The sequence below is a fragment of the Paenibacillus sp. SEL1 genome, assembly GCF_054602535.1.
This window is the reverse complement of sequence record NZ_CM137723.1, coordinates 288,358-346,028: the sequence shown is the minus strand read 5'-3', so window position 1 is coordinate 346,028 and position 57,671 is coordinate 288,358. Positions and strand designations below refer to the sequence as shown.

Annotated in this window: 59 protein-coding genes and 1 pseudogene (2 of these 60 only partly in view); 51 read left to right on the top strand and 9 right to left on the bottom strand. The window is 44.9% G+C overall.

Annotation, left to right across the window (positions count from 1 at the left end; all coding sequences use genetic code 11):
• From ACYCSE_RS01625 to ACYCSE_RS01615, 3 genes are all read left to right on the top strand, one after another.
• Positions 1–81, top strand: the 3' portion of a protein-coding gene (locus tag ACYCSE_RS01625) for a MetQ/NlpA family ABC transporter substrate-binding protein (protein WP_235309047.1). Its footprint begins 759 nt before the window's first position; 81 of the gene's 840 nt are visible here — the last part of the coding sequence; the start codon falls outside the window, past its left edge; its stop codon occupies positions 79–81.
• 69 nt (positions 82–150) lie between these two features.
• Positions 151–1,326, top strand: coding sequence for an aminotransferase class I/II-fold pyridoxal phosphate-dependent enzyme (locus ACYCSE_RS01620; RefSeq protein WP_459701027.1), 1,176 nt, complete (start codon positions 151–153; stop codon positions 1,324–1,326).
• Between the two features lie 42 nt (positions 1,327–1,368).
• Positions 1,369–2,079: a 5'-methylthioadenosine/adenosylhomocysteine nucleosidase gene (locus ACYCSE_RS01615; RefSeq protein ID WP_459701025.1), complete on the top strand. Its 711-nt coding sequence runs from the start codon at positions 1,369–1,371 to the stop codon at positions 2,077–2,079.
• Between the two features lie 18 nt (positions 2,080–2,097).
• Here ACYCSE_RS01615 and ACYCSE_RS01610 read toward each other — a convergent pair whose 3' ends face one another.
• From ACYCSE_RS01610 to ACYCSE_RS01595, 4 genes are all read right to left on the bottom strand, one after another.
• Positions 2,098–2,583, bottom strand: coding sequence for a DUF5381 family protein (locus tag ACYCSE_RS01610; RefSeq protein ID WP_459701023.1), 486 nt, complete (start codon positions 2,581–2,583; stop codon positions 2,098–2,100).
• The gene (locus ACYCSE_RS01605) at positions 2,576–3,412 is read right to left on the bottom strand and encodes a hypothetical protein (RefSeq protein ID WP_250260773.1); all 837 of its coding nucleotides are present in this window, start codon (positions 3,410–3,412) and stop codon (positions 2,576–2,578) included. The genes ACYCSE_RS01610 and ACYCSE_RS01605 overlap by 8 nt, the downstream gene beginning before the upstream one ends.
• Before the next feature lie 33 nt (positions 3,413–3,445).
• Complete coding sequence (locus ACYCSE_RS01600) at positions 3,446–4,531, bottom strand: WXG100 family type VII secretion target (protein WP_069290106.1); 1,086 nt, start codon at positions 4,529–4,531, stop codon at positions 3,446–3,448.
• 271 nt (positions 4,532–4,802) lie between these two features.
• Positions 4,803–5,549 carry an MORN repeat-containing protein gene (locus tag ACYCSE_RS01595; protein WP_459702460.1) on the bottom strand — a complete coding sequence of 249 codons (747 nt, stop codon included), beginning with the start codon at positions 5,547–5,549 and terminating at the stop codon, positions 4,803–4,805.
• A gap of 311 nt (positions 5,550–5,860) precedes the next feature.
• On the opposite strand from ACYCSE_RS01595, the gene ACYCSE_RS01590 reads away from it, so the two are divergent.
• The 6 genes from ACYCSE_RS01590 to ACYCSE_RS01565 all read left to right on the top strand — a co-directional run bounded on the left by ACYCSE_RS01590 (position 5,861) and on the right by ACYCSE_RS01565 (position 8,886).
• The gene (locus ACYCSE_RS01590) at positions 5,861–6,220 is read left to right on the top strand and encodes a hypothetical protein (RefSeq protein ID WP_459701020.1); all 360 of its coding nucleotides are present in this window, start codon (positions 5,861–5,863) and stop codon (positions 6,218–6,220) included.
• On the top strand, positions 6,213–6,335 hold the full coding sequence (locus tag ACYCSE_RS01585) for a hypothetical protein (RefSeq protein ID WP_459701018.1): 123 nt from the start codon (positions 6,213–6,215) through the stop codon (positions 6,333–6,335). The genes ACYCSE_RS01590 and ACYCSE_RS01585 overlap by 8 nt, the downstream gene beginning before the upstream one ends.
• A 20-nt stretch (positions 6,336–6,355) precedes the next feature.
• Positions 6,356–7,057: a DUF1963 domain-containing protein gene (locus tag ACYCSE_RS01580; RefSeq protein WP_250266407.1), complete on the top strand. Its 702-nt coding sequence runs from the start codon at positions 6,356–6,358 to the stop codon at positions 7,055–7,057.
• 173 nt (positions 7,058–7,230) lie between these two features.
• Complete coding sequence (locus ACYCSE_RS01575; RefSeq protein WP_459701015.1) at positions 7,231–7,509, top strand: DUF6097 family protein; 279 nt, start codon at positions 7,231–7,233, stop codon at positions 7,507–7,509.
• Between the two features lie 33 nt (positions 7,510–7,542).
• A complete protein-coding gene (locus tag ACYCSE_RS01570; protein WP_039274394.1) occupies positions 7,543–8,010 on the top strand; it encodes a hypothetical protein in 468 nt (155 codons plus the stop codon).
• A gap of 78 nt (positions 8,011–8,088) precedes the next feature.
• The gene (locus ACYCSE_RS01565; RefSeq protein ID WP_459701013.1) at positions 8,089–8,886 is read left to right on the top strand and encodes a hypothetical protein; all 798 of its coding nucleotides are present in this window, start codon (positions 8,089–8,091) and stop codon (positions 8,884–8,886) included.
• 29 nt (positions 8,887–8,915) lie between these two features.
• On the opposite strand, the gene ACYCSE_RS01560 is transcribed toward ACYCSE_RS01565, so the two are convergent.
• Positions 8,916–9,338 (bottom strand): hemerythrin domain-containing protein, encoded by a 423-nt coding sequence (locus ACYCSE_RS01560; protein ID WP_025718091.1) that lies wholly within the window; start codon positions 9,336–9,338, stop codon positions 8,916–8,918.
• Between the two features lie 170 nt (positions 9,339–9,508).
• On the opposite strand from ACYCSE_RS01560, the gene ACYCSE_RS01555 reads away from it, so the two are divergent.
• From ACYCSE_RS01555 to ACYCSE_RS01425, 27 genes and pseudogenes are all read left to right on the top strand, one after another.
• A complete protein-coding gene (locus ACYCSE_RS01555) occupies positions 9,509–10,297 on the top strand; it encodes a YwiC-like family protein (RefSeq protein ID WP_459701011.1) in 789 nt (262 codons plus the stop codon).
• 14 nt (positions 10,298–10,311) lie between these two features.
• On the top strand, positions 10,312–11,421 hold the full coding sequence (locus tag ACYCSE_RS01550; protein ID WP_459701009.1) for a TIGR04053 family radical SAM/SPASM domain-containing protein: 1,110 nt from the start codon (positions 10,312–10,314) through the stop codon (positions 11,419–11,421).
• Entirely contained in the window at positions 11,411–12,832 is a 1,422-nt protein-coding gene (gene hemG / locus ACYCSE_RS01545; RefSeq protein WP_459701007.1) for a protoporphyrinogen oxidase, read from the top strand. The genes ACYCSE_RS01550 and hemG overlap by 11 nt, the downstream gene beginning before the upstream one ends.
• A 109-nt stretch (positions 12,833–12,941) precedes the next feature.
• On the top strand, positions 12,942–13,661 hold the full coding sequence (ric, locus tag ACYCSE_RS01540) for an iron-sulfur cluster repair di-iron protein (RefSeq protein WP_341163502.1): 720 nt from the start codon (positions 12,942–12,944) through the stop codon (positions 13,659–13,661).
• A 29-nt stretch (positions 13,662–13,690) separates the two neighbouring features.
• Positions 13,691–14,542, top strand: coding sequence for a molybdate ABC transporter substrate-binding protein (gene modA / locus ACYCSE_RS01535; protein ID WP_459701005.1), 852 nt, complete (start codon positions 13,691–13,693; stop codon positions 14,540–14,542).
• Positions 14,539–15,216 (top strand): molybdate ABC transporter permease subunit, encoded by a 678-nt coding sequence (gene modB, locus ACYCSE_RS01530; RefSeq protein ID WP_028542273.1) that lies wholly within the window; start codon positions 14,539–14,541, stop codon positions 15,214–15,216. Before modA ends, modB begins: the two co-directional genes overlap by 4 nt.
• 198 nt (positions 15,217–15,414) lie before the next feature.
• On the top strand, positions 15,415–19,089 hold the full coding sequence (locus ACYCSE_RS01525; protein WP_459701002.1) for a nitrate reductase subunit alpha: 3,675 nt from the start codon (positions 15,415–15,417) through the stop codon (positions 19,087–19,089).
• Entirely contained in the window at positions 19,079–20,656 is a 1,578-nt protein-coding gene (gene narH / locus ACYCSE_RS01520) for a nitrate reductase subunit beta (RefSeq protein WP_028542275.1), read from the top strand. Before ACYCSE_RS01525 ends, narH begins: the two co-directional genes overlap by 11 nt.
• Positions 20,649–21,215, top strand: coding sequence for a nitrate reductase molybdenum cofactor assembly chaperone (gene narJ, locus ACYCSE_RS01515; protein ID WP_039274409.1), 567 nt, complete (start codon positions 20,649–20,651; stop codon positions 21,213–21,215). The genes narH and narJ overlap by 8 nt, the downstream gene beginning before the upstream one ends.
• The gene (narI, locus tag ACYCSE_RS01510) at positions 21,215–21,898 is read left to right on the top strand and encodes a respiratory nitrate reductase subunit gamma (protein WP_081330765.1); all 684 of its coding nucleotides are present in this window, start codon (positions 21,215–21,217) and stop codon (positions 21,896–21,898) included. Before narJ ends, narI begins: the two co-directional genes overlap by 1 nt.
• 45 nt (positions 21,899–21,943) lie before the next feature.
• Positions 21,944–22,396: a GAF domain-containing protein gene (locus tag ACYCSE_RS01505; RefSeq protein ID WP_029515512.1), complete on the top strand. Its 453-nt coding sequence runs from the start codon at positions 21,944–21,946 to the stop codon at positions 22,394–22,396.
• A complete protein-coding gene (locus ACYCSE_RS01500) occupies positions 22,397–23,461 on the top strand; it encodes a PAS domain-containing sensor histidine kinase (RefSeq protein ID WP_039274412.1) in 1,065 nt (354 codons plus the stop codon).
• Between the two features lie 7 nt (positions 23,462–23,468).
• Entirely contained in the window at positions 23,469–24,116 is a 648-nt protein-coding gene (locus ACYCSE_RS01495; RefSeq protein WP_023989699.1) for a response regulator transcription factor, read from the top strand.
• A gap of 22 nt (positions 24,117–24,138) precedes the next feature.
• The gene (locus ACYCSE_RS01490) at positions 24,139–24,669 is read left to right on the top strand and encodes a hemerythrin domain-containing protein (RefSeq protein WP_172828330.1); all 531 of its coding nucleotides are present in this window, start codon (positions 24,139–24,141) and stop codon (positions 24,667–24,669) included.
• A gap of 165 nt (positions 24,670–24,834) precedes the next feature.
• On the top strand, positions 24,835–25,989 hold the full coding sequence (locus tag ACYCSE_RS01485) for a nitrate/nitrite transporter (protein WP_013311332.1): 1,155 nt from the start codon (positions 24,835–24,837) through the stop codon (positions 25,987–25,989).
• Positions 25,982–27,001: a ThiF family adenylyltransferase gene (locus tag ACYCSE_RS01480; RefSeq protein WP_459700998.1), complete on the top strand. Its 1,020-nt coding sequence runs from the start codon at positions 25,982–25,984 to the stop codon at positions 26,999–27,001. The genes ACYCSE_RS01485 and ACYCSE_RS01480 overlap by 8 nt, the downstream gene beginning before the upstream one ends.
• An 85-nt stretch (positions 27,002–27,086) precedes the next feature.
• A complete protein-coding gene (locus ACYCSE_RS01475; protein ID WP_039274531.1) occupies positions 27,087–27,530 on the top strand; it encodes a molybdenum cofactor biosynthesis protein MoaE in 444 nt (147 codons plus the stop codon).
• Positions 27,523–27,756: a MoaD/ThiS family protein gene (locus tag ACYCSE_RS01470; protein WP_430176822.1), complete on the top strand. Its 234-nt coding sequence runs from the start codon at positions 27,523–27,525 to the stop codon at positions 27,754–27,756. The genes ACYCSE_RS01475 and ACYCSE_RS01470 overlap by 8 nt, the downstream gene beginning before the upstream one ends.
• 37 nt (positions 27,757–27,793) lie before the next feature.
• Complete coding sequence (moaA, locus tag ACYCSE_RS01465) at positions 27,794–28,810, top strand: GTP 3',8-cyclase MoaA (protein ID WP_459700995.1); 1,017 nt, start codon at positions 27,794–27,796, stop codon at positions 28,808–28,810.
• 586 nt (positions 28,811–29,396) lie between these two features.
• Entirely contained in the window at positions 29,397–30,230 is an 834-nt protein-coding gene (gene licT, locus ACYCSE_RS01460; protein ID WP_069290091.1) for a BglG family transcription antiterminator LicT, read from the top strand.
• 106 nt (positions 30,231–30,336) lie between these two features.
• Positions 30,337–32,250, top strand: coding sequence for a beta-glucoside-specific PTS transporter subunit IIABC (locus tag ACYCSE_RS01455; RefSeq protein ID WP_459700994.1), 1,914 nt, complete (start codon positions 30,337–30,339; stop codon positions 32,248–32,250).
• A gap of 31 nt (positions 32,251–32,281) precedes the next feature.
• Positions 32,282–33,739, top strand: coding sequence for a glycoside hydrolase family 1 protein (locus ACYCSE_RS01450; RefSeq protein ID WP_459700993.1), 1,458 nt, complete (start codon positions 32,282–32,284; stop codon positions 33,737–33,739).
• Positions 33,740–33,845: 106 nt separating this feature from the next.
• Positions 33,846–34,202: pseudogene (locus tag ACYCSE_RS01445) on the top strand (methyl-accepting chemotaxis protein); the annotation flags it as partial.
• 113 nt (positions 34,203–34,315) lie between these two features.
• Positions 34,316–34,666 carry a hypothetical protein gene (locus ACYCSE_RS01440; protein ID WP_459700992.1) on the top strand — a complete coding sequence of 117 codons (351 nt, stop codon included), beginning with the start codon at positions 34,316–34,318 and terminating at the stop codon, positions 34,664–34,666.
• A gap of 86 nt (positions 34,667–34,752) precedes the next feature.
• Positions 34,753–35,559, top strand: coding sequence for an alpha/beta fold hydrolase (locus tag ACYCSE_RS01435; protein WP_452567271.1), 807 nt, complete (start codon positions 34,753–34,755; stop codon positions 35,557–35,559).
• 24 nt (positions 35,560–35,583) lie between these two features.
• Positions 35,584–36,567, top strand: coding sequence for a sensor domain-containing diguanylate cyclase (locus ACYCSE_RS01430; RefSeq protein WP_459700989.1), 984 nt, complete (start codon positions 35,584–35,586; stop codon positions 36,565–36,567).
• A 140-nt stretch (positions 36,568–36,707) separates the two neighbouring features.
• Positions 36,708–37,670: a helix-turn-helix domain-containing protein gene (locus ACYCSE_RS01425; protein ID WP_459700987.1), complete on the top strand. Its 963-nt coding sequence runs from the start codon at positions 36,708–36,710 to the stop codon at positions 37,668–37,670.
• Between the two features lie 88 nt (positions 37,671–37,758).
• On the opposite strand, the gene ACYCSE_RS01420 is transcribed toward ACYCSE_RS01425, so the two are convergent.
• Complete coding sequence (locus tag ACYCSE_RS01420; protein ID WP_322174534.1) at positions 37,759–39,336, bottom strand: S-layer homology domain-containing protein; 1,578 nt, start codon at positions 39,334–39,336, stop codon at positions 37,759–37,761.
• 306 nt (positions 39,337–39,642) lie between these two features.
• Entirely contained in the window at positions 39,643–41,379 is a 1,737-nt protein-coding gene (locus ACYCSE_RS01415; protein WP_459702457.1) for a methyl-accepting chemotaxis protein, read from the bottom strand.
• A 398-nt stretch (positions 41,380–41,777) separates the two neighbouring features.
• Here ACYCSE_RS01415 and ACYCSE_RS01410 point away from each other — a divergent pair, with 398 nt between their 5' ends.
• Complete coding sequence (locus ACYCSE_RS01410) at positions 41,778–42,980, top strand: MFS transporter (protein WP_250266394.1); 1,203 nt, start codon at positions 41,778–41,780, stop codon at positions 42,978–42,980.
• Positions 42,981–43,085: 105 nt separating this feature from the next.
• On the opposite strand, the gene ACYCSE_RS01405 is transcribed toward ACYCSE_RS01410, so the two are convergent.
• On the bottom strand, positions 43,086–43,520 hold the full coding sequence (locus ACYCSE_RS01405; RefSeq protein ID WP_459700984.1) for a hypothetical protein: 435 nt from the start codon (positions 43,518–43,520) through the stop codon (positions 43,086–43,088).
• Between the two features lie 309 nt (positions 43,521–43,829).
• On the opposite strand from ACYCSE_RS01405, the gene ACYCSE_RS01400 reads away from it, so the two are divergent.
• From ACYCSE_RS01400 to ACYCSE_RS01340, 13 genes are all read left to right on the top strand, one after another.
• Positions 43,830–44,840: an ABC transporter permease gene (locus tag ACYCSE_RS01400; RefSeq protein ID WP_250266391.1), complete on the top strand. Its 1,011-nt coding sequence runs from the start codon at positions 43,830–43,832 to the stop codon at positions 44,838–44,840.
• Between the two features lie 36 nt (positions 44,841–44,876).
• A complete protein-coding gene (locus ACYCSE_RS01395) occupies positions 44,877–45,785 on the top strand; it encodes an ABC transporter permease (RefSeq protein WP_061829644.1) in 909 nt (302 codons plus the stop codon).
• Between the two features lie 35 nt (positions 45,786–45,820).
• Entirely contained in the window at positions 45,821–47,413 is a 1,593-nt protein-coding gene (locus ACYCSE_RS01390; protein WP_459700981.1) for an ABC transporter substrate-binding protein, read from the top strand.
• A gap of 134 nt (positions 47,414–47,547) precedes the next feature.
• A complete protein-coding gene (locus ACYCSE_RS01385; protein ID WP_459702455.1) occupies positions 47,548–48,819 on the top strand; it encodes a M20 family metallopeptidase in 1,272 nt (423 codons plus the stop codon).
• A 13-nt stretch (positions 48,820–48,832) separates the two neighbouring features.
• Positions 48,833–49,768, top strand: a complete 936-nt coding sequence (locus tag ACYCSE_RS01380; RefSeq protein ID WP_459700979.1) for a DUF1177 domain-containing protein — start codon at positions 48,833–48,835, stop codon at positions 49,766–49,768.
• 63 nt (positions 49,769–49,831) lie between these two features.
• Complete coding sequence (locus tag ACYCSE_RS01375) at positions 49,832–50,821, top strand: ABC transporter ATP-binding protein (RefSeq protein WP_459700977.1); 990 nt, start codon at positions 49,832–49,834, stop codon at positions 50,819–50,821.
• Positions 50,805–51,806: an ABC transporter ATP-binding protein gene (locus tag ACYCSE_RS01370; protein WP_250260797.1), complete on the top strand. Its 1,002-nt coding sequence runs from the start codon at positions 50,805–50,807 to the stop codon at positions 51,804–51,806. The genes ACYCSE_RS01375 and ACYCSE_RS01370 overlap by 17 nt, the downstream gene beginning before the upstream one ends.
• 135 nt (positions 51,807–51,941) lie before the next feature.
• On the top strand, positions 51,942–52,301 hold the full coding sequence (locus tag ACYCSE_RS01365; protein ID WP_459700975.1) for an Hsp20/alpha crystallin family protein: 360 nt from the start codon (positions 51,942–51,944) through the stop codon (positions 52,299–52,301).
• Between the two features lie 259 nt (positions 52,302–52,560).
• On the top strand, positions 52,561–53,571 hold the full coding sequence (locus tag ACYCSE_RS01360; protein ID WP_250266385.1) for a phosphotransferase enzyme family protein: 1,011 nt from the start codon (positions 52,561–52,563) through the stop codon (positions 53,569–53,571).
• An 80-nt stretch (positions 53,572–53,651) separates the two neighbouring features.
• Positions 53,652–54,806 carry an immunity 26/phosphotriesterase HocA family protein gene (locus ACYCSE_RS01355; RefSeq protein ID WP_322160624.1) on the top strand — a complete coding sequence of 385 codons (1,155 nt, stop codon included), beginning with the start codon at positions 53,652–53,654 and terminating at the stop codon, positions 54,804–54,806.
• A gap of 32 nt (positions 54,807–54,838) precedes the next feature.
• Positions 54,839–55,357: a hypothetical protein gene (locus ACYCSE_RS01350; protein WP_250266383.1), complete on the top strand. Its 519-nt coding sequence runs from the start codon at positions 54,839–54,841 to the stop codon at positions 55,355–55,357.
• A gap of 36 nt (positions 55,358–55,393) precedes the next feature.
• Complete coding sequence (locus tag ACYCSE_RS01345) at positions 55,394–56,053, top strand: DUF2625 domain-containing protein (RefSeq protein ID WP_459700972.1); 660 nt, start codon at positions 55,394–55,396, stop codon at positions 56,051–56,053.
• A gap of 56 nt (positions 56,054–56,109) precedes the next feature.
• The gene (locus tag ACYCSE_RS01340) at positions 56,110–56,646 is read left to right on the top strand and encodes an SMI1/KNR4 family protein (RefSeq protein ID WP_459700970.1); all 537 of its coding nucleotides are present in this window, start codon (positions 56,110–56,112) and stop codon (positions 56,644–56,646) included.
• A 79-nt stretch (positions 56,647–56,725) separates the two neighbouring features.
• On the opposite strand, the gene ACYCSE_RS01335 is transcribed toward ACYCSE_RS01340, so the two are convergent.
• Positions 56,726–57,310 (bottom strand): RBBP9/YdeN family alpha/beta hydrolase, encoded by a 585-nt coding sequence (locus ACYCSE_RS01335; protein WP_459700968.1) that lies wholly within the window; start codon positions 57,308–57,310, stop codon positions 56,726–56,728.
• A 287-nt stretch (positions 57,311–57,597) separates the two neighbouring features.
• On the opposite strand from ACYCSE_RS01335, the gene ACYCSE_RS01330 reads away from it, so the two are divergent.
• Positions 57,598–57,671, top strand: the beginning of a protein-coding gene (locus ACYCSE_RS01330) for a methyl-accepting chemotaxis protein (RefSeq protein ID WP_459700966.1). The gene runs 1,672 nt beyond the window's last position; only the first 74 of its 1,746 coding nucleotides appear in the window; its start codon is at positions 57,598–57,600; its stop codon lies beyond the right edge, outside the window.

Below are 57,671 nucleotides of genomic sequence, written 5' to 3'. Positions count from 1 at the left end.
TATCATTCAGATGAATTCCAAAAGTACATCCAATCGAATCCTGATTATGAAGGCTACAAACTGCCAAGCTATTTCAAATAATATGGGGTATTATCTTCTGCGGGCTGACGTTGTCAGCCTGTATCTTATGGATAGAAGGTGGAGATGAACGTGATTTTTTCATCCTCTGATCTCGTCAAGGCTCTGCCTGACAACTATTTTAGCGCAATGGATGACAAGGTGAATCTGTATAAAAGTAAGGGAATAGATGTAATCAATTTGGCAGCCGGCAATCCGGATCAGCCGACACCGGCGCATATCATCAGCGCTTTGAAGGAAGCGGTCGATCAACCGATCAATCAGGGTTATCCGCCTTTTCATGGAAAAAAAAGCACGCTGGAGGCTGTCGCCGCGTTCTATAAACGGGAGTATCACGTGGAACTGGATCCTGACCGAGAGATTGCCATATTCAACGGCTCAGCCATAGGCGTAATGGGGATTCCACAGGCGCTATTGAATCCAGGTGATTGGTTATTGACCACCGATCCGGCATATCCCCAATATTATTCCGCTGCTACGCTGGCAAGAGCCCATATTCATACGATTCCGCTTGATGAGAAGCATGGTTTCTTGCCTGATTATACAACCGTGCCGGAAGAAATTGCAGAGCAGGTCAAATTACTCATGATTAATTATCCGAACAATCCGACTGGAGCAGTAGCTACTGCAGATTTCCTGACAAAGACGCTGAATTATGCCGCTCGGTACCAGTTTCCGGTTATGAATGATTTTGCTTACGGTGCTCTTGGATTTGACGGATATAAGCCGATTAGTTTATTGCAAATCCCCGGCGGCAAGGAGTATGGCGTCGAGACGTATACGGCTTCCAAAACGTATAACATGGCTGGATGGCGCTTCGGATTTGCAGTGGGAAATTCGTCCATCATCGGTGCGATCAAGCATTATCATACGCATGCCTACAGCACTGTTTTTGGAGCGGTACAGGATGCGGGAGCTGTGGCATTGCTGGGCACGCAGGAACCGGTACGGGAGCTCGCGGGGTTATATGAGCGGCGCCGTGATGTTCTCATTGCAGCGTTACGAGGTATTGGCTGGGATGTAGCTACTCCTCAAGGGTCTTTTTTTGCCTGGTTCAAGGTGCCAGAAGGGTATACATCGGCTTCCTTTGCAGACTTTTTATTGGACGAGGCGCATGTTGCGGTCGCTCCTGGAGAAGGCTTTGGTCGTGCAGGAGCTTCTCATGTGCGGGTCAGTCTGGTAAACAGTGAGGAAAGGCTGCTGGAGGCGGTGCAGCGCATCGCAGCAACGGGTGTTTTTCAAGGTTAAGCTGGAATACAAGGAATTCATGGAGGGAGCGGGAAAAGAACTTTGAGTATAGCGATTATCGGAGCTATGGAGGAAGAAATAGCAGATTTGAAAGCGCAGATCGAAGGGATAAAGATGACCCAGATTGCGAACGGGATTTTTTATACGGGGCAGCTTGAGGGCAAGGAAGTTATTCTGCTGCAATCAGGAATTGGCAAAGCGAACGCAGCCTCGACTACGGCGCTGTTGATTGAGCGATTTAGCCCGGAGCTTGTCATTAATACCGGATCTGCGGGTGGGCTCGATCCAGCGCTGCATGTTGGCGATGTCGTAGTGGCGACCGAGCTGACTTACAGCGATGTGGACGGAACGGCGTTCGGCTATACCTACGGACAGGTGCCACAGATGCCGGCAAGTTATCCTGTCGATCCAGCGCTGCTTGCTTTTGCGACAGAAGCGCTGGCGGAGACCAGGATTGAGGGGCAGATCGTCAACGGTTTGATTACGACGGCAGACTCTTTTATCTCCCAGGCTGAGCGCGCCCATTTTATCCGTAGCCAGTTTCCAGAAGCGAAAGTGACGGATATGGAAGGGGCCGCGGTCGTTCAGACTGCGTACCAGTTTGGTGTTCCATTTTTGGCTGTCCGTTCTTTGTCTGATCTTGCCGGTGTAGAAGCGGCGGATTCTTTTGACTCCAATCTTGATTTGGCTGCGGCCAACTCGGCAGCAGTGGTTGTGGCTCTTGTAGTTGCATATGATAGAGACAAGCTTTGATATATTCAATGGCACTATTCAGGAACGTTTTTTCTTTGGCTTGCCATGCTGGTTAATGAGAGTTCGAAGTTGTTTCCCGGCTTGGTTCAGCTCCATATCGTTCAACACATAATCGGTGCTGACTTCCCAGGTGCTGCGGTCATTCAGATGAAAAATAAAGACGGGAAAGCGAGGGCGCAGCCATTTGCGGATGGAGGCCCCTTCGAATTCGACTTTAGTGATTGCAGCCCACGGGACAGTTCGAATACCATCGGAAATGCTGTGTTCGTCAAAGATGAACAGGTAGGTATCCTTACGAAGCGTTCTGCTCAAACAAACCATAAGATAGCTACCGAAAAAAGGAAGTCCGACAATGGCGGACGTAATAAAGAAGAAGATTTGTAGAGCCGAGATATCTTCGTCGATAAAAATGAGCAGCAGCAAAAACAGACAAATCAGCACAAACATCAAGCTACCCATGGCCTTCCAAAATGCCAAAGATCTGCGATATACAATTTTATCCACGGAATACCGCCTCGTCGGGAACAAACGCCTGAATGAAATAAGTTATTCGTTCTCTCCAGTCAGCTTCGGTCACACTTTCAATTCGCAGACATGGGGTGGCCTGCATGTTCAGTTCTGTATTTCTTACAATCCACACATCATTCATTCCTTTAAGAACAAATAGCAGATTCGTAACAGAAGGACCATCTTCATCCGTATTCGTGTATATCATCTGGCTCAAATTATCAAGGCTACACTGATTACGATCAAAATCCTCTCGCCAGTCTTGTATTATTTGTTGAGCCGACTCATGAAGCTTCCACGTTGTCATTTGCTGCATGCTGAAGTTGGATGAGGTTAACTCATTCCACTGTTCTTCGGTCAGATCGACGTATCGGCTGTGCGCATTGAAGTTCGAAGCAAGCAGGCCGAACAATTGATCAATGTCATGATGCCAGTCTTCTGGAGAAGACCAGCGAAAGAAATGGAGTTCATTGTGACTGGAGAAATGATAGAGAAAACGTTCATTTCCATGGTGTATCGTTAATGTATTTTGCTTATCCTGTTGCTCCTTGTAGCCACGTAGCATCTGACGACTTTGTACCAGATGAGCTAGCATTTCAACAATGAACTCATCAAATTCGAGCTGTTGTTGCTCGTCATCCCGTTGTTCCATCAGACCCTTGGATATCAGGCTATGCGTTGCAGCATGAAAAAGCAGTTCCCAGCGATCTTCGGTTAGTTCCCCGTAATAAGATTGGAGCAGACCAGAAGCCATATCTTCTGCGCCCAGTGCGGTCAAGGCAAAGCCTAGTTCCTCAAGCGTTAAAATTACCGTTTGTTTATCCATAGTCAGGCTCCTTCTCCATCTGTTAGGTGTATGTCATTTAAATAGTTTGCTGGCCCAACGTATCCCCTTTTCGGCGAATTTGGCGACTTTTCCACCTGCCCAGCTTCCCACCGTACCGCCGACATAAGCACCGACGGCTGCACCGACCGGACCACCGATAGCGCCGCCTACGGCTCCCAAAGCGACAGCACCGCCATAAGTTGCGGCGGTTTTAATCGCTACGTTAGAAGCAGATACAGCCACATCCGTTCCGGTAAGCTTCCCGCTTTTCCATTTTCCAGCCAGACTGATACCCTCGCCCACAATATTCATGGTGGCATTAATAGGGTACAGCTTTTTGGCAATCATGCCGGGAATTTGGCGGGTGGCTATGCCATATCGGCCTTTTTCCACCCCGGCGATGACGTTCCGCGTCCACTGAGGAAAGCTGTTGGCTTTATTGAATCCGAGGCCGAGCTTACCCATTTGAAGCTTTCCAGCTAATCGATCAAAGCCCTTTAACCCCTTCATCACAATACCGGGTTTGGCGAATTGGCGGTTTAGGCTTTTGCCTAAATTACGCATAAAAGCATTGTTACCCTTGCCTTTCACCCATGCCGCATTATGTATAACTGCTCGAGTGGGATTCTTCAGACTTTTCTTGAATTCTACTGTTTTGGTGAGCACAAGTGTGGAAGCCAGACCGCTATATATAGCTGTTCCGGCAAATCCCAGTTGCCCGCGCCATTTATTGGCTTCTGAAATGCTGTTAATGGCTATATCTGCTGGATCGGGTCCTTTTTTCCCGGAAGTTGTCCCTTCACTGCTGCCGATCTGTCCGCTGTGATCTCCTTTATTAATACCCGTGTCTGCTTGGGTATCTGTTTCCTTGAATTTTACTGCAATGGAACGCAGCTCTGTGCTGACAGAACCGACAGTTTGAGTGAAAGCATCCATTTGTCCACGAGCTTTATGAAAATCCTGATAAAAGCGCTGTTGTGTTGTTCCTGCCCAGCTATTTTCCAACATCTGAATATGCTGTGACAGTTGTCCGCAAATTTGTGCCCCCAGCTCACGTGCCTGTGCGAACTGCCTGGAAACCGCCTCTAGTTTCTCAGGAGGAACCATAATTTTAGCCATGATGTCCACCTCGGATGATTAAAATAATTACTTATATTTTAGTGAATCTAGTGGGGGTTAGCAAAAAAAGGAGGGGATTTAAGTGAAAAATAAGTCATTTGTATGAGTTCCTGAGGATTCATAAGGGAGAAAAGTAGGAGTGTTATGATCCGAAGTTCTTATAAGTTATTCATAACGAAAACGAAAAAAGCCCCTCTTTTCAAATGGAGCTTTCCATTAGAAAGAGAGGTCTTCTTGCGTAGAGGCTAATACATGTTTCGCGTCGTATTAATTATTTTAGCGGAATCTGCTTGGACAGCTTTTCAAACTGCTGCAAGTGAGGAGTGACCTTGGCGGTAATTCCTTTAAAATACTTGATGGACGCTTGTCTTTGACGTTCTTTGGTAGCAGTCTCTTCAGGGAACATGGAGTATTCCTTTTGGACAGAGCCATTTTTATAATTTACGGAGAAGAGCTCTCCTTTTTGCCACCTTTGGACCAGATCTTGATTACTGTGCAAGATATTTAACACTTCTTTTCCATTTTTATAAGTGAAGCTGTAGTCTGGATCGGCCACAGCGTGGATTACTTGGTAGCCGTTCTGTAATCCATTGTTCTGAAAAGTACCTACTTGAATCTCGTTCGAACGTACGGTTCCGTCCATTTGCGTCACTTTTTCAGTCTGCGTACCCTTGCCGCTCATCGTGTCATTGTTCCATGTGCCGTTGTATACGATTTTATGATTTTGTCCATCTGCATCCGTGTATTGATTTATATATTTTCCAGTACCTGAACGCTTGCCATTCACAAAATCACCCGAATACTGCTTATATTGGCTCCATTTGATCGTACCACGTCCGTTGGGCTGCCCATTCTCAACCTCTCCATAGTAAGTCGTCTGACCAGATAGCTGAAGCAATTCCCTGGTTGCAGCCGCATTCGCCACAGGTGTACTTACAGACAGCGCTCCAGATATCAGCGATACGGACACCATAATAGGCAGAGACAGATCTTTCCCTTTTTGCCAAAGTTTTTGCATCATGATTTCTCCCCTTTCGAAGCTTTGAAATTCTAAAAAGTTATGTTCAACAACCCAGCACCGTTTTTATACTATTTTGTGCTTGGTGATTTATAGTTTAATATATATTGAGAATTATAGGAAACTGTAAAGTGAAAACAGCTAGTTAGGAGAGAGATTCATGAATTTACCTGAACATGGGAGTGAGGATGTATCTAGCATCCTTGCCGTGGAGTTGGAATATGAACCTGTGAAGACCATAAAAGGAATCCATCAAGTGGAGCCTGATGCTAATATTTATTGGCTGATTGATGTGGAATTCAGCAGACTTTATGAACACACTGCCAGCGCGTTTCCAGGAGAAGGGCACCGTTCATGTGCTTCCTCGGGAGGATGCTGCCCATGCACGTGCAAAAGCGGAAAAACTTAAAGCATTTACAGATCAGGAAGATGAAAGGGAACACGCTGTCATGCTTAGGCTAGTAGCGGATCAAGGCCAATCTTACCGTGGAGCGGATATCTGGGATGTCATGCTGAGCCTCGGAATGGAGTACACTTGCGGAGGATCGCTTTGCAGATTTGATTTTCAGTATGGATGGGGTACGGACCGTGCAGCCGCAAACTGTGTTCGAGACAATGTGGAAAAGTGCCGAATATGCGCGCGCCAGACTTGGCGGGACATTAGTGAATGAACAGGGTCTGCCAGCTATGCCGGAAGATTATCTACATCAGATTCAAGAGATGGAAGATCAATTAAGTGAGTTTGGATTTAAAACAGGCGAGGATGTTGTTGCGTTTCTATTCTAGTTTAGAAAGGAGTGATTTCGTTGTCCAGCAACTCTATTGAGAAGCTAAGAACGATTCTAAAACGTAAAGCTACTATTTTTCATACAGGGGGTCGCAGACCGTCGGGTTCCCTTGAACAGAGCTGGATTGGTAGAGTTACAGTGGCTTTGCCAACGGAGGAACAACCCATTGATGTACAGGGGAATGTTATGGCTCCGATCATGCAATTGTATTTGCCTGCCTTGCCCTTTGTCCCTGAAGCTATGCACAGTGTCAAGCTGTTGACCGTCTTCCTGTCTCCCGATGTACTGGATCATGAGGACATGGAAGGATATATGTGTATTCGTGAGTATACGTCGGTAGAGGATTTGGTTGAAAAAGATTTTGGTCCGGCATTTATGCAAATCAAAGCATTTCCGCTGTTCCCCGAACTTAAAGAGAATGATTATCCGGTCTGGGACGGTGAAGATATCCCTGAGGAATACGGCGATGTTCTCAACCAGATGGACGAGGAGGAACCCGACTATTTTGAGGACATCGTAGAGGAAATATATGCGGTTCACAAAATCGGTGGCTATCCCAGCTTTATTCAACCAGGCATCGACTTTGGCGAGGGCTATGAATTTGTGTTTCAGATTGCCTCAGATGCCAAAGCCCAATTGAATATTGTGGATGGAGGCAGCTTTTATTTTGCCAAGCATCAGAATGAAGGAGTCTGGCGGGGGTACTTTGATTTTTACTAATAGGCTCATTTAGAGAGCAGTCTGGAACCGATCGTTTTGTAGAGCATGGCAACCCAATATACTCGTAGTTTAGAAGCTATCGAAAATGGAGTGAAAAGATATGAATGTTTTAGCAATATGCGGGAACTCGCGTTTTTCAGCGAGGGCTTGCTAAATACAAAGTAATCAATGTAATGCTTATGATCATATCTGTGATCATATTGCTGGCAGCAGGCATCGTTGCGGCGGTGGAATATTTACAACCAGAACGACATTTGCTGCAAGTGCTGGCGAATGCCATGTTTGACCATTGGGTTCCCTCTATCACTTTGCTCAGTGTTGTATTCGTGGGTGTGATCGTTTTTGCCATCATTAGAAATGTTTATGTCAAGCAATTACATACACGCGTGCTAGATCGGGCCTGCAGGCCATTTTCAATCATGTGGACAAATGAGGACAGAGAGCAACTGTAGGAGATTGGCATAATAGCTGAAGGAGTGACAGCAATGAATGACTGGGAATCGGGAATCATTCAGGTCGATGGTGAGCGTGCTATCTACTCATCTTTAACGGAAGATCAGTTGTTAGAGACCACTTGGTATTCGAAATATTTTCATTCTGTAAGAAAGCTAGGGAATGACTACATCTGGTATCATTTCGATCAGGTTTCTTTGCTGTGTCGGCATTTTTTTGTGTCTGTATGCTTTAAGGATACAAACCTAATTGTCGTGGAGATTTCGCTCCAGGGAGATGAATTTCCAACTTCGTGGGATAATTGGTCTGAGGAAGGAGAGAGAAAGCGACAAAGGGAGCATGATCGTTTGTTACAGCAACATTTGTCCGTAAAGCCAAGCTATCGTCAAACAAAGCCTTACCCCTATATGGAATATGAACTGAACTGGGGGAAAATCTCTTCTTATTTTGACCCCCGGTCGGGAAATACGGCCATTGCTTTTAAGTATAAAGATGAATAGTGATCTTACATAAAATACACGACAACCCTGCGCTTTGTGCTGGAGGTGAGGGTGTTGGATGAGTAAGGGAGATGTGTTGTGGATAAAAAGGCGAAAAAAATACTGATGAACACATTCTGGTCCTCTAGCGGCTGGAAGCAGGAGCGGGGATCTTTTTCGGGTGAGGATTTTGAATATGCCAAAAGTAAGGGCTTGATGTTCGATCCGATCACCATTACACATAACGAGATTATAAACAGGCTGCATGAGCTGCACCAGCAAAAGGCTACAAAAGAGCGAGTGGCAGCAGCGTTTTTGCACAGTCTTTCCACGAAAAAGGTTCATTTACGAAGCGCCTTATCGAGCTGGGCATTAACCGCAGGGCTTCCTTTGCACACCTATGGGGAGCGGCCTGTCGTCTTGCCCAATTACAGTAGCTGTGGGGATTGTAATTTTAATAAAATGATGTCCGATAAGGAATACGTCAATAAAGATTTGAATGTACTGAATTTTGAACGAATCAAATGGGGCGGTATTCGTCTGAACCACCTTCTGTATTGCTGGATGGACCTTGAATTGTTCAGTCAAGAAGAGGCTGTTCAGATTTCCGATGAGGATCTGACTATACTTCATAACATGCTCGAAGCTGTTCAGAACTGTGATGCTCAAAGCAGTGCACGTCAATTGGAAAAGCGCTGGAAGGATGTGTTTCCATCCAGTAAAAACGAGCGTGATGTAGTCATGGAGGTGTGGGGATATGCCGGACTGCTGGTTCCACAGGACACGCCTCGTAAACGACAGCACGGCAATCATGATTTTTATTCCGTAGCAGCTTGGCAAGGAGATGACGGATACTCGCAGGAGGCGTTGGACTATTTCTTCGGTACGTTTTTATAGAGAAAGTGAATCGTTATTCCACATCTCGATCATGACGGTTCCTCAAACAACAAACGTTCTTCTTCCCGACTATGGATGGCATTGACAACCAGAAGCGCGTGGAACTGCTGAAGAACTTCAGGCGTAAGCCCTTCTTCACGGATCATGGCTTTGAGCTCTTTTACAATGATTCGGAGCAGATCATGATCCCGTGTAAGTTTGACGACAGCCTCCTGCAGTTCCGGTTTTTTCTCGACCATTTCCTGATAGAATCCTTCCTCTTCTGCATCAGCATGGCTAAGAATGCGGGTTTCCCAATATTCGATCAAGTGGTCGGCAGCCTGGCGCGCCACCTTGAATTCTTTTGCTTCGAGTAATTCCTCTACTTCTCTCGTCTTATCTAGAGCGCCAGATAGCCCGCCTTGATGAATGGCATGATGAGCATGCAGTTGACGTAAAGAAGGTCCTCCCATAACAGTTCATCCTTTCTTTGTACCCTTTTTTTAGTACAGTATAGCATAAGAAAATAGCGTTATTTTTCCGGTTAGGATTTTCCCCCCTAAGGAAAAGGGAACTCCCTAATTGGTTCAATTTCATATAATACTTAGAATGAAGTTAGAAGATAAAACTCAATCTTGGGGGAATGGATGATGAATCGATTAACCGAAATAACAGACATAAAAAAGATTGTGAAAAAAGGATCAAGAGTTTGAAGGGGATGAGCAGATACATACCCAATCAACATGGAGCTTGGGCCATGCTCATTCTTCCATTTTTATTCGGTTTAGCTGCTTCTCGAGGGGAACTCATTCATATCCCCTTATTTGTGTGCTGGTTTTTTATCTACTTATTCAGTTTTCCTGTCCTCCAATGGATCAAAACAGGCAGCAGTGAAAGATACCGCAAACCCGCCGTTGTATACGGAGTGATATTACTTCCTTTGTTAATTTCACTGATATGGTTTGAGCCTGCCTTGATCTGGTATGGGGTTCTTCTATTGCTCTTTTTTATGGCTAATATTTATTTTGCAAAAACGAAAAATGAACGTGCTTTACTCAATGACATTGTTGCAATTCTACTCTTTTGTTCTTTTATATACCCTGTTATTTATATGGGGGGAGGAGAGGATTGGGGAGTAGCAACAGAGCTATTCTTACTTTTGGTGCTTTACTTTATCGGAACTGCTTTGTATGTCAAAACGATCATTCGTGAAAGAAAAAATATACGTTACCATTATGCTTCCATCATCTATCATTTGGTGATTTTGTTGTTTGCTACTTGGTTAAAGTTACCTCTGTTTGTTCCTTTTTTGATTTTTTTGATACGGGCCATATGGCTTCCTAAACTTGGATTAAAGGCAAAACAAGTTGGCATGGCGGAAATTGGATTTTCAATGATGCTCTATGTTTTTGTGTTGTTTTTATACTTCTAAAAGGAGAGACATCAATGATATCTTTGAAAACGCCGCGTGATTATCATACAGATCCGTTTATAGTCATCTGGGAGGTTACACGAGCTTGTGCTTTAAAGTGTCTTCACTGTAGAGCGGAAGCTCAGTACAAACCTGATCCTCGCCAGCTGACACTAGAAGAAGGTAAGAAGCTGATAGATCAAATCGCTGAAATGAATCATCCGTTGGTTGTGTTTACAGGCGGAGATCCTTTGATGCGTCCTGATCTGTTTGAACTGGCTCGATATGCAATTGAAGAGAAAAATCTGTCGGTTTCGATGACCCCCAGTGCCACACCTAAAGTGACACGAGCAGCGGTAGAAAAAGCAAAGCAAGTTGGGTTATCGCGGTGGGCGTTTAGTCTGGACGGTTCATGTGCAGACATTCACGATCATTTTCGGGGTACGGTGGGTTCTTACGATACAACCATGCGAGGAATTGGTTATTTAAAGGAACTGAATATCCCTATTCAAGTGAACACTACGGTGTCCCGGTACAACCTCCATGATCTGGAGCAAATTGCAGAAAGGGTAAAGGAAATGCAGGCCGTGTTATGGAGTTTATTTTTCCTTGTTCCAACCGGACGTGGCATGGAGAAAGATATGATTACTCCTGATGAGCATGAAGCCGTAATGAAATGGTTGTATCAAATACAGCAACAGATGCCGTACGGTGTGAAGGCTACAGAAGCTCCTCACTACCGGAGGGTCGTACTGCAGCAAAAGCACAAAGCAGGTGAGAGCAGTGTAGCAGACGGACAAAAGAGGGCAGATGTTTTAGGACGTGCTCCTAAAGGCGTAAATGATGGAGATGGATTTGTTTTTATTAGTCATATCGGAGAAGTATACCCGAGCGGTTTTCTGCCTCTTATGTGCGGGAATGTACGAAACGATAGCCTGGCAGATATTTATCGCAACTCTCCGATCATGATGAATCTTAGAGATAAGTCCCTACTTAAAGGTAAATGTGGAGTCTGTGAATTCAAGGCCATCTGTGGGGGCTCCAGAGCAAGGGCTTTTGCAATAACAGGAGACTATTTGGAGAGTGACCCTTATTGCGCTTATATACCCGGGGTTGGAGAGGAAAAGTGTTTTCATGAAAAATAGTTCTAAAAAAGTCGTTATTCTCGGTGGAGGAATAAGTGGTTTAAGTGCTGCCTTTTATGTGAAAAAGCTGGCTGAGGATCGGCAGCTTGAAGTGGAGATTACACTGGTGGAGAAAAGTGAACGTCTGGGAGGAAAGCTGCAAACCGTTCGCCAAAACGATTTTATGATCGAAAAAGGACCGGATGCTTTCTTGGCCAGAAAGACGGCAATATTGGATCTGACCATGGAGTTGGGGCTGGAAGCAGAGTTGGTATCGACAAACCCGAAAGCCAAATCTGCTTGCATTTTGCATAAGGGCAAACTTCATACGATGCCGATGGGCTTCATTCTGGGCATCCCAACAAAGCTGACTCCTTTCATTCGGACAGGACTTATTTCTCCACTGGGAAAAGCACGGGCAGCCTTGGATTTAATCATTCCTGCGAAGAAAGGTGATGCGGACGAATCACTAGGTGATTTTATCAAACGGCGTCTCGGCAAAGAAGTTCTGGATCAGATTACAGAACCTCTGTTGTCTGGAATTTACGCTGGGGATACTCATTCTCTGAGCCTTATGTCAACTTTCCCTCAATTTAAACTAATGGAACAAAAGTATGGAAGTTTGATTAAGGGTATGTCTAAAGGGGCGGGAAGAAAGCCAGCAGTACAAGACAAACTGCCGGATATCGCTAAGAAAAGTATGTTTCTTTCTTATCGGCTAGGATTATCTACGATCGTGGAGCGGCTAAAGGAAAGGCTGGATACCGTACGTTTTGTTATGGGGCAAGGTGTAGTTGAAGTAAGGAAGGCAAGCGGTTATCAGGTCATTTTAGAACACGGACAAAAAATAGATGCGGATGCGGTGATCTGCGCTGTTCCAGCTTTTGAAGCGGCTACATTATTTTCCGGCGTTGCAAGCGCTAGCTGGTTACACAAGATTCACTATGTTTCCGTAGCCAATATTGCTCTTGCTTATAAAAACACAGATCTTAATTTTGCTTTTGAGGGAACGGGATTTCTAGTCCCTCGCAAAGAAGGCAAAAAGATTACAGCATGTACTTGGTCTTCGACGAAGTGGAGCCATACTGCTCCTGAAGGATATACGCTTTTACGGACCTACATCGGACATGCAGGCGCACAGGATTGGATTCAGATGACAGACGATCAACTTGTGGATGCCGCGCGCAAAGATTTGAAAGATTTAATGGGCCTGGAAGCGGAACCGGAATTCGTTGAAGTCAGTAGGTGTGATCGATCGATGCCGCAATATCCGATTGGACACAAAGAGCATATGGCGAAGATGAGACAGGACTTCGCACAGTATTTACCGGGTGTTTTTCTATGCGGTGCCGGCTATGGGGGCGTTGGAATTCCAGATTGTATCGCTCAAGGGAAAGAAGCGGCTGAACAGTTGCTTTCTGATTTGTTATAATCAGGCTCTTTCCACTAGTGAAAGAGGGAACCCCCTGATTGGTTCAGCTTTAAGGGAGACGTAGAATGAACGTTGAGTATAAAATCGAAGTAAAATGGAGGAATGGAAGATGAGCCAGTTAACGGAAGAAACATGGGTGGCGGACATCGTGAAAGCAGTACCCAAAACGGGAGATCTGTTCCGCAAACTGAGAATTGATTTCTGCTGTGGAGGGAAAATATCGCTCCGTGAAGCAGCAGCCAATCGAGGCCTCCACGCTGGTGAACTGCTGACGCAGATACATGAAGTGGAAGAAAAGCAGGCACAGCATAAGCAAATGCAACCTCCTTCACTCGAACCAAAAGAACTAATCGCCTATATTCAAAATGAGTATCATACGAAGCTTCGGGAAGAACTATCGGCCTTAACGCCGTATGTAACCAAACTAACGCGGGTTCACGGTGAACGTTATTCGCATCTCAAGCGAGTTAATGAACTGTTCACCTTGCTTAAACAGGAATTATCGGAACATATTCAAAATGAGGAGGACCTTGTGTTTCCGATGATTGAAGCATTTTTACAAGAATCAACAGTGGAACGAGCAGATGAGTTGAATCCAATTTTGTCCAAGTTGCAAGACGAGCATCAAACGGTGGTGGAATTCCTGAAGGAAATGCGCTTGATCACAAACGGCTTTGAGCCGATGCAGGAAGCTTGTGGTACGCACCGACTCGTATTGAAGCGGTTAGAAGACCTGGAAGCAGATATTTTTAATCATATTCTTCTTGAAAATTGTACACTGATCGAACGTACGAGACAGGCACAGCTAATAGCGAAACCGATTAATTGATGATGAACTAACATGAGGAGCCGAACCAAATGCATAAATTAATTAAAAGTAGCACTGTTTTCGTTTTGGTTATGTCCATCATTTTATTATTATCAGGATGCGGTACGAAACAACAACTAGATTCAAATGTTAGCAGTTCGGATCAGAACGGATCTTCCAGCCAGACATCTTCGAAAACGGCTGAAACTATTGAGCTTACCATATCCGCAGCAGCAAGTTTAACGGATGCGCTCAAAGAAATTCAGCATTCATACGAATCAACCCATACAGGCATCAAATTGAATTTTAACTTCGGCGGCTCTGGTGCGTTGGAAAAACAAATTGAGCAAGGAGCGCCGTCGGATTTGTTTTTGTCCGCTTCGACCAAAAACATGAAGTCCCTTGTTGATCAGCAGTTAATAGATACGAAAAAACAAAAAACGTGGCTGACGAACGAATTGGTCGCGGTTATCCCAGCAGACGGGGCGATGAACATCGCGAGTGTAACCGATTTAACAAAAAAAGAAGTGAAGAAAGTTGCAATCGGAATTCCTGAAAGTGTTCCTGCGGGCAACTACGCACAGGAAGCGCTGACGAAAGCGAAGCTTTGGGACACGTTACAGAGCAAGCTGGTTCAAGCGAAAGACGTTAGACAAGTGCTGCAATATGTGGAAACTGGGAATGCAGATGTCGGATTTGTATATAAAACAGATGCATTGACTTCACAAAAGGCAAAAATCGCCTTTGAGGTGAATCCCAAAACCTATTCACTTGTTGAGTTTCCCATCGGGATTGTTAAAGCTACAAAGCACATTCAAGAAGCCGAAGACTTTTATGCATACTTACAATCGCAAGAATCTCTGAATATTATGGATAAGTATGGATTTACCATACCGAAGTGAGCATGCAAGATATAGATTGGAATGAATATTGGCCTCCTATCCGATTATCATTGCAGGTTGCACTGTTATCCAGCGTTCTGGTAATCATATTAGGCTTGCTTGTGGCATGGTCAATGTCGCGGTTGGGATTATTTAAAGGGAAAACGGTTGTTGAAACCGTGCTTATGCTGCCCTTGGTACTCCCACCGACGGTTGTTGGTTTTTTACTGCTCATATTACTTGGACGAAAAAGCGGGTTCGGACGGTTTGTGGAGCAATGGTTTGGCGAGCCTATTATATTCTCGTGGTGGGCAGGGGTTATAGCAGCGGTGGTAGTAGCTTTTCCTCTAGTCTATCGGACGCTGAGAATGGGATTGTCTTCTGTTGACCGGGACTTGGAAAACGCGGGACGTTCGATGGGCGCAAGTGAATGGCAGGTTTTTCGATACATCACCTTCCCTTTAATTTTTCCTTCTTTTAAAGCTGCCTTCATACTCGGTTTTGCCCGCGGCCTGGGCGAATTTGGTGCTACGCTGATGATTGCCGGAAATATTCCGGGTAAAACACAAACGATTCCGACGGCCATTTATATTGCAGTGGATGCTGGTCATCTTCCTATGGCGTGGGCGTGGACATGCTCTATCATACTCATTTCTTTTATCATGCTCCTGTTAACGGGTCAAAAGAACAATTAATTACTTCATACAAGCTTCCCTTTAGCAGGGGGAGGCTTTTTTGTATCTTTCCATAGAACGAGGGATTTCCTGTAGCGCTATAGGACATTCCCTAATGGGAACAGAGATGAATGAATTACATAATGAGAGTAAGCGAATGAGTCTTCCCTTGGAACTTGCGTTGGGATGATTCTTTCTAAAAAGGAGTGTTGGTCATCGATGAAAAAGAAATACAACCTCAACTTTTTTAAACCGATCGAAAGCTATTCGGGAAATTGGTCAATCCTTGAGGAAAAAAATAGAGAATGGGAAAACGTGTACCGTCAGCGTTGGTCTCATGACAAAGTGGTTCGGACGACTCACGGAGTGAACTGCACCGGTTCCTGTAGTTGGAAGGTTTTTGTCAAAAACGGCATCATTACCTGGGAAAATCAACAGATCGATTATCCTTCCTGCGGTGTAGATATGCCAGAATTTGAACCGCGGGGATGCCCGCGTGGGGCTACATTTTCCTGGTATGAATACAGTCCATTACGCGTGAAATATCCCTATATGCGCGGTAAGCTGTTGCGGCTTTGGCAGGCGGCCATCCAGGAGCATGCCAATCCGGTGGAAGCATGGGCAAGCATTGTGGAAGATCCGGAGAAAGCCAAGCTCTACAAATCAGCTCGCGGAAAAGGCGGTCATGTCCGTGTCACTTGGGACGATGTCCTGCGTCTGATCTCGGCACAACTCATCTATACCATTCGGAAATACGGTCCTGACCGGATCGCGGGCTTTACGCCAATCCCGGCGATGTCAATGATAAGCTACGCTTCAGGAGCTCGATTCATTTCGCTACTGGGTGGGCAGATGTTGAGTTTTTATGACTGGTATGCCGACCTTCCTCCTTCATCTCCTCAAATTTGGGGTGAGCAGACGGATGTACCGGAATCTTCTGATTGGTACAATGCGGGTTACCTGATTATGTGGGGATCAAACGTACCGCTTACCCGGACGCCAGACGCTCATTTTATGACGGAAGTACGATATAAGGGAACAAAAGTCGTATCAGTGGCTCCCGACTTGGCGGAGAATGTGAAGTTCGCTGACAACTGGCTTGCCCCAAATCCGGGTACAGATGCTGCCGTAGCCCAGGCTATGACGCATGTTATTTTGGATGAGTTTTACAAAGAGCGCCAAGAACCGATGTTCATTAACTATGCCAAACAATATACGGATATGCCGTTTATGATTCTGCTTGATCCACACGAGGGAGCCTGGAAAGGTGGACGTTTTCTACGGGCGAGTGACCTGGGGGATGCTTCGCCGCATGCGGACTGGAAGCCGGTCATATATGACGAAGCGGCGGGGGAAATGCTGGTTCCGAACGGTACGATGGGACAGCGCTGGGAGCAGGATAAGAAATGGAACCTGATTCTGGAACGGGAAGATGGAACAAAGGTTGAGCCCGCGCTCACTGTGGAAGGTCATGGCGAGCAATGGGAAGAAATCGTATTCCCTTACTTTGATAACGCCGGTAATGGAACGTTCAAACGTGTAATTCCGGCCAAAAAAGTACGCTTGGCAGATGGCTCGGAACGTTACGTAGCAACTGTGTACGATTTGATGATGAGCCAGTATGGTGTCGCACGCAATGACAGCCCTCATAACGCCAAAAATTATTACGACGAAGCTTCGCATTATACCCCTGCCTGGCAGGAGAAGATCACAGGTGTGAAGGCGTCTGTTGTGGTACAGATTGCTCGGGAATTTGCCCAAAATGCTATCGATACTAAAGGTCGCTCCATGATTATTATGGGTGCGGGTATCAACCACTGGTTCAATAGTGACACGATCTATCGGTCCATCTTGAATCTTGTCGTGTTGACTGCTTCCCAAGGTGTAAACGGTGGAGGCTGGGCGCATTATGTGGGTCAAGAAAAGCTCCGCCCAATCGAAGGCTGGTCAACGATTGCTTTTGCAAAAGACTGGCAAGGGGCGGCTCGGCAGCAAAATGCTACATCGTTTTTCTACTTTGCAACAGAGCAGTGGCGTTACGAAGAAAGTGGAACAGACACCTTGAAGTCACCGATTGGCGGGGATGTCAGTTACAGACATCCAGCAGACTACAACGTGCTCGCAGCACGTCTGGGTTGGCTGCCTTCTTATCCACAGTTTAATAAAAACAGTCTGCTGTTCGCCGAAGAGGCTGCACAATTAGGCAAGAAGTCGAACGAGGACATCATCAATCATTCTGTGGAAGAGATTAAATCACGTAAGACACGCTTCGCTGTAGAAGATCCTGGAGCAGCTGAGAACTTCCCGCGTTCACTCTTTGTTTGGCGGTCAAATCTGATTTCCAGTTCGGCGAAGGGACAAGAGTATTTCATGAAACATTTACTCGGAGCATCTGATGCCCTGCTTGCCCGACCGAATGAAGAACAGAAACCTGAGGAAATTGTCTGGAGAGAAGATGTAGAAGGAAAGCTTGATTTGATGGTTGCACTTGATTTCCGGATGACAACAACTCCATTGTACGCGGACATCGTGCTTCCGGCGGCAACCTGGTACGAAAAAACAGACTTGTCGTCAACAGACATGCATCCTTTCGTGCATCCGTTTAATCCGGCTGTTAACCCTCTGTGGGAATCCCGCGCGGACTGGGATATTTACCGCCAGCTTTCCGAAGTCTTTTCGGATATGGCAAAAGAGCACCTGCCAGGCATATATAAAGATCTTGTGACTTCACCGCTCGCACACGATAGTATAGGCGAAATTTCACAGCCGATGGGTCTTGTAAAGGATTGGACGAAGGGCGAGATTGAAGCGACTCCGGGTAAAACCATGCCGAATTTCAGCATCATCGAACGCGATTATACTAAAATTCACGATAAATTTATCTCACTCGGTCCGAATTTGACTAGTGGGAAAGCAGGTGCGCATGGCGTCAGCTTCTCCGTAGCGGACGAATATGAGGAAATGAAAAAGTTGAACGGAGTTTATTACGATGAATCCATTAAAGACGGGCTGCCCAAAATCCAGACAGCTCGCCAAGTAGCCAATGCAATTCTTCACCTTTCATCCGCGACTAATGGACGGGTGTCGCAAAAGGCTTATGAGCAGGCAGAAGAGCTTCACGGTGTGGAACTCAAAGATATCTCGGCCGATCGGGCAGCGGAAAGGATCACTTTCCAAAGTATTACGGCACAGCCACGGGAAGTTATACCGACACCAGTATTCACTGGCTCGAACAAGAAGGGACGCCGCTATTCACCATTTACAACGAATATTGAACGTCTCGTTCCGTTTCGTACTTTGACGGGAAGACAGCATTTCTATATTGATCATGAGATTTTCCAACAATTTGGGGAATCATTGCCGATCTACAAACCGACGCTGCCGCCAATGGTGTTCGGCCCTCGCGATCGGGAAATAAAAGGCGGGCAAGATTCACTCGTGCTCCGTTATCTGACACCGCACGGTAAATGGAATATTCACTCCACCTACCAGGATAACCAGCACATGCTTACACTGTTTCGCGGAGGTCCTACGGTGTGGATCAACAACGAAGACGCAGAGGCACATGATCTTGCCGACAATGACTGGGTAGAGGTATACAACCGTAACGGCGTCGTAACGGCCCGGACTGTTGTCAGCCACCGGATGCCAAGAGGAACGATGTTCATGTACCATGCTCAGGATAAGCACATTCAAGTGCCAGGCTCCGAAATCACGGATACACGCGGCGGTAGTCATAACGCACCTACAAGAATTCATCTCAAACCAACCCAGATGGTCGGTGGATATGCTCAGCTTAGTTATGGATTCAACTATTATGGTCCGATCGGCAACCAGCGTGATGTGTACGTTGCGGTACGTAAAATGAAGGAGGTTAACTGGCTTGAAGATTAAAGCTCAAATTGCCATGGTCATGAACCTGGATAAGTGTATTGGCTGTCATACGTGCAGCGTGACATGTAAAACAACCTGGACGAACCGCAAAGGTGCGGAATATATGTGGTTTAACAATGTGGAAACCAAACCGGGTATCGGTTATCCGAAGCGCTGGGAAGATCAGGAATTATATAAAGGGGGCTGGCAGCTCCGCAAAGGGAAACTGGAACTGAAGTCAGGCAACAAGCTGTCCAAGATAGCACTGGGTAAGATTTTTTACAATCCAGACATGCCGGAAATGAAAGATTATTATGAGCCCTGGACTTATAATTACGAGCAACTGACCAACGCTGGCGAACAGAAGCATTCACCTGTGGCACGCGCGCATTCTGCGGTAACGGGTGAAAAAATGGATTTGGAATGGGGTCCAAACTGGGAAGATGATCTGGCGGGTGCGCATGTAACGGGGCCGCTTGATCCCAATATTCAGAAAATCGAAGAAGAGATTAAATTTAACTTTGAGAAGTCTTTCATGGTTTATCTCCCACGGCTTTGCGAACATTGCCTAAATCCAAGCTGTGTCGCGTCATGTCCTTCGGGCGCCATGTACAAACGGGACGAGGACGGAATCGTGCTCGTGGATCAGGAAGCCTGCCGTGGCTGGCGGTATTGCATGACGGGCTGCCCATACAAAAAAGTGTACTTTAACTGGCAGACGAACAAAGCGGAAAAATGCACCTTCTGTTTCCCACGTGTGGAAGCTGGCCTGCCGACAGTCTGCTCCGAGACATGTACAGGACGAATTCGCTACCTCGGCGTTATGCTGTATGACGCGGATCGAGTGCTTGAGGCCGCTTCTACGCAGGATGAGAAAGAGCTTTATAAAGCGCAGTGCGACCTGTTCATGGATCCAAGTGATCCGGCAGTGATTGCTCAAGCGAGAAAAGACGGTATCTCGGAGGACTGGATTGAAGCAGCGCAGAACTCGCCGGTCTACAAGCTTGCTATTGAGCACAAGCTGGCATTCCCGCTTCATCCGGAATACCGCACATTACCTATGGTCTGGTATGTGCCACCACTCAGTCCGATCATGAATTACTTTGAAGGGAAAGACTCAATTGAGAATCCCGATATGATCTTTCCGGCTATCGAAGAGATGCGCACCCCTATTCAGTACCTTGCCAATATGCTGACAGCGGGCGACACGCAAACTGTGAAGGAATCCTTGCAGCGAATGGCTATGATGCGCTCCTATATGCGTGCCCAGTCCACAGGACAATCTTTCGATGAAAGCCGTCTTGAGCGCATCGGCATGACACCGCGGCAGACTGAGCAGATGTATCGACTTCTGGCGATTGCCAAGTATGAGGATCGTTTCGTCATTCCGACATCGCATAAAGAAGGATATTCGAATCCGTACCGGGCTCAAGGATCTGCTGGTTACGGCGATACCATGGGAAACATGGGTTCTGGCTCTGGATGTGATGGATGTAGTATGGCAAGTTCGATGGGGATGGAAGAGCCTTTGAAAACGGGCAAAGAAATGTATGAAGAAAACTTCTACGGGGGTATTTGGCGTGATTAATGTAGCGAAGTTGTATGAATGCAAGCCATCATTCGGGTTTTTCGCTCAGCAACTCATGTACCCGGAAAAGCTGGATTTTCATCCAGCTTTTCTGGAAGCATCGTTTGATCCGAACCATCCGGCATATACGTATGCGAACACCTACTGGTCCCTTATGCAAGAGTTCAGTATGGAAGAGATTCAGGAAATGTATACGGAAACCTTTGATTTTCAAAAGAATTGTGCACTATATATGACTTACTTTAAATTCGAAGATGCAAAAGAACGGGGACAAATGTTGGTCAAGTTAAAGGTGCTATATGAGATGTACGGTCTTGAAATGCCAGATGGAGAGCTGCCAGATTACCTTCCGCTCATGTGTGAATTTCTGTATGCCGCCGAATGGGCGCAAGATCCGAAGACGACAGAAAACTTCCGCATGCCAATCGCGATCCTGGAAGACGGCACATATCATTTGCTTAAAGCACTGGAAAAAATGGAAAGCCCGTATTTTCATCTGGTGAAGGGACTGCGCGAAACGCTTAAAGCTTGCGTAGAACAGGAGGCGGCCGCGCAATGATGATGCTAGAGCAGTTTTTATGGGTCATTTTCCCTTATATGTGCGTGGTCGTCTTTATTGTAGGCCATATTTTCCGCTACAGAAACGACCAGTTCAATTGGACAGCGAAATCAAGTGAGTTTATTGAAAAAAAACAATTGATGATCGGAAGCCTCTTGTTCCACCTGGGTATCATCCCGGTTATTATGGGGCATGTGTCCGGTCTGGGCATACCGAAAACCTGGATGCATGCACTGGGTGTAAATGATCATCTGTATCATATTGGGGCAGTTTATATTGGTGGTATATTCGGAGCCATGACGTTCCTCGGTATGTTGATTCTCACCTCTCGCCGTTTTACAATACGCAATGTGCGCCGTTTAAGTACAGCGTCTGATTTGATCGTAAACGTATTGCTTTTGGCCATTGTATGCATGGGGATGTTTGCGACTCTCGTAACGAATGCGGTACAGCCAGAATTCGATTATCGAGAGACGATCTCAATCTGGTTCCGCGGTTTATTCATATTCCGTGTCGACCCGACACTGATGAGAGACGTACCGATGTCCTTCAAGCTTCATATCCTTATGGCCTTTGCGATTTTTGCATTCTGGCCGTTTACCCGGCTTGTACATGTGTGGAGTGTTCCGTTGAATTATGTGCGCAGAAGTTATATCCTTTACAGAAGACATAAATCGAATTAGGAAAGCGGGCTCTGCCTTCTTTCCTAATTCTATTAGGAGAGAGCGATGAATAATAGGATGGATTATCAAAGGGAGCTTGAGCGAATACGCGAACATTTCGGTTATGATTTCATGGCGCTTGCTCTGGTTGAACCGGCCGAATATCAATACGTAATTAAATGGAAAAATGCAGCCGGTAATTTAAATGATCGCTTTAAGCGAATTGTACTGCAATCCGGAAAGGGCATAGCAGGAGTCGTGTTCAAAACTGGGAAATCCGTTTTCATTCCATCTGTTCATCAATATGTGGGGGCAGACAACCTGTTTAACTACCCGATCGTTCAATCCGAGAAGCTCAAGAGTCTCGGGGCTGTTCCCCTATGGAATGATGCTCGCGTCGCGGGCGTACTGCTTGGTGGATTTCGGGAAGAACTGCTGATGACCGCAGCCATGATGCGTGATTTGGAAGCTTTGGCGCATAGGGGATTTGGAGAGTTGAACGGGAAGGAAGTGATGTAATTGACATTATCTGTAGGGACTGGCTCTTTGAATGCGCTAATGGTGAAGTTGTTTGAGAACAGTACAGAAGCCATTTTCTTTTTTGATGGGCAAGGGAACACCCTAGCTATGAACCCGGCAGCGGAGGAGATTGTGAGCGATGACGTCCTCATTCAACTCTATGAAGGGAAGGAAAAAGCTTTGTGTGGAACATGCAGGGGCTATACAAGCGAAACGGAGCCCCGTACCTGCCTTGATTGTTATTTCAATATGCCAGAATCCAAGGATTTCGCTTCTTTTCAGGTTTATCTGGAAACAAAGAGCAACGGAATGATCCCCTATGCCGCTTCTTTTCACACCATTGATTCTGAACATGGAACAAGGGTGTTGATGTTGAGGGACTTGACTCCGCAATTTCAGACGCAGGAAAAATTGTATCAAAACAAAATGATGAAGCATGTCATTGAAGCGCAGGAAAATGAGCGTAAACGGCTTTCCAGGGAACTGCACGACAGCGTCGCCCAGGAATTGATGAGTGCGGTTGTTGAGCTGCGGGTGTTAAAATACATGACGAATGATGAACAGCTCATCAAAAACATGAAGCAGACTGAAGCATCCATGACGCGATTGCTGGATGATATCCGCAACCTGTCTGTGGAACTACGCCCCGCTACACTTGATGATTTTGGGCTTGAAGCGGCATTTCGTTCCCACTTTAAGAGGGTTGAACAAAGCTTTGGTCTTGTCGTTGAATTTGTGTCGGATCTTCCCCAAAAGCGATATGGAAGTGAAAAGGAAACGGTCATTTACCGTGTCTGCCAGGAGGCTGTTCTCAATGCCTTGAAGTATGCCCAGGTAGATATGGTTAAAGTTTCTTTGTCTGAGCACGATCATACGCTTCGTTTGACTGTAGAGGACGATGGGGTTGGCTTTGAAAAGGGGAGCAATCCTATTGGAACGGGACTTGGTTTATATGGCATGCAGGAGAGAGCAGAACTGGTAGGTGGAAGTTTTGGCGTTCTTTCAAATGTTGGTCAAGGAACCAAAGTATTTTTAAAAATTCCGATTGGACATGAGGAGGAGTAAAGACGTGATCAAAATTGTGTTAGCAGATGACCATGCAATTGTACGGAGCGGATTTTCCATGATTTTGAACTTCCAATCGGATATGGAGGTTGTTGGAACGGCTGCAGACGGCATTGAAGCGTATACAATGGTAGCTAAATATCGTCCAGATATTCTGATCATGGACCTCAGCATGCCCCCAGGCGAGAGTGGATTGATCGCCACAGGCAAGATTAAAGAAGACCACCCTGATACTAAAATTCTGATTCTGACCATGCATGATGATGAAGAATATCTTTTTCATATTTTAAAGAATGGTGCTTCAGGGTATGTTTTGAAAAATGCTCCAGATGAGGAGCTATTACTTGCCATACGAACCATTCATGGGGGTGGGACTTATATCCATCCTAAAATGGCTACTTCTCTCGTTCGTGAGTTCATCAAAAAAGATACGACGTCACAATCAGAAGATCCTTATGAGATCCTGTCCAAGCGGGAACTGGAGATTCTGCCTCTGGTCGCAAAAGGTTACGGTAACAAGGAAGTTGCGGAAAAGCTGTTCATCTCTGTCAAGACGGTGGAAGCGAACAAAGCGAAAATCATGGAAAAATTGAATTTAAGAAGCCGGCCTGAACTGGTCCAATATGCATTAAAGAAAAAAATGCTGGATTTTTAGCCGATGAATGGAGGAAATCCGCGTGCTGGAAAATGAGAAACTGCGCTTTTCCAAACCTGCCATGCGTATTCTTGAAAATGAGCATCGATATCTAACCTATCTGATGGATGAATGGCATGCCATTGTATTGTGGTTTGAGCAGCACAGAATACTAGATTTGGAAGAAGGCCGCAAGCAACTGGAAAAACTGAGAATGCAGATTATCGACTTTAGGGTACCCCTCAAGAAACATACCGAAAAGGAAGAAGAACATTTCTTTTCTATGCTAGGAACCTACATTGGTTTTGAGCAGGGACCGCTCGTCGGTATACAGGAGGAGCACCGTGAAATAGAGGGATATATCGATCATTTTCTTCATCAGACGGAGGGCGATTTGAGTTTGCTCACGCTTGATGACATTCAGGAGGCAGCCAAGAACGCGGGAGAGGCCTTTGAAGTGCTGACTGTACATTTTATAAAAGAAGAAACTGTACTTTTTCCTATGGCAGAGCAACAGATCAATCGGAATGATCTAACCAAGTTATGTGACAAATTAAATACACTTATCTCTTAAAAAGACCAAGTCGCTTCTTATAGAAGCGGCTTTTTATATTTTCAGGGAGTCCCCTGTCAGGTAAAGGGGAGTCCCCTATATTCGAACAGATCAACTAGCGGCTACAATGGGGACATAAATTAAAATCAATAATTCGACAGAAAAAACGTTGAAAAGGTGAGTTAAATGATTAGAAAAATGCAGTTGCCGCTACAAACATTGAACTTGATTCTTGGATTCATGGTATGGGTTATCATTTCTTCTCTTATGCCGTTCATTACGGAGGATATTGCTATTCCACCCGGAAAATTGGCCATGGTTACGGCGATTCCGGTCGTGCTTGGATCGATTCTGCGCATTCCGCTTGGTTATTATGCCAACATCGTTGGAGCAAGAATCGTTTTTCTCGTTAGCTTTATTTTGCTTTTGTTTCCCGTCTACTACATTAGTGAAGCTTCTACGATGACGGATTTAATTATCGGTGGCTTGTTCCTTGGGATTGGAGGAGCTGTGTTCTCGGTTGGGGTGACTTCGCTACCGAAGTATTATCCAAAGGAAAAACATGGGTTTGTAAATGGAATGTATGGTATAGGGAATTTGGGAACAGCCGTCACTACCTTCTCGGCCCCTATTGTGGCTACACAAATTGGCTGGGCCCTTACAGTGAAGCTGTATCTCATTCTGCTGCTTGTTTTTATCGTTTTGAATTTCTTCTTAGGGGATCGTCATGAAGCTAAAGTAAAGACGCCTATTATGGAACAGATCAAAGGCGTTTACAAAAATGAAAAGCTTTGGTTTTTCTCGCTCTTTTATTTTATTACTTTTGGCTCATTTGTAGCGTTCACGGTGTACTTGCCGAATTTCCTGGTATCGAATTTTGAGCTGGCTAAAGTGGATGCAGGGATGCGTACAGCAGGCTTTATTGCGATTGCCACATTCTTCCGTCCCATCGGTGGCTGGCTGGCGGATCGGTTTCAGCCCCTGTTCCTGCTGGTAGGCACGTTCACAGTTTATACGGTCGCTGCGATTCTTTTGGCTTTTTCACCAGGGATTACCCTGTATACAGTAGGCTGCTTGGCGATCGCTGTAAGTGCTGGAGTGGGGAACGGTGTCATTTTCAAGCTAGTTCCATTTTATTTTAATAAACAAGCAGGTATAGTTAACGGAATTGTATCCATGATGGGCGGTCTCGGTGGCTTTTTCCCTCCGATCCTGTTATCGACGATTCATGCCGCTACTGGCCAATATTCCATTGGATTCATGCTCCTCTCCCAAGTGGCGCTGGCTAGCCTGATCCTCGTCATATGGCTGTATTATCAAGGGACACAATCTAATGAATGAACGTTATTCCAGACAGATCTTATTTAGACCCATTGGTGGCGAAGGGCAGCGTAATCTATCCGCTGCTGTCGTCACCATTATCGGTTGCGGGGCACTGGGTTCCGCCATTGCCGAAACATTGGTAAGAGCGGGCGTTGGAGAGCTGCATCTTGTTGACCGGGATTATGTAGAGGTGTCGAATCTGCAACGTCAGCAGTTGTTTACGGAGCAGGACGCTGCGGAAATGCAGCCCAAGGTCATGGCAGCCGAAAAAAGGCTGAAAGCCATACGAGAAGACGTGCGGTTGCACACATATCTCGATAACTTGGATGCCGAGCTTGTTCAAGAACTTGCCAGCAAAAGTATATTGCTGATGGATGCTACGGACAATTTCGAAACTCGTCTACTTATCAACGATGCTGCACTGAAGACAGGAATTCCATGGATTTACGGAGCTTGTGTTGGAAGCACAGGCGTTGTTTTTCCATTCGTGCCGGGAGAGTCTGCTTGTTTACGCTGCCTCCTGCCATCATTGCCTGCGATCAATCAGACCTGCGATACGGCTGGAATCATCTCACCCGCAGTCCAGGTGACAGCTGCCCTCCAATGTGCAGAAGCCATGAAGTGGCTGAGCGGCAGACGTGATAAGATGCGCCGCAAGGTTCATCTTTTTGATCTATGGGAGAATACGCAGATGGACATAGGGATTTCCCGCATCCGTAACCAAGACTGTCCAACCTGTGGAGAGCATCCTACGTTTCCTGCACTGACAGTATCACGTCGCTCGGCGTATGCGGCTCTGTGCGGACGGAACGTGGTCCAGGTTCTTCCAGACCCACAACGTCCGATCACGCTCGATGATGCAGAGAAAATGGGCAGGCTTATAGCAGATCGTGTAAAAAGAACCCCTTATTTCGTTGAATTTTATGCTTTTAAGCATCGAATGATTTTATTCAAAAACGGAAGGCTTCTCATACACGGTGTACGGAGTGTTGCCAACGGTCAAAAACTATATCATCAGCTGTTCGGTTAAATGAGATGTAGATACAAAAAGCAGAAATATTTAAAAGAGTCTGTCACCGGAAAGTGGCTTGTCCGGTGGCTGGAAGGTGGAAAAGATGAGTGTATTTGAAATCGTAACGGAGCCCATTATCCCGCAGGCTTATGCGGATTATGTCCTAAGGCCGGAAGCAGGAGCGGTGACTATTTTTACAGGGCACGTACGAGAATGGACTCAAGGCGTACGGACCTTATACCTTGCTTATGAGGCCTATGTCCCCATGGCCCAAAAAAAACTCACAGAGATTGGTCGCGAAATCGAACAGAAATGGGAAGGGACGCGAGTAGCAATCGCGCACCGCATTGGCGAGCTTCAAATCGGTGATATCGCCGTTGTCATTGCCGTTTCTTCACCTCACCGTTCGGATGCGTATGAGGCAAATGAATACGCGATCGAACGAATTAAAGAAATAGTTCCTATTTGGAAACGAGAGATTTGGGAAGATGGAACGCAGTGGGTCGGAGGTCAAAAGAAAAAGCCGGGGGAGATCAGTCATGATTAAGCTGTACTACTTTGCGGGACTCCGTGAGGTGACGGGAAAAACAGAAGAATTGGCAGATTTGGCGGGCCAAACGGTAGGCAGTTTATCCAATTGGATAACAGATCAATATCCAGATATGCCAATCCAGTCTGTACGAATTGCGATAAACGAAGAGTATGCGTTGTCTACGGATGTATTACAGGATGGAGACATTGCAGCCTTCATTCCCCCAGTCAGCGGCGGCTAATGATAACGATGCTAAACAACTAGAAAGGAGGGGGCGTATGAATTTTCATCCACTGAAAGACAAGTTGCAGCGGCCCATTCGTGATTTGCGGATATCGGTTACAGACCGCTGCAATTTCCGTTGTTCCTATTGCATGCCTAAAGAAATTTTCGGTGACGATTACGCCTTTCTTCCCCAAAATGAATGTCTGTCGTTTGAAGAGATTCACCGGCTGACGAAGCTCTTTGTATCCCTGGGCGTAAAAAAGATCCGACTCACGGGCGGAGAACCATTAATGCGCAGGAATCTACCCGACCTGGTCTCCCAAATCCTGTCCATTGACGGAGTGGAAGATGTCGGCTTGACCACCAACGGTGTGCTGCTAGGACAGCAGGCTAAGCCTCTCTATGACGCGGGGCTACGACGGCTTAATGTCAGTCTGGACGCTCTGGACCCCGAGCTATTTGGACGGTTGAATGGCCGGGGGATTAAGCCTGATGTTATTTTGAAGCAGATCGAATATGCAAGAGAAATCGGCTTTGAAATTAAGGTCAATATGGTAGTTCAAAAAGGCGTTAATGACTCGGAGATTTTGCCGATGGCTGCTTATTTTAAGGAGCAGGGAATAACCCTTCGCTTTATCGAGTTTATGGATGTAGGAAATGACAACGGATGGAGCTTCAAAAAGGTACTAACCAAAAAAGAAATCGTTGAACGACTTAAGAATGCGTACGAGCTGGAGCCGATGGATCGGGATTACTTTGGAGAAGTGGCAAAGCGTTATCGTTATAAAGACAGCAACGCACAGATTGGTTTTATTACTTCAGTTTCTGAATCGTTTTGTTCGTCTTGTACACGTGCCCGCTTATCGTGCGATGGCAGGTTTTATACATGTTTGTTTGCTTCAGGCGGATTTGATTTACGCCAGATGCTTCGCAACGGGGCGAATGACCAGGAATTGCTCGATGTGATTACTTCAGTATGGGCACAACGCACAGATCGGTATTCCGATGAACGTACGGAGCAGACAGCCAACAACAAAAAAAAGATTAACATGTCCTACATTGGCGGCTGACATTTTATACCATGATCGTGTGCTGTATTTGATGTGGTTGCTCCGGAAAAGAAAGCGCAAACATTTTTGTTGGCAAAACTTAAATTCGATGTTATTATGATTTTGGGATTGTTACTGAAAAGGCAAAACCCGAGGCATGGAATTCAATTTCCATGTGTTGGGTTTTGCCTTTTCTTTTTAGAATACGAGCTTTACGATATCCTGCATGATATGAATATCTGCCCAGCCATAACGCAGAAAGGTGAGTGATATAAAGCCTTACAAGTGCTGAACAACAAAGATGATGACGTCGACCAACGAATCGACATCCGAAAAATGATGTCATGGGACGTGGTTAACCGACTATATCCATTTTCAGAACGGAATATCAGATCGGTTTGGGAGCACTCAAGATCAATGATGGAAAACGTAAGGCTTTTGTCTCTTATTATGAATGCGTTTTCATAACATAAAGTTGTAAATCAATACATTTGAATTTGATTTACGACGAAGATTTGATCGGCTATTACCGTCTTGTGACCTATCTGAAATTTCGCCCAGCATCTAAATCCTTTTTTAAATTTGATGGGATAAGGGGGGCAGTTAGATGATCATAACGAAGATATTTAATAACAACGCCATAATAGCCAAAGATCAAAAAAGAGATGAATTTGTTGTTATGGGTCGTGGTATTGCATTCAAAAAGAGTGCAGGCGAACAAGTAGAAGAGCATCTAATTGAAAAGGTCTTTGTGCTTAAACATAAAGATGCTTCAGAGAAATTCAAGTTATTGTTAGAGGATGTTCCATCAGAATATGTTTCGTTATGCTATGACATCATCGAATATGGAAAAAGCATATTAGAAGCACAATTGAGCGATTATATATATGTTTCGCTTACGGATCACATGAACAATGCATTTAAAATGTTTGATGAAGGGTTTAAAAATGCAAATCCGCTAATTTGGGAGATCAAAAAATTTTATCCCAAAGAATTTGCGGTGGGCTTAAAAGCACTGGAGTTTATTGAAGAAGAAACAGACAAACGATTGTCAGAAGATGAAGCAGGTAATATTGCTCTTCATTTAATCAATGCTCAAGTAAACAGCTCTTACAACAAGGTAGCAGACGTTGCTCAGCAAACTCAAAAAATACACGACATCTTGAATATTATTAAATACTCTTACAATACCACCATAGATGAACACTCGATCAGTTATGAGCGATTTATTACCCATTTAAGATTCTTCTTTCAGCGATTAAATAAAAAAGAAAAAGTAGAACTGGAGGACGATTTTTTGTGGAGGCAAGTGAAAGCAAAGTACAAAAAGGCCTATGGGTGCATGCTGAAGATTGAGAAATACTTGGATACGGTATTGTCAGATGAGGAGAAGCTGTATATAACGATTCATATTCAGCGTGTGACCCAAAGACAAAATTGAATAACCCTTGGATTGTTACTGGTAATGCAGGCGAAACCAACCTAGATCGAATTTGATCTATTTGGTTTCGCCTTTTTTTATAAATACAAATAAAGGGGAAGTTACAATGAAGTATGAGACATTAGCAAAAGACATCATCAGAAATGTCGGCGGCAAAGAAAATGTGAATAGTCTAACTCATTGTATTACACGCTTGCGCTTCAAACTAAAAGATGAAAGTAAAGCCAATACAGAGGTTTTGAAAAATATGGATGGTGTTGTCACTGTAGTAAAGAGTGGCGGGCAATACCAGGTTGTTATAGGTAACCATGTACCTGAGGTTTATGCTGATGTTACTGCTGTAGGCGGTTTTCAGACAGGAGATTCAGAAGAAGCCTCAGGTGAAAAAATGAGTTTGTTCAATAGATTCATTGATACCATTTCAGGTGTATTTACACCCACGCTGGGTGTCTTAAGTGCCACGGGTATGATTAAGGGCTTCACTGCCTTATTTGTAGCTTTGGGCTGGCTGACCACTACATCGGGTACCTATCAAATTCTCAATGCTTTAGGTGATTGTTTGTTTTACTTCTTTCCTATTTTCCTGGGGTATACGTCAGCTAAAAAGTTCAATGCCAACATTTTTATAGGTATGGCTATAGGTGCATCACTTGTATATCCGACATTTAGCACGATAACAGCTTCGGGCAAGCCACTATACACTCTATTTAGCGGGACTATATTTGAGTCACCAGTATATATCACCTTCTTAGGTATTCCGGTCATTTTGATGAGTTACGCGTCAACTGTTCTTCCGATTATCATATCCACCTATGTAGGCTCAAAAATAGAAAACTTCTTTAAAAAGGTAATCCCTAGCGTCGTGAGAACATTTTTGGTTCCGTTTTTCACATTGTTAGTTATTGTACCCTTAGCATTGATTGTGATTGGACCTCTCTCGACTTGGGCAGGTCAACTGCTTGGGGCAGCAACCCTCTTTGTGTATAACTTAAGTCCAATTATTGAAGGCATAATCATGGGCGCTTTCTGGCAAGTGTTTGTTATCTTTGGATTACACTGGGGACTTGTTCCTATCGCTATGAACAACTTAGCAGTGCTTAAATTCGATCCGATTCTTGCGGCTACGCTGGGAGCTTCCTTTGCTCAGACAGGCGTCGTACTGGCGATTTTGTTTAAAACCAAAAATGTAAAACTGAGATCACTTTCCATTCCAGCTGTCATCTCCGGGATTTTTGGTGTGACAGAACCAGCGATTTACGGGATTACATTACCACGTAAGAAACCATTTATTTTAAGCTGTATAGCATCTGCAGTAGGCGGCGGTATTATAGGAATGATGGGAACTAAAGGCTACATCATTGGTGGATTGGGTATTTTCGCTATCCCGAGCTATATCAGTCCGGCAGGAATAGACAATGGATTTTATGGGGCTGTTATCGGTATCCTGGTAAGCTTTGTATTAGGTTTCTTGCTTATGTTCTTTGGCGGATTTAAAGATGATGAAGTGAAAGAAGCAAAAAAGGAAGACAGCACACCAGGAGCAGCCAAAGGAGAAGTTTTAGTAAAACAAGAGACGGTGATGAGTCCATTAAAAGGTGAAGTGAAGTCTTTATCTGAAGTAACAGATGAAGCCTTTTCGACAGGTGCTCTGGGTAAAGGGATTGCCATTGAACCTTCTGAAGGTAAGGTCGTTTCACCTGTAGATGGTGTATTAACATCATTATTTTCGTCAGGTCATGCGATTGGAATTACAAGTGACCACGGTGTTGAGGTCCTCATCCATGTAGGCAAAGATACGGTCAAATTAAAAGGCAAACATTTTTATCCTAAAGTGAAACAGGGAGATGCTGTTAAAAAAGGCCAGCTGCTTATGGAGTTTGATATGGAAGCTATAAAAGAGGCTGGTTATGTTTTGACCACACCTATTATCGTTGCCAATACTACGAATTACCTGGATGTCATTGAAACAGAGAAGAAGGCAATTGAGTATCAAGAGGATTTATTGACCGTCGTAGTCTGATCTTAATTACATGTTGAGGAGGAATTAAACAATGAAAAATACAACTAAATTGGAATTTCCACAAGGATTTTTATGGGGAGGTGCAACGGCTGCCAACCAATTTGAAGGTGGATATAATGAAGAAGGTAAAGGTTTAAGCACTGCTGATGTGATTACGGCTGGAACGCATACGACTTCCCGAAGAATTACAGCTATACTGGAAGAAGGAGTGAACTATCCGAGTCAAGAAGCTATTGATTTTTTCCACCGCTATCAAGAGGATATCCGCTTATTTGCGGAAATGGGATTCAAGGTCTTTAGAATGTCCATTGCGTGGTCAAGAATATTTCCTAACGGAGATGATGCAGAGCCGAATGAGCAAGGCTTGCAGTTCTATGATCGTGTATTCGCAGAATTGAAAAAGTATAATATTGAGCCTTTGGTTACGATCTCACATTATGAAGCACCGTTTCATTTGACCCAAAAATATAATGGTTGGTCAGATCGCAGAGTCGTAGATTTTTATGTGAGATATTGTGAAGTGCTTTTTAATAGATACAAAGATGTCGTAAAATACTGGTTAACTTTTAATGAAATCAATATTTTAACCTTGTCATTTGGCGCGTTCATGGCTGGAGCTATGATGCCGGAGGGGAATGGAGAGCTTGCCCATGCTACAGTGAAGGATGAGCAGGTTCTGTATCAGGCGTTGCATCATCAATTTATTGCCAGTGCAAAGGCTGTAAAGCTGGGTCATGAAATCAACAAGGACTTTAAAATCGGTTGTATGATTGCTTATATGTGTTCCTACCCACTTACATGTCATCCTGATGATATTCTACTGGCTCAACAAAAGGATAACTTAAGCAATTTCCTATGCTCAGATGTTCAAGTAAGAGGAGCTTATCCGGGATTTGCCAAACGCTATTTTAGAGATCATAACATTCAGATCAAAATGCAAGAAGAGGATGAGGACATCTTAAAAGAAGGCTGCGTAGATTTCTATACCTTCAGCTATTATTCCTCTACTTGTGTCAGTGCCGATCCTAACCAGGAGAAGGTGGGAGGGAACTTATCTATGGGCTTAAAGAATCCTCATTTGAAAGCAAGTGCCTGGGATTGGCAGATCGATCCACAGGGATTGAGATGGTCCCTCAATAACATTTATAACCGATATGAAATCCCGTTAATGGTTGTTGAAAATGGCCTTGGCGCCGTAGATACAGTGGAAGAAGACGGCTCCATTCACGATGATTATCGAATTGATTATCTGAAGCAACACATTGAGCAAATGAAAGAAGCGATTGCTGATGGAGTAGACCTAATAGGGTATACGCCTTGGGGATGTATTGATCTGGTAAGTGCGGGAACCGGTGAAATGAAAAAGCGTTATGGGTTTATATACGTCGACAAGGATAATGAAGGCAAAGGGACACTTGCTAGATCCAGAAAGAAGAGCTTTTATTGGTATAAGAATGTGATCGAAACCAATGGAGAGCAGCTGGATTAAATCTTAGTGCCTGTTTCATAAAATTCATACGGTCAGCGCGTGCCCATTTTAATCGGTACGCGCTGCTTGAATTTACATTATGAAACAAAAATAATACCTTAAATGTGAGGTGGCAGGCTACATCAAGGATATTTCAGAGCAGACAAACTTGCTTGGATTAAATGCAGCCATTGAAGCTGCTCGGGTGGGTGAGGCAGGAGCAGGGTTTGGAGTTGTCGCTGCAGAAATCCGCAAGATGTCTACGGGCACCAAGGAAGCAACTGGACGAATCGAGCAATCCTTGCAAGCTGTCAGACAATCCGTTTATAACATGGAACAAGAGATTACGCAGATTACTGTATCTTCCCAAGAGCAGGCCAAGCTTGTGTCGGAGTTTATGAATATTATCGATCAATTAAATGAAACCAACCAAGGTTTGAGAGGTTTAATAGAGAAAATCACGAATGATGTTGATGTAAAATAAAGAATGAAAAAGAAGTCTCGGTCTGTGAATTGTGCATTCCGTCATGGAAATGTAGATCACTGGCCGAGACTTTTTTACGTTTATTTAATGAATAACTTGGAGTGGATACATGTATGAATTTGAATGGGTTGAATGAACAGAGTTACACAGAACTAGAGGATTATTGGGTGCGTGTATTTCTAAATTTAGTACAAGATCAGGATAAGGAGAACTGGGTGATTCCATATTACAACACATCCTTTTCTAATGGTCAGAAAGTCATGGATATGAACCCCATTTTTTCGGCTAAATCAAAAATAAGTCATAAATCCATCAGAATCATTCATGAAACGGTTAATGAAGAGGATGACGTTCACCATTGGTTAGATACGAATGGGAAAAACGAATTGGTTATTATTTGTTCCTTATCACAGCAACATGTGCAAAGAGTAAAGGGGATCATTGAACGCTGGATTTATGAATGAGAGTCATTATCCATAATCGAAACTTTTCCGATATAATAGGGAAGAGAAGCTATAGAACAGATACTACCTCAGAGAGGTGATTCACAATGACCGTTGATATTCTCCAACGTAATAATGTAAAAGTAATAGGCACAGGCAGCCAGACGATTGTGTTTGCTCACGGCTTTGGATGCGACCAGGATATGTGGCGTTATATCGTCCCTAGCTTTATCGACAACTACCAAATCGTCTTGTTTGATTACGTAGGTTCCGGAGATTCTCAAATAAAGTATTATGACTCGAAAAAATACAGTGACTTGCAAGGGTATGCCCAAGATGTGCTGGATATTATGGAAGCGTTAGACTTAAGAAATACCATATTTGTCGGACACTCCGTTAGCAGCATGATCGGAATGCTCGCCTCCATCCGCAGCCCTCAATATTTTGAACGCATTGTCATGCTCGGTCCTTCTCCACGCTATGTGAATGACCTGCCTTCTTATTATGGAGGCTTCGATAAGAGTGATATTGATGAATTACTGGATATGATGCAAATGAACTTTATTGGCTGGGCTAGTTACATGGCGCCCATTGCTATGCAGAATCCCGAGCGAGGGGACTTAACCGAAGAATTGGAAAAGGCATTTTGCTCAAGAGATCCTCATATTGCACGGCAATTCGCAGAGGTTACATTTTTTTCGGATTGCCGTGTCGATCTCCAGCATGCTTCGGTTCCTACACTGATTCTCCAGTGCTCGGACGATAGCATTGCTCCGATTGAGGTAGGGAATTATTTACGTACTCATCTTAAAAACAGCAGGCTTCAACAGATGAGGGCAAAGGGGCATTATCCTCATTTAAGTCAACCAGGAGAAACGAGCGATTTAATCAAAGAATATTTAGCCAGTGTGTAATATCGTATGAAAGGCAGTCATGCAATGGATATTCAATTAGATAAAGCTCCCTGTGGATATTTCTCAATCTCGGACGCTGGCTTCATTCAATCGGTAAATCAAACTTTATTGGATATGCTACTTTATGATCGTAATGAATTGCTCGGACGGCCTATTGAATCCACAATGTCTATTACCAACAAGCTATTTTTTCATACTTATTTTTATCCCTATATTCAGTTGTACGGCCATGTCGATGAGATGTACTTCTCGTTTCGGACAAGTGATCGACAGGATGTGCCTGTACTTCTAAATGGGGTACGCCAGGAGCGCAACGGAGAAACTGTTATTGATTGTGTAGTGCTAATGATGCGTAAGCGAATTGAACACGAGAAAGATATACTACAGACCAAAACCAAGCTTCAGGAATTATATCAAGCTACGAATGAAGCCAACCAGAAGCTCGAACGATTGCACGAAGAATATGAAATCAAGCAGCAGGAATTAGTGAGGATCAATCTCCAGCTAGAAACGATGGCGTCAACTGACCCGTTAACCGGTCTTAGAAATCGAAGATATTTTCAAGATCAGTTACTGGCTAGCCTAGCCTCCTTTCAAGAGACTGGAATACCTTTTTCGCTGCTGCTCATTGATATTGATCATTTCAAAAGCATTAACGACACTTACGGTCATCCGGTGGGCGACCTGGTGCTCACTAATCTGGCAGAAATACTCCAATCCATGTCACGGGACAGGGACATTGTCGCTCGATATGGGGGCGAGGAGTTCGTAATTATTCTTCCAGACAACGATCAAGAAGAAGCCATTCGTACAGCAGAAAGATACCGCTCCACGACAGCCTCGATGGATTGGGGAGAATATGCCATTACTGTGAGTATTGGTGTGGCAACGGTTACGCAAGCGGATACGGAACAAACGATTGTTCATCAAGCGGATTTGGCTCTGTATGCTTCCAAAAGTGGCGGGAGAAATCGGGTCACTCATTCAGCAAATCTTGTAAAGAGATAGTATAGAGGCTTCTTAAACTGAATGAAGAGTTGAGCTTACTCTAATAGGTCTGGTCAAACCATTCAAATTCGGCTACTATTATTGATAACGATTCTCATTTGGAGCATCGGAATGAATGAAAATATTTGAGGTGGACGCTTGTGAATTCAAACTCGTTATCATTAATATATCAGCATTATTTGGAAAAAACTCCGTTTAGACAACAGAATGAGCATACGTATATGATGTTACCAGAAGCGGGTCATGGGCATATCTACCGAGTTACAACTTACAGCGGAATTGAGATTGTATATTCGCACATTCAATATCACGAGCCGTATCCGACCAATTTTTCTTCCAGAGGACAAATGATTGAACTTCAATTTGCGCTTTCCGGTCAACGTCATGTGAATGTGGCTGGTCTGGATTATACACTCCCGATGGGGCAGGGTGCTCTTATTTTTTTACAGGATTTCAAAGCATGTTTCCATCCTCCGGTTAACGAACAATACCAATCATTTGCACTTGGCATTCCGATTTCGTTGTTTAATTATGCGGCTTCACAGTTAGCGGCTCGTCGGCAGGTAGCTATTGAATTTAATCAAATTCTTAAGGGAGCTGCATTCCATCACTTTAGTTTTGAACTGGATCACAGAAGTATAGTGATGATTGAACACTTGATCAAAGACTTGAAAAGTGTGCATAAATCGCCTTTGTTAATGGAAGCAGCGGCACTTGAGATTTTAAATCGATTTATGATTCAATTATTTGATTTAACACCTATGCCCGAAGGTTTGTCTAAAGATGATGTCAGAAAGCTGCATATGGCTCGGGAGATCCTTGAATCCAGCATGATTGATCCACCTTCGCTGATCACATTATCCCAAAAGGTTGGATTAAACGATTTTAAATTAAAAAAAGGATTCAAAGCCTGCTTTGGAGCTACTGTATTTGAATATTTGCGCCAAATTCGTCTCGATTATGCGATGAAGCTGCTCCGAAGCCAAGAAAGCAATGTGACTGAAGCTGCGATGGCTGTTGGATATAGCAATGTGAGTGCATTTTCAGAGCAATTTTTCCGGGAATACGGAGTGAAGCCATCCTCCTTAAAGAAGGTATTTTAAAATTTATTTTTTGACCGTTTTTTTAAAATATCAGGTAAATAAAAAGCTGGAACCCTGTATAGAAAGGATTCCAGCTTTTATTTGGTGCTTAATTCACGATAGTTTCAGTACCCTCTGAATTGATGGTTGAAGTATGGGTACGAGACGCTTCTTCAATATTTTTGAATGCCCAGTAATCTGCGGGTACATCCTTCCATGTAGCCTGGGTCGTACCTTCCAGGGGTCCTCGTTTTAAGATGGTGTTCAAAATTGTAACGGTTTCTACTCGTGTTATATATTGATTGGGTTGGAAGCTGCTGTCGTTAAAACCAGTAATCCATCCTGCCTCAGCTAGCGCTTTAATTGAATCTCTTGCCCAATGCTTTTCGATATCGGTATAAGGAGATGCTGCGGTTTGCGTTCCTTTAAGCTGCTTCCAGGATGCGAGTATTGCTGCCATTTCTGCACGGGTAATGGGTTGCTCTGGCCGAAATGTTCCATCTGCATATCCATTCATGAGGTGTTGTGTCGTGAGTGCTATAATCGAATCCTTCGCCCAATACGTGCTAGGTACATCTTTGTATGCCAATGAGTTTTCTTTTGTTTCCAACTTCATAATTCTAGCCATCATCGCGGCAGTTTCAGCTCGTGTAATCGACTGGTCCGGTCGGAATGTGCCATCCTGATAACCGGTTATATATTTTTCATGCACAACCTCTGATTGCTCTACTGGCATGATTTCAGAAGTCGGCAAATCTGTCGGTAAAACCGATGGTGATGAAGGTGTGGTTGTTTCGCTAGAAGAAATAGACTCACTGCTATCTGTACTATCCTTCTTATCTTTTTTACTGCTACTGCTGCCGTTACCAGTAGTAGCACCAGTTCCGCCAGTATTCCCAGTGTCTGCATCTCCATTTATAACCTGTATATACGCTTCAGAGGTACTCGGGGCAAATCGAGCATCTCCACTGTAAATAGCAGTGATCGAGTGACTTCCCACACTTAAGTCGCTTGTAGTGTAGTACCCATTGGCATAGCCATTCGAAATGCCCACTGGCTCCATCGTAAGCGTATCTAATACATCCGTGCCGTCCATAAGGATGACCGTTCCGGTTAAATCGCCAGAAGTCTGTGGGTTTGAAGTTGTCCTCACGCTAAATCTTACTTCTTGACCTTGCTTAGACGGATTCAGCGAACTCAATACTGTAGTTGCTGTAGGTCTCAGTGAAGTTGTAGGCGCAGGTGCATTTACGACCTGAATGTATGGCTCAGATGTACTGGGGACAAATCGAGCATCCCCACTATATATAGCAGTAATCGGGTGACTTCCCACGCTTAAATTGCTTGTGGTATAGGTCGCAGTGGCATATCCATTTGCAATCCCATTTGGCGTCAACGTAAGCGTATCTAATATATTCGTACCATCCATAAGAACCACGGTGCCAGTTAAATCCTTCGTAATTTGTGGGGTTGAGATGGTTTTGATGCTAAACGTTACGGATTGACCTTGTTTAGAAGGATTTGTCCAACTCGTTACCGTGGTTTCAGTAGCATACACAGCATCTGTTACACTAGGTACTGGTGAGGAGGTCGCATACACAGCACTCCCAGAAAAACTCCATGTCCAGGTGCCAAATAAGACGATAACAGCAAGATAAGATAAACAAAAAGACTTGATTTTACTCATAAACTTCCTCCATAAATTTCTGGTGTCACGATGAACAGACTAAGATCCTCCATGATGACTAACCTGCTAATATGATTTCTTACACTACTGGATTACTATACTAAATGCTTCTGAACCAATTCTGAACAAAATCGACAAAAACCATGTCCAATTAACAGATCACGATTTGTGAGCCCTTCATAATACGAATGGTCAGTTTAGCGCGACGTTTTCGGAAAAAAATGAGCCTTCTTACCATGAACTAATGCTAATCTCACGGTAAGAAGGCTCTTCATGAAACCATATTGGAAACTACAGTTTATTCCACTAGTATTTAAATTTGACTGTTAGGTCCTGTAACTTCTGAGACATATCCGACAAGGTCGTTGCCAAGCTGGTGATCTGCTGCATTGAAGCCAGCTGTTCTTCTGCAGACGCTGCAATATTCTGCGAGTTGTCCGCCGCTTGAAGCGCCAGACTCGATACGTTTTCACCGCTTGCTGAAATTTCCTGGACACTTGCGGTTATTTGCTGCGTGATGCTCGCGAGCTCTTCCGTTTGCTGTGCGATATGATTGGTGGACGTCACAATTTTGTTAAACTGCTGCTCCGTCTCACTGGCAATTTTAATACCAGAGTCGACATCCTGTTTTACGCGTTCCATGGTCTTAAGCGAATGCTCCATATCTTTGCGCATATTCTGAATCAACTCGGAAATCTGCCCGGAAGACTGGTTCGATTGTTCGGCCAGCTTTCTTACCTCTGCAGCAACGACGGAGAAACCGCGGCCTTCTTCGCCTGCACGGGCGGCCTCAATCGAAGCATTTAAGGCAAGCAGGTTGGTCTGCTGTGCAATATCCGTAATGGCATGCAGCATCGTGTCGATCTGTTGAGTGCGTTCATCCAACATTCTCATAACCGCATCGGTTTCATTGACGGAATGGTTAATCAGGTCCATTTGCTTCACCGTATGTTGTACAGCAGTACCACCAACGCTCGCCATTTCCATCGCGTCTGCAGACGAATCAGCAATGGCCAAGGAGCTCTCCGTGATCCGCTGCATACCTATTGAAATTTCTTCAAGCGAGCTGGTTGTCTTCTGGAGCATCATCTGCTGCTCCTTAGCACCGGCCGCCGATTCTTGAATCGCGATGGTGATGTGCTCGGTTGCCTGTCCAGTGTGCTCTGCTCCAAGGGTCAATTCTTTCGAGGAAGTAGCTACCTGCTTTGTGGACAGATTTACCTCACCGATCAGAAATCTAATATTTTTAATCATATGATTGAAGTCCTGTGCAAGCTCGCCGATCTCATCTTTTGAATGAATTTTGACTTCTTCGACCGTTAAATCACCGTCCGCGACGGAGTTAAGTCGCTTTGCGATCACGAGAATAGGCTTCGTAAAACGCCCCGAAACAAAGCTTACGATAATTGCTCCCAGAATAACCGCAACAGTCGTAATAATCAGGACAATATAAAGGACTTTGGTCGCCCCGCTGTTAAATTCGTTAAAATATGCTCCAGAACCAATGATCCAACCCCAATAAGGATCCCTTTCAACATACGAAATTTTCGTCTCCACTTGATCTGTACCAGGTAAAGCCCATTTATAAGTGACGAATCCCCCGCCGTTTGTACCGACTTCTACAAACTCTTTTCCCAGATGCACACCGTCTTCTGATACGGTATTTATTAAATCCTGGCCTTCATTTGAAGGGTTCATCACTGAAACGGCATCTTGGTTGACTGCCCACGGATAACCTGTTTTACCTACAGTATATTCAATCTTTACTGGTCTTTTGTTATTAGCATCCTTTACACCGAGCAGCTCGATGCGCAGTTTTTCCTGTGCTTCCTCCAATGTTAAATTACCGGCTTCGACTTGCCCATTGAGGAGACTAATCATACCAATTACCATTTGCACACTATTTTTAAGTGCCACTTTGCCTGATTCATTCATTTCATTCTTGGAAACAAAATAAGAACTGATTCCAATCACGAAAGTGGGTACAATTAAAATAATCAAGCACATTATGGTTAACTTTGTTCTTAACGATCTCACCTTCATTATTGATCCTATCTTTGTTTTTTTCACTGCAATTCCTCCTTAGACATCGATATACAGACTCAACCCACAACTACGGTAGTTACAAAAGATAAAAGACTGTACATCATATATCGTAATAACATGTCAGGAAATTAAGCCCTTTCATCTAGTCAGCGAAGAAACCGTCTAAACTTCGTATCATGTTACGGCCCCCAGGTGAACTATGTGTCAAGGCCACTATAATCAACGGAACCCATTGGATCATAGATCATCTTATACTGTCCTGAAGGCTGGCCGCTGTTTTATATGCTAAATTAAATCCGTTTAACCGCAAATTTATCCGTATACAGGCAGTAGTTTCTTGGTATGCTCCGTATACTTCTGCATAGAGAGAATCTATATCAGAGGAGTGTGCGAGGATGAATAGAATCAAAGGGAGCATCTTTTTCAGTGTTTTTGTGGCTATGCTAGGGCTCATGCTCATTGCTCCAATTATGCCGCCCCTTATTCGTGAGCTGGGGTTAAGAGAAAGTCATTCTGGGTTAATTATATCGCTTGGCTCCATAACGATGGCCTTAATGGCTCCAATTTGGGGGAATCTGAGTGATGCAAAGGGACGCAAGCCTGTGATTTTGCTTGGATTCATAGGGATGTGTGTAAGCTGCTTGTTGTTTACGCTTACTCTTTTTGCAGGATTAAAGGGTTGGCTCAGCGGGGGAATGCTGTTAGTCCTGCTGATTGTTACACGCGGCTTGATCGGCGGGTTTATCCCGGCGGTATTGTCATCCTCCCAAGCTTACATGGGAGACGTGACCGAGGGCGAAGATCGAGGTAGTGGCATGGCTATCATTAGCGCGGCCAATGGACTTGGATTAGTATTTGGGCCCGCTATTGCAGGCGCCTTTACTTTAATAGGCTTGCTGTGGCCTCTGTATTTTGGAATCGTGATTGCGGCTGTAGCATTTGTAGTGGCCTTGCTGGCAATTCCGTCTGCCAAGCCCGTTATTCAGCAAAAGCCAGCTCGGATTAATCCTTTTCAACCTGGTCTACGAATGTATTTGTTTGCAGGTTTGGTTACGATGATTAGTATTGTGACCATCCAGGTTATAGGCGGATTTTATTTTCAAGATCAATTAGGCCTTTCATCCGAAGAAACAGCAAGAGTGGTTTCCTTTGGGCTTATGTTTTCTGGGGCAGCGATGTTGATTGTACAGATCGTTCAAATGAAATGGCTTAAATGGCAACCCAAGCCGATGATTTTGCTCGGCTCTCTGTTCCTTATTGTCGGTATGCTGCTATTCCTCATGTCAGCCAGCATGGTCGTTTACTATTTTGCGTTCTTTATGTTTGGTATAGGTACAGGCTTGCTAATGCCAGGATTTATGGCCGGGGCTTCTCTTTCTGTCAGTAAAGAACAGCAAGGAGGAGCCGCTGGTCTGGTGGCCACTGTCCAAGGCATTTCTGCGATTATTGCTCCTATTTTGACAACGACGCTATATCGGGTGGATAAATATATTCCTTTTGCTCTTATAGCAGTTCTGGTAGCTGTTATGGCCGTCATTATGTTGGGGATAAGAAAGAGAAAAGGGAATAGTGAACTGGTATCTCAGAAGGCCAAATAAATAAAAGAGTGGTTTGATGAACCCATAGGCTTTCGCGCTATATTCACGGGAAGCCTATTTTGTTTGCTGGTTTGAATGATAGTCAAAAGGTCTCAATTGTCTATTTCATATTGGTGGCGAAGATGCGATGAAGTGGAGGGAAGGAATGTACAGGGTGCTGGAAGAAGAGGAGCGTGCTGCGGAATGGTTCGAGCTGTAGCCGAAGACAATACTGGATATACCTTGCAGTAAAAAAACGGCGTAATACAGAGCATCGCCAATCCCCTGAAAACTGTTCGTTTCCCTGTCTATAATCTCATTAACGAGCAACCTTCTAACAATCGGTTCGTATTGCGGGGCATATCGATCCTCGCGATTATACATAGCCAAAAGCACCTTCAAGCGATTGGTATAATTGGCATCACTCTTTTTATATTTCTCACTGTGCTTTTCCAAATAATCGACCTTCGAAAAATCGGCGTGATCACCTATGAGACTCTGCAGCATTTCATCATAGGGTGTCATCATCTGATCCAACAGCTTTCTGTAGTTCGTTTCCAATACTGTGATTCTCCTTTCCTGATCGACCTAACACTACAATCCATATTTACAAAAAACAAGCGATTTCCTTTTAAAAGGGGATTGCCTGTTTTGCATTATGCTGTTTTTGATTTCTCAAACCGGATAAATACATAACATTTAAACTACATATTGAGTCACTTTAGTGCACGGACGACAAATTTCGTCATTATTTTTAGTTATTCAGGACGTGGAAACCGTTCTTGTTCCTTAGTACAATGATAAAAATAACAAGTGATGAAAAGAAAGGTGACAAACAGACGAGGGATTACGGATAAGGGGGGACGGACTGTGGCCGTATACACACTACGTAGATTGGTACAAATGATTCCAGCACTGCTTGGTATTGTCGTCATTACATTCATGATCTCAAGAGTGCTTCCAGGTGATCCTGCCGTGATGCTTGCGGGGGAGCAGGCTACACCCGAGACGATTGAAAATATTCGCAGCAGTATGGGACTGGATCAACCGAAGTACATTCAATTTTTCCATTATGTAGTTGGATTGTTCCAAGGTGATCTGGGTCAGGCTTATCACACCGGACAGTCAGTGGCAAGCGACTTTGCTACCCGGTTTCCAGCAACCATCGAGTTGGCACTGGCAAGTTTGGTTATTGCGATTCTGGTGGCCATCCCGATCGGTATTCTGGCGGCAACCCGTAAAGAATCGATTGTTGATCACATTTCACGCGTGTTTTCCTTGATCGGTGCATGTATGCCCATTTTCTGGATTGGCCTGTTATTCATTTATATTTTCTATGCTAAATGGGGCATCGCTCCTGCGCCCATGGGTCGAATTAGCGGTGATATCAATCCGCCGACGCACGTTACGGGACTTTATGTACTCGATAGTCTGATGACCGGTGATTTTGTAGCTTTAAAAAGCAGTTTATCCCATTTGGTTCTGCCAGCTGTCTGTCTCAGCACAGGCACTATGGCGATTGTGGCACGGATGATGCGCTCCAGCATGCTGGAAGTCATCGGTCAGGATTTTGTTCGCACAGCCAGAGCCAAAGGTCTGCGCGAAGGAATTGTCATCTATAAGCACGCACTCATTAACGCTTTTATTCCAACGCTTACCGTACTTGGTTTGCAGGTCGGATACCTGATTGGTGGAGCGGTTATTACCGAAACCATTTTTACCTGGCCAGGAGTGGGCAGTTATGTGACGGACTCCATTTTGGCGGCTGATTATGCACCGATTCAAGCATTTACCCTCGTAAGTGCGCTGATTTACAGCTTTATCAATCTTGGAGTCGACTTGGTTTACGGATTAATTGACCCACGTATCCGGTACGAGTGATAACAATGAAGCACAAAAGTAGGGGGAGGTACTCGGATGAGCACTGCAAGTGATTTGGTGGCAAAAGCGGCTGTACCTCAGCCCAATGCAGCCGCTATACCGAAACGTAAGACCTTTTGGCGATTACTGTTTGGCAATAAACTCGCTTTAATCGGATTCATTTTTATCGTTGGCTGGACGCTCATTGCCATCCTCTCATCATGGATTGTTCCACATGATCCTTATGTAACCGACCCAGCGAACAAGCTGCTGCCGCCAAGTGTAGAACATTGGTTTGGGACCGATAATTACGGACGCGACATTCTCAGCCGTGTTATTTACGGAGCCAGAATCAGCATATGGACCGGAATGATCGCCGTGTCGATCTCATTTATCATCGGCGTACCGCTTGGAGCCATCGCAGGTTTCTATGGCGGTCGAATGGGCAGCATTATTATGCGCTGCATGGATATTCTGTTGGCTTTCCCGTCGCTGGTACTCGCCATGGCTATTGCTGCAGCGATGGGACCAGGACTGATGAGTGCACTTATCGCTGTGGGCATTGTAGGCATACCCGAATTCGCCAGGCTGATTCACGGCCAAACCATCTCTCTCCGGGAAAAGGAGTTTGTTGAGGCCAGCCGGGCGATTGGTGTAACGAACGGAACGATTCTGTTTCGCCACATCTTGCCTAATGCACTTGCCCCACTGCTTGTGAATGCAACGCTTGGAATGGGCTTCGCCATCCTGACCTCAGCCAGTCTCAGCTTCCTGGGACTCGGTGTGAAACCCCCAATTGCTGAATGGGGCGCAATGATTTCAGAAGGGCGAGCGTATATCATTTCCGGTGAGTGGTGGATTGTAACCTTCCCGGGTCTTGGAATTGCGACAGCTATTTTGGGCTTCAATTTGCTTGGAGACGGTTTGCGGGATGTTCTTGATCCTAGACTGCGCTCTAGCAAATAAAAATAAATAGATCATTAAAGGGGAGAACGTAAGCCATGTTGAAAAAAAGTCTTTCTCTAATTGTCGTCTTGTCTACGTTGCTATGGACGGCAGGCTGTGCGAGCAATGCTAACAGCCCGTCCGCTTCATCTGGAGAGAAGGGCACAGATGCCCCATCCCCAGCAAAGACGATTACACTTGCTTACTCGGAGGGAGGGTCAACCATGGACCCTGCTGAAGCAAGTGATCTTACATCGGACACCCTTGTGCTTGCGCTCTATGATCAGCTTGTGACCTACGGCAAAAAGTCTACGGATAGCGGCGAAGTGGCAGATACGGAAGCCATTAAGCCCATGCTGGCTGAAAAATGGGATGTGTCCGCTGATAACATGACTTATACGCTCCATCTGCGTAAAGACGTTAAATTCCAAAGCGGCAATCCGCTAACCGCCAATTCCGTGTTGTATTCCTTTGAACGGCTTAAAAATTCCGATTCCGGTAGCTTTCTGTATGGTATGAGCTCCATTAAAACCGTTACAGCGCCAGATGAGCACACCGTTGTCGTTACATTGTCCCAACCCAATCATATGTTTCTGCAAATCCTGTCATTGTACAACTTCTCCATTGTGGATGATGTGCTTGTCAAAGAAAATGGCGATGGTGACTATTTGAAAACACATGCGGCAGGTTCAGGCCCGTTTAAGCTTGAAAAATGGGACCCTGCGACAGAAGCTGTCTTTAATGCTAATGACAGCTACTGGCAAGGAGCGCCAAATCTGAGCAAAGTAACGATGAAGTTTACCAAGGAAGCTTCCAACCGTGTACTTCTGCTGGATAAAGGCGATGTCGACATGGCGATTGAGATTCCTGCAAAGGATGTTTCGAAGCTGGAAACCAACGCTGATCTGAAGGTTCAATCCAATGCAAGTAACCGGATTCTGTATTTCGCCATGAATAACAAGGTTAAACCTTTTAATGATCCAAAAGTGCGTCAAGCGATTGCTTATGCCATCCCTTACGACCAATTAATCGACGATGTCATGTACGGTCAAGCAAAGCAAATGAAGAGTTCTGTAGCGAGTAACACGCCTGGCTACACTGATGCGGGTTACAGCTATAAGCACGACCTGGACAAAGCAAAACAGCTGCTTACAGAAGCGGGTTATCCTAATGGGTTTAATTTTGACCTGACACTGGGCTCCGGCTTCCAGGACTGGACAGATGATGCCGTATTGATTCAAGCTGAACTTGCCAAGATTGGCGTAAAGATGAATGTTGTCAATGTTGCTCGTGCACAGTTCCTTGAACAGCAACGAGAAGGCAACCTGACAGCATACATTTCCAAATGGACTTCCTTCGTCAACGACCCTGGTTACCATCTCGGGTTTCTGATGTACAGCGGCGGTTCATCGAATTATATGCATTACGCTAATGCAGAAGTGGATAAGCTTTGGGAACAAGCAGGCAAAGAGCAAGATGAAAATAAACGTAAAGAGCTGTATGGCAAAGCACAAGAACTTATAAATCAAGATTCGCCATGGGCGTACCTGTATGAATACAATCGGGTTGTTGGCATGAGCAAAGACGTCACTGGATATGTCTACTACCCAGATGAGGTTATCCGATTCTATTCATTGAATAAAGAGTAAGTTGTGATCTTACCTTATGCCTTCGGTTTTTACAGCCGAAGGCTATCATTTTACACCTGAAGGATGAAGCTGATCCCGATGGATCGTAAAAAATGTAGTTGGCTAAATGGAAAACGTGAAGGGACTGAATGGAAATGACAGATTGGAAAACATTAGTTCTTGATGAAATAGATAAACGGCAGGACGAATTGCTTGAGCTATGCTCGCGGTTGATTCAATTTCCTTCGGAAAATCCTCCAGGTGATTCACGCGAAATTAGTCAGTTCATTATGGACTATCTTAAAGAAGCAGGTATAGAAACAACGGTGCTTGAATCCGGGCCGAATATGTGGAATCTCATTTCTGATTATGGCGCTGAAACGGCGGACGGAAAAAAACTGATTTTCTGTGGGCATACAGACGTTGTGCCGGCAGGGGATCGTACTCGTTGGGATTTTGATCCGTTTTGTGGTGAAATACGTGATGGCTATCTCCTGGGTCGCGGTGCTTCGGACATGAAAGCAGGACTGGGCGGATTAATATTTACCGTTGCGCTGTTCTCCAAACTAAGCGTACCACTCGAAGGTGCGTTGTCGTTGCTTGTAGTTCCAGACGAGGAAACCGGGGGACATCTTGGAGTACCTTGGGTGCTGGAAAGAAAACTGATTGAAGGAACAGCTGCTGTGATTGCAGAGCCTTCAGGCCCGCAAAACCCGACCATCGGGCAAAAGGGAAGCTGCTGGTTTGAATTTACCGTTGAAGGCACACCAGGTCACGGCAGTTTGCAGCCGATCGCAGGTGATAGTGCTATTTTGAAGGCGGCAAAAGGGATTGAAGCGCTGCAACAACTGTGGGACATCAAGCCGGACATCCCGGAAGAAGTCAAAGAGATCATTGAAATTTCCAAGCGTTATGCAAGCGAACGGGAGAACCCAAGCTATGGACAAGCGTTTGATCATGTAACGGTGAACATTGGTACGATCCAGGGGGGCACGAAAGTCAATGTGGTTGCGGACCGTTGCACAGTGCAAGTGGATTCCCGTGTTCCATTTGGCGTAGACCACCGGGAAGTACTGGCCAAAGCCAAAGAATTGCTTGCAAGTGTTGGCATTGACGCGGAGCCCAGACAATTCGGATTTTATGGTAATGCCAACTGGACCCCGCCCACCGAGCCGATTGTACAGGAGCTTGTGGAATCTATCGCTGAAGTCAGCGGTAAAGAGGCCTATGGCGTACTGCAATGGGCAACCAGCGATGCACGTGCATTCCGCAAATACAATATCCCGGTATTGCAATACGGGCCTGCCGAACTGTCGACCATTCACAATTTTAATGAAAAAGCTCCGGTATGGCAGATCATTCAATCTGCGAAAGTATACGCCTTGACGGCGCTTAAATACCTGAAAACAACACAAAAAGAAGCATAAGGGGATCTGTCGTATGATGAAACAAGTTTTTGAAGTTTATGACCTTTTGGATAATCCGTTCGCCAGCGGGGCAGAAGTCAAAGCTTATTTGGAACAACTGGGTCAAGCAAAGATTACGGTCACCACTGTGCAAGGTGAAAAGGGCTCTACGGATTTTATTAAAATTGTCATTGCCGGTAAAACGGGTCGCATTCAGGGGGGCGATTCTCCAACCTTGGGTGTAGTAGGGCGACTTGGTGGACTAGGGGCACGACCGGAGATGATCGGATTTGTATCCGATGGTGACGGTGCGGCAGCGGCAATTTCGGCGGCGGCTAAACTTTTGAGCATGCAGTCCAAAGGAGATGTGCTTGATGGAGATGTGATTATCTGTACACATATTTGTCCAGATGCACCCACTCAGCCCCATGATCCGGTTCCATTTATGGATTCACCCGTAGATATTTTGACGATGAACAAATATGAAGTGACACCCGAAATGGAAGCGATCCTGTCCATTGATACGACCAAAGGGAATCGGATCATTAACCATAAAGGTATTGCCATTTCCCCAACGGTACGTGAAGGCTACGTACTACGCATTAGTGAAGACCTCGTCGATATTGTGCAGACCGTTACTGGCGAACCGTGTGTCACGTTTGCTGTAACTACGCAGGACATCACACCTTATGGTAACGACCTGTATCACATCAACAGCATTTTGCAGCCAGCGGTGGCCACTTCCGCTCCAGTGGTTGGTGTAGCCATCACGGCCGCTGCTCCTGTCCCAGGCAGTGCAACGGGGGCCAGCCACGAAAGCGATATTGCGCTGGCGGCCAAATTGGCTGTAGAAACAGCCAAAGCTTATGGACGTGGGCAATGCTCTTTTCATTCGGAAAAGGAGTTTCAACATATTACTAAATTGTACGGTACCATGAAGCATCTGCAAACGATGGGTAAGTCTGAATAAGCTTATTCCCTAAGATAAAAAGAACATGAAGGTTCAATGATGGACAAGGAGGAGGAAGAGGGCATGGCACAACTGCTTGAAGTAACCAACCTCCGGACGGAGTTCAAGACTGCGGCTGGCACCATCCGGGCTGTGGACGGCGTCGATCTATCGGTTGGCAAAGGCGAAACACTCGGAATCGTTGGCGAATCCGGGTGCGGCAAGAGCATTACCTCCCTTTCCATTATGCAGCTCCTCCCCAAGGGACTTGGGAAAGTAGCCGCTGGTGAAGTACGGTTTAACGGTGAAAACATGCTGGATTTTTCGGAGCGGAAAATGCGCTCGATTCGTGGCAACGAGATGGCTATGATTTTTCAGGAGCCCATGACTTCGCTAAATCCTGTGTTCAAAATCGGCAAGCAAATTGCGGAGTCTGCCCGCTACCACCACGGTGTAAGCAAACACAAAGCAAAAGACATGGCTGTGGAAATGCTGACGAAAGTGGGAATTCCACGTCCAGAAAAAGTAGCCACTTCTTATCCGCATGAACTCTCGGGCGGTATGCGCCAACGGGTGATGATTGCGATGGCGATGGTGTGCAATCCGAAGCTGCTGATCGCCGATGAACCGACAACGGCACTAGATGTAACCATTCAAGCACAGATTCTTGACTTGATGCGTGAGCTACAGAAGTCCGAAGGAACTTCCATTCTGATGATTACTCATGACCTTGGTGTCGTTGCTGAAATGTGCGATCGGGTCGTGATTATGTACGCCGGACAAGTCGTAGAAGAAACGGACGTTAAAACGCTGTTTAAAGATCCCAAGCATCCGTATACACAAAGTTTGCTAGCCTCACTGCCGCAATTGAACAGTGATCAGGAGCGTCTGGCTTCCATTCCGGGCCAGGTTCCCAACCCGCTCGATATGCCAAAAGGCTGCCGCTTTGCACCACGTTGTCAGTTTGCTAAGGAAATTTGCCGTGCAGAGGCCCCGGAGCTTACAGAAGTGGAACCCGGACACAAAAGCCGCTGCTTGCTACAGCAGGAGGGATATCATGAGTACACTGCTTGAAATACGTAATTTGAAAAAGCACTATCCGATCAAAAAAGGACTTTTTTCCAAACAAGTGGGAGCAGTCAAAGCGGTGGATGGTATTAACCTGACTGTACAGCAGGGTGAAACCCTGGCAATCGTGGGAGAATCCGGCTGCGGCAAATCCACAACTGGACGGGCAATTCTCAGATTGATCGAACCGACGGATGGAGAGATTCTGTTTAATGGCACGGATATACGTAAGCTAAACACAGAGCAGCTGCGCAAATTCAGAACGGATATGCAGATGGTGTTTCAAGATCCGTTTGCTTCGCTTGATCCCAGATGGACAGTACAGCAGGTGCTGGAAGAACCGCTCATCACGCATGAAAAGCTAAGCAAAACGCAGCTCAAAGAGCGGGTGGAAGAGCTGCTCGAAGTGGTCGGATTGTCTCCTTATCACGCCCATCGTTATCCGCATGAGTTCTCGGGTGGTCAACGCCAGAGGATCGGGATCGCACGTGCACTGGCGCTTCATCCCAAATTTATCGTGTGTGACGAGCCAGTCTCGGCCCTCGATGTGTCGATTCAGGCGCAAGTGCTCAATCTGATGAAGGACCTGCAAAAACAATATGACCTAACGTATATGTTCATATCCCATGATCTGTCGGTCGTCAAATTTATCAGCGACCGCGTGGGTGTGATGTACCTGGGCAAGCTGGTCGAACTCGCACCGACCCAAGCAGTGTTCAGAGAGCCGCTGCACCCGTATACAAAGGCGTTAATGTCTGCGGTACCTGTAGCTGATCCAGAAGCGGAACGTGATCGGATTGTACTTAAAGGGGATGTGCCCAGTCCAGAAAATCCACCAAGTGGTTGTGCGTTTCATAACCGCTGCCCGGCAGCCATGGAGATATGCAGCAAAGTACAGCCCGTCTTTGCCGAAGCTGCACCGGGGCGGCAGGTAGCCTGCCACTTGTATCCAGCTTCTACGCCGGAACAAGCGATAGCAGGGCAAGCCTGAGTTGGCTGACAAAGAATATGTAGTCTCTTGTGAAGTCAAAAGGTCAAAAAAGGTCAAATTGATTGAAATCTAAAACTATTTTTGACAGATCGCTTAGGATCGGGTTATTTCAGTATTTTCAGCCTCTTTTGAACTTTGAGCCTCGCTCCATTTGGCAGCAACTCTCAGACGTTTCGGACGGATATTCGTGAAGAAAACGACAGATATCTGGTGGAAGCTGAGCTTCCAGGCATTGCAAAAGAAGATATCGACATCGATATTACCCATAATTATTTGACGATCCGTGCTAAACGGAATGAATATCATGAAGAGAAGGATGATACGAATAAAATGATTCGACGGGAGCGCCGTTCTGGGGAATTTGTCCGACGCTTCTATGTGGATCATGTTGATGAAGAAGGCATTAAGGCAAAACTGGATCAAGGCGTATTGAAACTTGAAATTCCTAAACGTCAGGGTGACGATCGTTCCCGCAGACAGATCCAGATTGACTAAAGGGGTATGATGTAGAAGACAGGGCTGATTAATCAGTCCTGTTTTTTTGTGTACGTCCTGTTTTAAAAGACTCGATCACATTGTAAGTGAGGTATTCCTCCTTCGGTTTAAATTCTTATGAATTAGAGTCGCCCTCTGCTATAAAATAGGCTATCTGCTATGCTAAAATAATGAAATTACCTGTAAAGCTATTATGACCATACTTCTCGCATGCCGGAGTCAGCCGATGCTATGGACACGAAGAAGGGAGGATACATCCTTGGAAGCAATACTAAGACGTCACTGGCCGGAGTGGAACGGAACGCTACAGAAACGAACCGGGGGTTGGAATAATACGACGTATTTTGTTAAGAGTGGTGGACGAAGCGGGGTGCTGCGCGTCTACGATACACACAGGGATCGGGATAAAATTGAATTTGAGCATGCGGTTTTGCAGGAGCTGAGTAAGCATTCTCTATCATTCAGGATACCCCAGCCTATTCCAACGGTCACGGGAGAGACGCTTGCTCAACTGGAGAAGGAAAGCGGCAAATATGTGTGTCTGTTCAAATACATAGAAGGCATATCACCCCTGGAGCAGGATTCAAGCTTTGCCTATTCTTTGGGCGAGACTACGGGGGAATTATCTGCTGTGCTTGCGACATTCAATCTTGATATGACTCCAGTCTATCGACCGTATTATGCTTTGCAGCAATCCTATCCATTGTGTAACCGGGAAACGGTTCAAGGCTTTTGTTTACATCCGCCTGAGCCTCTAAAGGATTTACATGAAGAGCTGCGATTGATAGGAGAAGTTTATGAAGAGATTACAGATTCGCTTCATGCATTGGAAGAGTTGCCGCATCAGCTTGTACATGGAGACTTGAACGCTTCCAATTTGTTAGTAAAGGATTCGGATCATAGTCTAGTCACTGCACTGCTTGATTTTGAATTTTGTACGCTAGACGTTCGGGTCATGGAGCCGGCGGTCATCTTATCAGGATTTTTGGGACAACCGGAGGAGGAGACAGCAGTTCGGGATTTTTGCCGGGGCTTCAGCCGCCAGGTTCATTTAAGCCACAACGAGATTGATGCTTTGCCTGTTTTGATGCTGTTTAGGAAGGTAGACGTATTTCTTCATTTTTTGAGTCGCTTTCTGGAAGGAACGGATCAATCACACGTGTTGCAAGAGCAAGTCAAACAGATCTCTGCTGATTTGCTCCAACTGTCTACCAAAAGTAGCTGGATTCAGGAGGAGTTGATCCAAGCTGTAATGTATAGGAATAAATGAGCTGCATGCCATGTTATGTTATAGTCTCTGGAAAAAATTGAGCTGAGTCCATTGAGATGTACTCGGAACTGGAGGAGTAGATGAATAGTTGGCTAACGAACGCGTTACGACCGTACTTCGGGCTGGAGACGCTGGAAGAACATTGGGACGTGGTAGAAATTAAAAATGGATACTTTATTTGTATGGATGGGAATGTCATTCGCAAGCGAATTTCTTCCACTGAGGATACTTATGGAGAAACCGATGTAGAGATTCTTACGCGTGACCGGGCATTTGTTTTGCCTAAAACGGCTCGTGGCAAAGAGAAAAAGCTGAATTACACAAGTGTTTCGAGCATCAAGGCAGAAGGCGTAACCTTTTCAGCAGGCATACGAAGGGACCGTCCTCTTAGTTATGTTACTGCTGTGAATAGCAAAACGGGTGTGAAACTCCCTATTACGGGATGTGAGCATTTACATAGTAAAGAAGAGATCATCGATTGGCTTCAGCAATATCCGTCACTTGTGCCCAAGGATTACGATCGCAGGTTGCACCGACTGAAGCATATGAAAAACCAGCGTTATAAAACGGTCCCGGGAGACATCTTCCGCGTGGAAATAGACCTTTTCACAGATGGATATGTACTGGTCATTGGAGATCTGCGCCAAATGCAAAAGGATCAGTTGTTTGCAGAGGAAAGCATTTGGAACAGTGTCATGACCATGCCTTTATTCGTGCGTCCGTATTTGTTTACGAGTCGTGACCGTTCAACAGCTTTGGAATCTATCACAGCCGCCCCATTATCCGAAACGACCTGGATTGTTATGGATGATTCCTTTATGCGGGGTGCCTATGAGTGGGTAGGGCATAAGCTGTTAGTGGAAGAGGATATTGTGTTCCCCATCGGCTATGGCTGTAGTACGGATAGCAGGAAAGAAAGAACGTATAGTCTATCCTGGGGAACGGGCACGGTTTCCAAACCGGAAGGGGATACAGTGTTCAAGTCTTCGCAAAATTTTTTAAATAATGGTGTGTATTCAAGTGTCGTTGCCGACTGCTTTGGACCCTGGGAAGAGCGGGAGTGGCACAAAACGCTGGATAATCCGTTGCATCGGGAGGAGCGTCGAAAAGCACTGGCCGAATTCGGATTCCTGGAAGACATTTCGTATGATGAGTTCAACCGCCAAGCGGGAGGACTGACACGTTCAGAATATCTCGCATATTTGATAAGAATCTATGGCGGGAAAAAAGGATGACAACGGATTTAGTTCTTTAATAGGAGGAGCACATGAAGTATCTTAAAGATTGCCCGGAGCCAGGCATGGGAACCTGGTATTTTGAAATAGATTCGGATGGAATAGCCTATCGACAAATTGTCATCCAGGATGATGGCACGTATATCGCCTCTAATCGCAAGCACGAGCAGTATCATTTCTTATTAGCTGAGAAAGCGATTGATGATACAGAGCCCTATTATACGCAAATTACAAAAAAAGAGTTTGAAGAAATCTGGTCCAATTATCTTCACACCTTCAACCAGAAATGGCATCAAATCAAAAGTGGCCTGCCCGTTGGGACTAAGGTAAAGGGTTATATTGAAGCGTTTTTCCCACACGGTACGATTATTCATATTTTCCAGCATCATGCGGTCGGATTGTCAGACACTCGTACATATGAGGAAAAGACACCATCCGAGTGGATGTATCCGAAGCATGAGGTCACGGCAATTGTAAAAGGATACGACGAAGTGAATCAGTGGGTGATTTTAGATCAAATGCAGGTTTTCAAAAATCAGTTCGCGGGTTGAAAGGGAATTTTAGGATATGCGGGAAGGGGAATGAACATGCATACTTTAAAGGTTGATGAACTGGTGGATAAGGATAACCATGCATGGGAAGAGGTCACAAATATTCTGAAAGAAGGCCGGAATTCTCATCACATTGTATCGGCCGAATCGGAATCCGCTACGGGGGACACGCTGTACCGTTTGCAGGTGAGTACGAAGTCGTATTTGGGAACAGTTGCCTATGAGACAGGAGGAATCGTGTTTGATTACGGTTGGATCACCTTGCTGGGTGCAGGTGGCTCTGGAATTTTTGGTAGCTTGACCTCATGGAACCGGCTTCAAGAGCCGGAAAGTGTTCCTGCGCTTGAGGGGATGCTGATTGTGGCTTATGATGCAGCAGGTGGATTTTTTGGATTGGATACAGGGAAATTCGGACGTAGTGGTCATATCTACTATTTTGCACCAGATGCATTAGAATGGGAATCCACAGAGCTGGCCTATTCCGGTTTCTTGGGCTGGTTGGCTGAGGGAGATTTAGACTTGTTCTACCAGACATTCCGCTGGAACGGTTGGCAGAAGAATATGGAGCAACTTCAGCCGGGAGAGGTATTTGCATATTATCCGCCGCTATGGACTCAGGAAGGTGGAGGGGAGACCAGCAGCAAGTCGCCTATAGACATTACAAAAGCATGGCAGGTGGTAGTGGATAAGGAATAGCTTGCTCGGTAGAAATAACAACTCTTAGAGGCATCTAGGCATGGAGGTTGGCACATATGTGGAGTATTCAATTTGAACAACCGTTTGTAATAAGTCAGGAAGCAACGGATGAACAAATCGCGAATTTTTTGAAAACATGGAACATAAAGCTATCCGAGCAAGAGATTCACGAAATCAAGCAAAGACAAGTGAACCCTTTTCCAAAGTCGTCTCCATTCCATGATCAATATAAACCTTTAGATCCTGTGGGCTGGCTTCTGCCCCAAGGGCAATTTCCTGACAGCTATATGGATTTTTTGAGATACTCTAACGGCGGGGAGTTTCAAAATGGAGAACGGTATTTTCAGTTTTTCAATACCGAAGATTTGAGAGAAATGAACCTTGCCTACGAGTTACCGGAATATATGCCGGGTGCTGTGTCGTTTGCGATGGATGGGTGCGGAAACCACTATATGTTTGATATGAGAGAGGAAAAAAGAAACAATGAGTATCCCGTTCTTTTTGCTCATTCTGGTAGTTTGGGATATGACGAATGTGAACAGGTTGCCCATTCATTTATAGAGCTGTGTACGGAAAAATGGGCATTGTATTGATGTATTGAACCCGCAATAATGAACCCTTCGCCGGTTCCATTTTGCGGGTTATGTAAGTTTTCAAACTAAGCCTGTCATGCTACTCATGTGCATTCATCATTTCAATTAACACTCGATATACAATCGGTAAGGTAGTAAAACCGTCACTTTGTAAAAAGTGTCCTCCATGGTCTACTTCATGGAAATCGGCTTGGATGTCTTCAGCTAGTTTCTTACTGAGTGAAAAGGGCACAATTGTGTCATCCTTTGAAGCGATAACTGAACGCGCTTTTAGCGAATCCATGATTTGCTGATAATCCAAATGGCCATTTGTAAATTCATCTAATGACGGTAGACTCGGCACTGGATCAGTAAAACCGGAAACGAAAACGAGACCACCAAGTGGTTCTGGGATACTTACTTGCTGTAGGTATCTTAATATGGATACACATCCCAAGCTATGACCAATAAAATAGGTGTCTTTATGTAGAACTTTAATATTTTGTAATAGATGCTCGATCCACTCATTAAGTTTGGGGGATTGCGAGTTGGGCATCTCCAGTATACCTACCGATACTCCATCTTCCTGTAATTTGTCTTGTAACCAAGGGAACCAATGATCGGCTGGCGAAGCTGTGTATCCGTGGATTATATATACTTGTTTTTTATTTTGTATGTTTGTCACAATACTTTCTCTCCCATCATTCAGCGTTCGTTGTTTATATGTGCCCCACTTCGTGTAAGGACTCCTCTTCTAGTTTAACAAATTCTTTAAGCCCATGAATATCTAAAATTTTGAGTTACATAGCAAGTCCAAATATGAAGTTGCCTACTATAATATTCTTATTTTTGCAGTACCGTTATTTTACTTATAAATTTAAGCGCTTTCTACCGATATATAGATATATATATCATCACGTTCTGTGATCTGCAGCGTGAACTATTATCCATAGACGATCTGGAGGGGTTTGGATGAGTAACAAGCTATCAGACAGGACTAAAAAAGGAAAAGGTTTTAGAGATTTAAAGGTTACGACAACGATGAT

Bases quoted from the DNA above. Each gene is read 5' to 3' on its own strand.
- ACYCSE_RS01605 (WP_250260773.1), bottom strand. From the start codon at position 3,412: ATGGATAAACAAACGGTAATTTTAACGCTTGAGGAACTAGGCTTTGCC.
- ACYCSE_RS01600 (WP_069290106.1), bottom strand. From the start codon at position 4,531: ATGGCTAAAATTATGGTTCCTCCTGAGAAACTAGAGGCGGTTTCCAGG.
- ACYCSE_RS01595 (WP_459702460.1), bottom strand. From the start codon at position 5,549: ATGCAAAAACTTTGGCAAAAAGGGAAAGATCTGTCTCTGCCTATTATG.
- ACYCSE_RS01590 (WP_459701020.1), top strand. From the start codon at position 5,861: ATGAACACACTGCCAGCGCGTTTCCAGGAGAAGGGCACCGTTCATGTG.
- ACYCSE_RS01575 (WP_459701015.1), top strand. From the start codon at position 7,231: ATGCTTATGATCATATCTGTGATCATATTGCTGGCAGCAGGCATCGTT.
- ACYCSE_RS01570 (WP_039274394.1), top strand. From the start codon at position 7,543: ATGAATGACTGGGAATCGGGAATCATTCAGGTCGATGGTGAGCGTGCT.
- ACYCSE_RS01560 (WP_025718091.1), bottom strand. From the start codon at position 9,338: ATGGGAGGACCTTCTTTACGTCAACTGCATGCTCATCATGCCATTCAT.
- ACYCSE_RS01555 (WP_459701011.1), top strand. From the start codon at position 9,509: ATGGATGATGAATCGATTAACCGAAATAACAGACATAAAAAAGATTGT.
- ACYCSE_RS01550 (WP_459701009.1), top strand. From the start codon at position 10,312: ATGATATCTTTGAAAACGCCGCGTGATTATCATACAGATCCGTTTATA.
- hemG (WP_459701007.1), top strand. From the start codon at position 11,411: ATGAAAAATAGTTCTAAAAAAGTCGTTATTCTCGGTGGAGGAATAAGT.
- ric (WP_341163502.1), top strand. From the start codon at position 12,942: ATGAGCCAGTTAACGGAAGAAACATGGGTGGCGGACATCGTGAAAGCA.
- modA (WP_459701005.1), top strand. From the start codon at position 13,691: ATGCATAAATTAATTAAAAGTAGCACTGTTTTCGTTTTGGTTATGTCC.
- ACYCSE_RS01525 (WP_459701002.1), top strand. From the start codon at position 15,415: ATGAAAAAGAAATACAACCTCAACTTTTTTAAACCGATCGAAAGCTAT.
- narI (WP_081330765.1), top strand. From the start codon at position 21,215: ATGATGCTAGAGCAGTTTTTATGGGTCATTTTCCCTTATATGTGCGTG.
- ACYCSE_RS01505 (WP_029515512.1), top strand. From the start codon at position 21,944: ATGAATAATAGGATGGATTATCAAAGGGAGCTTGAGCGAATACGCGAA.
- ACYCSE_RS01485 (WP_013311332.1), top strand. From the start codon at position 24,835: ATGATTAGAAAAATGCAGTTGCCGCTACAAACATTGAACTTGATTCTT.
- ACYCSE_RS01480 (WP_459700998.1), top strand. From the start codon at position 25,982: ATGAATGAACGTTATTCCAGACAGATCTTATTTAGACCCATTGGTGGC.
- ACYCSE_RS01475 (WP_039274531.1), top strand. From the start codon at position 27,087: ATGAGTGTATTTGAAATCGTAACGGAGCCCATTATCCCGCAGGCTTAT.
- ACYCSE_RS01470 (WP_430176822.1), top strand. From the start codon at position 27,523: ATGATTAAGCTGTACTACTTTGCGGGACTCCGTGAGGTGACGGGAAAA.
- moaA (WP_459700995.1), top strand. From the start codon at position 27,794: ATGAATTTTCATCCACTGAAAGACAAGTTGCAGCGGCCCATTCGTGAT.
- licT (WP_069290091.1), top strand. From the start codon at position 29,397: ATGATCATAACGAAGATATTTAATAACAACGCCATAATAGCCAAAGAT.
- ACYCSE_RS01455 (WP_459700994.1), top strand. From the start codon at position 30,337: ATGAAGTATGAGACATTAGCAAAAGACATCATCAGAAATGTCGGCGGC.
- ACYCSE_RS01450 (WP_459700993.1), top strand. From the start codon at position 32,282: ATGAAAAATACAACTAAATTGGAATTTCCACAAGGATTTTTATGGGGA.
- ACYCSE_RS01440 (WP_459700992.1), top strand. From the start codon at position 34,316: ATGAATTTGAATGGGTTGAATGAACAGAGTTACACAGAACTAGAGGAT.
- ACYCSE_RS01435 (WP_452567271.1), top strand. From the start codon at position 34,753: ATGACCGTTGATATTCTCCAACGTAATAATGTAAAAGTAATAGGCACA.
- ACYCSE_RS01430 (WP_459700989.1), top strand. From the start codon at position 35,584: ATGGATATTCAATTAGATAAAGCTCCCTGTGGATATTTCTCAATCTCG.
- ACYCSE_RS01420 (WP_322174534.1), bottom strand. From the start codon at position 39,336: ATGAGTAAAATCAAGTCTTTTTGTTTATCTTATCTTGCTGTTATCGTC.
- ACYCSE_RS01415 (WP_459702457.1), bottom strand. From the start codon at position 41,379: ATGAAGGTGAGATCGTTAAGAACAAAGTTAACCATAATGTGCTTGATT.
- ACYCSE_RS01410 (WP_250266394.1), top strand. From the start codon at position 41,778: ATGAATAGAATCAAAGGGAGCATCTTTTTCAGTGTTTTTGTGGCTATG.
- ACYCSE_RS01395 (WP_061829644.1), top strand. From the start codon at position 44,877: ATGAGCACTGCAAGTGATTTGGTGGCAAAAGCGGCTGTACCTCAGCCC.
- ACYCSE_RS01390 (WP_459700981.1), top strand. From the start codon at position 45,821: ATGTTGAAAAAAAGTCTTTCTCTAATTGTCGTCTTGTCTACGTTGCTA.
- ACYCSE_RS01385 (WP_459702455.1), top strand. From the start codon at position 47,548: ATGACAGATTGGAAAACATTAGTTCTTGATGAAATAGATAAACGGCAG.
- ACYCSE_RS01380 (WP_459700979.1), top strand. From the start codon at position 48,833: ATGATGAAACAAGTTTTTGAAGTTTATGACCTTTTGGATAATCCGTTC.
- ACYCSE_RS01375 (WP_459700977.1), top strand. From the start codon at position 49,832: ATGGCACAACTGCTTGAAGTAACCAACCTCCGGACGGAGTTCAAGACT.
- ACYCSE_RS01370 (WP_250260797.1), top strand. From the start codon at position 50,805: ATGAGTACACTGCTTGAAATACGTAATTTGAAAAAGCACTATCCGATC.
- ACYCSE_RS01355 (WP_322160624.1), top strand. From the start codon at position 53,652: ATGAATAGTTGGCTAACGAACGCGTTACGACCGTACTTCGGGCTGGAG.
- ACYCSE_RS01350 (WP_250266383.1), top strand. From the start codon at position 54,839: ATGAAGTATCTTAAAGATTGCCCGGAGCCAGGCATGGGAACCTGGTAT.
- ACYCSE_RS01345 (WP_459700972.1), top strand. From the start codon at position 55,394: ATGCATACTTTAAAGGTTGATGAACTGGTGGATAAGGATAACCATGCA.
- ACYCSE_RS01340 (WP_459700970.1), top strand. From the start codon at position 56,110: ATGTGGAGTATTCAATTTGAACAACCGTTTGTAATAAGTCAGGAAGCA.